The organism is Simplicispira metamorpha (assembly GCF_004341365.1).
Taxonomy (GTDB): domain Bacteria; phylum Pseudomonadota; class Gammaproteobacteria; order Burkholderiales; family Burkholderiaceae_C; genus Simplicispira; species Simplicispira metamorpha.
In genome coordinates this window covers 1-54,805 of record NZ_SLXH01000026.1, presented here as the reverse complement: position 1 = coordinate 54,805, position 54,805 = coordinate 1, and the positions used below count along the sequence as shown (strand labels likewise).

The 54,805-nt window shown below is 65.7% G+C and carries 56 protein-coding genes, 1 tRNA gene and 2 pseudogenes (1 of these 59 cut by a window edge); 18 read left to right on the top strand and 41 right to left on the bottom strand.

What is annotated here, in order from left to right:
* The 7 genes from EV674_RS13580 to pth form a co-directional block, all read left to right on the top strand.
* Positions 1-96, top strand: the final stretch of a protein-coding gene (locus EV674_RS13580; protein ID WP_119014104.1) for a tetratricopeptide repeat protein. It extends 1,659 nt beyond the left edge of the window; 96 of the gene's 1,755 nt are visible here — the last part of the coding sequence; its start codon lies beyond the left edge, outside the window; the stop codon is at positions 94-96.
* Positions 96-656 carry a lipoprotein insertase outer membrane protein LolB gene (locus EV674_RS13575; RefSeq protein ID WP_119014103.1) on the top strand — a complete coding sequence of 187 codons (561 nt, stop codon included), beginning with the start codon at positions 96-98 and terminating at the stop codon, positions 654-656. Before EV674_RS13580 ends, EV674_RS13575 begins: the two co-directional genes overlap by 1 nt.
* Positions 657-667: 11 nt before the next feature.
* Positions 668-1,513 carry a 4-(cytidine 5'-diphospho)-2-C-methyl-D-erythritol kinase gene (ispE, locus tag EV674_RS13570; protein WP_119014102.1) on the top strand — a complete coding sequence of 282 codons (846 nt, stop codon included), beginning with the start codon at positions 668-670 and terminating at the stop codon, positions 1,511-1,513.
* A 45-nt stretch (positions 1,514-1,558) separates the two neighbouring features.
* A tRNA-Gln gene (locus EV674_RS13565) sits at positions 1,559-1,635 on the top strand.
* Positions 1,636-1,681: 46 nt separating this feature from the next.
* Positions 1,682-2,656 carry a ribose-phosphate pyrophosphokinase gene (locus EV674_RS13560; protein ID WP_119014101.1) on the top strand — a complete coding sequence of 325 codons (975 nt, stop codon included), beginning with the start codon at positions 1,682-1,684 and terminating at the stop codon, positions 2,654-2,656.
* Positions 2,657-2,749: 93 nt separating this feature from the next.
* Positions 2,750-3,382, top strand: coding sequence for a 50S ribosomal protein L25/general stress protein Ctc (locus tag EV674_RS13555; protein ID WP_119014100.1), 633 nt, complete (start codon positions 2,750-2,752; stop codon positions 3,380-3,382).
* Positions 3,383-3,478: 96 nt separating this feature from the next.
* Positions 3,479-4,090: an aminoacyl-tRNA hydrolase gene (gene pth / locus EV674_RS13550; RefSeq protein ID WP_119014099.1), complete on the top strand. Its 612-nt coding sequence runs from the start codon at positions 3,479-3,481 to the stop codon at positions 4,088-4,090.
* Positions 4,091-4,181: 91 nt separating this feature from the next.
* On the opposite strand, the gene EV674_RS13545 is transcribed toward pth, so the two are convergent.
* The gene (locus EV674_RS13545; RefSeq protein WP_119014098.1) at positions 4,182-4,439 is read right to left on the bottom strand and encodes a YfhL family 4Fe-4S dicluster ferredoxin; all 258 of its coding nucleotides are present in this window, start codon (positions 4,437-4,439) and stop codon (positions 4,182-4,184) included.
* 240 nt (positions 4,440-4,679) lie between these two features.
* On the opposite strand from EV674_RS13545, the gene EV674_RS13540 reads away from it, so the two are divergent.
* The 5 genes from EV674_RS13540 to EV674_RS13520 all read left to right on the top strand — a co-directional run bounded on the left by EV674_RS13540 (position 4,680) and on the right by EV674_RS13520 (position 10,737).
* Positions 4,680-5,642, top strand: coding sequence for an ABC transporter permease (locus tag EV674_RS13540; protein WP_119014097.1), 963 nt, complete (start codon positions 4,680-4,682; stop codon positions 5,640-5,642).
* A 97-nt stretch (positions 5,643-5,739) separates the two neighbouring features.
* Entirely contained in the window at positions 5,740-6,624 is an 885-nt protein-coding gene (locus tag EV674_RS13535) for an ABC transporter permease (RefSeq protein WP_193552705.1), read from the top strand.
* Positions 6,625-6,633: 9 nt separating this feature from the next.
* Complete coding sequence (locus EV674_RS13530; protein WP_119014095.1) at positions 6,634-8,556, top strand: ABC transporter ATP-binding protein; 1,923 nt, start codon at positions 6,634-6,636, stop codon at positions 8,554-8,556.
* A 56-nt stretch (positions 8,557-8,612) separates the two neighbouring features.
* Positions 8,613-10,100, top strand: coding sequence for an ABC transporter substrate-binding protein (locus EV674_RS13525; protein ID WP_119014094.1), 1,488 nt, complete (start codon positions 8,613-8,615; stop codon positions 10,098-10,100).
* A 28-nt stretch (positions 10,101-10,128) separates the two neighbouring features.
* A complete protein-coding gene (locus EV674_RS13520; RefSeq protein ID WP_119014093.1) occupies positions 10,129-10,737 on the top strand; it encodes a hypothetical protein in 609 nt (202 codons plus the stop codon).
* On the opposite strand, the gene EV674_RS13515 is transcribed toward EV674_RS13520, so the two are convergent.
* From EV674_RS13515 to EV674_RS13495, 5 genes are all read right to left on the bottom strand, one after another.
* A complete protein-coding gene (locus EV674_RS13515) occupies positions 10,724-11,593 on the bottom strand; it encodes an HpcH/HpaI aldolase/citrate lyase family protein (protein WP_119014092.1) in 870 nt (289 codons plus the stop codon). The genes EV674_RS13520 and EV674_RS13515 overlap by 14 nt on opposite strands.
* Complete coding sequence (locus EV674_RS13510) at positions 11,590-12,951, bottom strand: MmgE/PrpD family protein (protein WP_119014091.1); 1,362 nt, start codon at positions 12,949-12,951, stop codon at positions 11,590-11,592. The genes EV674_RS13515 and EV674_RS13510 overlap by 4 nt, the downstream gene beginning before the upstream one ends.
* Positions 12,952-13,063: 112 nt before the next feature.
* Complete coding sequence (locus tag EV674_RS13505) at positions 13,064-14,245, bottom strand: CaiB/BaiF CoA transferase family protein (protein ID WP_119014090.1); 1,182 nt, start codon at positions 14,243-14,245, stop codon at positions 13,064-13,066.
* A 9-nt stretch (positions 14,246-14,254) separates the two neighbouring features.
* Complete coding sequence (locus EV674_RS13500) at positions 14,255-15,415, bottom strand: acyl-CoA dehydrogenase family protein (protein WP_119014089.1); 1,161 nt, start codon at positions 15,413-15,415, stop codon at positions 14,255-14,257.
* A 79-nt stretch (positions 15,416-15,494) separates the two neighbouring features.
* On the bottom strand, positions 15,495-16,400 hold the full coding sequence (locus tag EV674_RS13495) for an HTD2 family dehydratase (RefSeq protein WP_119014088.1): 906 nt from the start codon (positions 16,398-16,400) through the stop codon (positions 15,495-15,497).
* A gap of 95 nt (positions 16,401-16,495) precedes the next feature.
* Between EV674_RS13495 and EV674_RS13490 the strand changes: the two genes are divergently transcribed.
* From EV674_RS13490 to EV674_RS13475, 4 genes are all read left to right on the top strand, one after another.
* On the top strand, positions 16,496-17,407 hold the full coding sequence (locus tag EV674_RS13490; RefSeq protein ID WP_119014087.1) for a LysR family transcriptional regulator: 912 nt from the start codon (positions 16,496-16,498) through the stop codon (positions 17,405-17,407).
* 201 nt (positions 17,408-17,608) lie between these two features.
* On the top strand, positions 17,609-17,947 hold the full coding sequence (locus tag EV674_RS13485; RefSeq protein ID WP_119014086.1) for a hypothetical protein: 339 nt from the start codon (positions 17,609-17,611) through the stop codon (positions 17,945-17,947).
* A 4-nt stretch (positions 17,948-17,951) separates the two neighbouring features.
* Positions 17,952-18,473, top strand: coding sequence for an ATPase (locus EV674_RS13480; protein WP_119014085.1), 522 nt, complete (start codon positions 17,952-17,954; stop codon positions 18,471-18,473).
* Positions 18,470-18,691 (top strand): hypothetical protein, encoded by a 222-nt coding sequence (locus tag EV674_RS13475; RefSeq protein WP_119014084.1) that lies wholly within the window; start codon positions 18,470-18,472, stop codon positions 18,689-18,691. Before EV674_RS13480 ends, EV674_RS13475 begins: the two co-directional genes overlap by 4 nt.
* Positions 18,692-18,819: 128 nt before the next feature.
* Here EV674_RS13475 and EV674_RS13470 read toward each other — a convergent pair whose 3' ends face one another.
* Positions 18,820-19,821 carry a tripartite tricarboxylate transporter substrate binding protein gene (locus EV674_RS13470; protein ID WP_119014117.1) on the bottom strand — a complete coding sequence of 334 codons (1,002 nt, stop codon included), beginning with the start codon at positions 19,819-19,821 and terminating at the stop codon, positions 18,820-18,822.
* 249 nt (positions 19,822-20,070) lie between these two features.
* Between EV674_RS13470 and EV674_RS13465 the strand changes: the two genes are divergently transcribed.
* Positions 20,071-21,609, top strand: a complete 1,539-nt coding sequence (locus EV674_RS13465; RefSeq protein ID WP_119014083.1) for an acyl-CoA synthetase — start codon at positions 20,071-20,073, stop codon at positions 21,607-21,609.
* On the top strand, positions 21,606-22,067 hold the full coding sequence (locus tag EV674_RS13460) for a PaaI family thioesterase (RefSeq protein WP_119014082.1): 462 nt from the start codon (positions 21,606-21,608) through the stop codon (positions 22,065-22,067). The genes EV674_RS13465 and EV674_RS13460 overlap by 4 nt, the downstream gene beginning before the upstream one ends.
* Positions 22,068-22,110: 43 nt before the next feature.
* On the opposite strand, the gene EV674_RS13455 is transcribed toward EV674_RS13460, so the two are convergent.
* The 34 genes and pseudogenes from EV674_RS13455 to EV674_RS13295 all read right to left on the bottom strand — a co-directional run.
* Complete coding sequence (locus EV674_RS13455) at positions 22,111-23,652, bottom strand: class I adenylate-forming enzyme family protein (protein WP_119014081.1); 1,542 nt, start codon at positions 23,650-23,652, stop codon at positions 22,111-22,113.
* Positions 23,653-23,655: 3 nt separating this feature from the next.
* Positions 23,656-24,648, bottom strand: a complete 993-nt coding sequence (locus tag EV674_RS13450) for a Bug family tripartite tricarboxylate transporter substrate binding protein (RefSeq protein ID WP_119014080.1) — start codon at positions 24,646-24,648, stop codon at positions 23,656-23,658.
* A gap of 36 nt (positions 24,649-24,684) precedes the next feature.
* Positions 24,685-25,146 carry a PaaI family thioesterase gene (locus EV674_RS13445; RefSeq protein ID WP_119014079.1) on the bottom strand — a complete coding sequence of 154 codons (462 nt, stop codon included), beginning with the start codon at positions 25,144-25,146 and terminating at the stop codon, positions 24,685-24,687.
* Positions 25,143-26,297 (bottom strand): acyl-CoA dehydrogenase family protein, encoded by a 1,155-nt coding sequence (locus EV674_RS13440; protein WP_119014116.1) that lies wholly within the window; start codon positions 26,295-26,297, stop codon positions 25,143-25,145. The genes EV674_RS13445 and EV674_RS13440 overlap by 4 nt, the downstream gene beginning before the upstream one ends.
* A 228-nt stretch (positions 26,298-26,525) precedes the next feature.
* Positions 26,526-27,710, bottom strand: a complete 1,185-nt coding sequence (locus EV674_RS13435; RefSeq protein WP_374761692.1) for a thiolase — start codon at positions 27,708-27,710, stop codon at positions 26,526-26,528.
* 117 nt (positions 27,711-27,827) lie between these two features.
* A pseudogene (locus tag EV674_RS17820) lies at positions 27,828-28,145 on the bottom strand (Zn-ribbon domain-containing OB-fold protein); the annotation flags it as partial.
* A 28-nt stretch (positions 28,146-28,173) separates the two neighbouring features.
* Positions 28,174-29,079 carry an SDR family NAD(P)-dependent oxidoreductase gene (locus EV674_RS13430; RefSeq protein WP_119014115.1) on the bottom strand — a complete coding sequence of 302 codons (906 nt, stop codon included), beginning with the start codon at positions 29,077-29,079 and terminating at the stop codon, positions 28,174-28,176.
* Between the two features lie 313 nt (positions 29,080-29,392).
* Positions 29,393-30,190: an enoyl-CoA hydratase/isomerase family protein gene (locus EV674_RS13425; RefSeq protein WP_119014077.1), complete on the bottom strand. Its 798-nt coding sequence runs from the start codon at positions 30,188-30,190 to the stop codon at positions 29,393-29,395.
* Between the two features lie 13 nt (positions 30,191-30,203).
* Positions 30,204-30,998, bottom strand: coding sequence for an SDR family oxidoreductase (locus EV674_RS13420; protein ID WP_119014076.1), 795 nt, complete (start codon positions 30,996-30,998; stop codon positions 30,204-30,206).
* A gap of 48 nt (positions 30,999-31,046) precedes the next feature.
* The gene (locus EV674_RS13415) at positions 31,047-32,741 is read right to left on the bottom strand and encodes a long-chain-fatty-acid--CoA ligase (protein WP_119014075.1); all 1,695 of its coding nucleotides are present in this window, start codon (positions 32,739-32,741) and stop codon (positions 31,047-31,049) included.
* Between the two features lie 106 nt (positions 32,742-32,847).
* Positions 32,848-33,987 (bottom strand): acyl-CoA dehydrogenase family protein, encoded by a 1,140-nt coding sequence (locus EV674_RS13410; protein WP_119014114.1) that lies wholly within the window; start codon positions 33,985-33,987, stop codon positions 32,848-32,850.
* A 21-nt stretch (positions 33,988-34,008) separates the two neighbouring features.
* Positions 34,009-34,836, bottom strand: a complete 828-nt coding sequence (locus tag EV674_RS13405) for an SDR family NAD(P)-dependent oxidoreductase (protein ID WP_119014074.1) — start codon at positions 34,834-34,836, stop codon at positions 34,009-34,011.
* A gap of 38 nt (positions 34,837-34,874) precedes the next feature.
* Positions 34,875-35,300 carry a MaoC family dehydratase gene (locus tag EV674_RS13400; protein ID WP_119014073.1) on the bottom strand — a complete coding sequence of 142 codons (426 nt, stop codon included), beginning with the start codon at positions 35,298-35,300 and terminating at the stop codon, positions 34,875-34,877.
* A gap of 1 nt (position 35,301) precedes the next feature.
* Positions 35,302-35,754: a MaoC family dehydratase N-terminal domain-containing protein gene (locus EV674_RS13395; RefSeq protein WP_119014072.1), complete on the bottom strand. Its 453-nt coding sequence runs from the start codon at positions 35,752-35,754 to the stop codon at positions 35,302-35,304.
* 13 nt (positions 35,755-35,767) lie between these two features.
* Complete coding sequence (locus tag EV674_RS13390) at positions 35,768-36,961, bottom strand: lipid-transfer protein (protein WP_119014071.1); 1,194 nt, start codon at positions 36,959-36,961, stop codon at positions 35,768-35,770.
* 57 nt (positions 36,962-37,018) lie between these two features.
* Positions 37,019-38,023, bottom strand: coding sequence for a Bug family tripartite tricarboxylate transporter substrate binding protein (locus EV674_RS13385; protein WP_119014070.1), 1,005 nt, complete (start codon positions 38,021-38,023; stop codon positions 37,019-37,021).
* A 359-nt stretch (positions 38,024-38,382) separates the two neighbouring features.
* The gene (locus EV674_RS13380) at positions 38,383-39,411 is read right to left on the bottom strand and encodes an AraC family transcriptional regulator (RefSeq protein WP_119014069.1); all 1,029 of its coding nucleotides are present in this window, start codon (positions 39,409-39,411) and stop codon (positions 38,383-38,385) included.
* Entirely contained in the window at positions 39,411-40,403 is a 993-nt protein-coding gene (locus EV674_RS13375) for a tripartite tricarboxylate transporter substrate binding protein (RefSeq protein WP_119014068.1), read from the bottom strand. Before EV674_RS13375 ends, EV674_RS13380 begins: the two co-directional genes overlap by 1 nt.
* Positions 40,404-40,466: 63 nt before the next feature.
* Positions 40,467-41,696: a CaiB/BaiF CoA transferase family protein gene (locus tag EV674_RS13370; protein ID WP_119014067.1), complete on the bottom strand. Its 1,230-nt coding sequence runs from the start codon at positions 41,694-41,696 to the stop codon at positions 40,467-40,469.
* A 202-nt stretch (positions 41,697-41,898) separates the two neighbouring features.
* Complete coding sequence (locus EV674_RS13365) at positions 41,899-42,594, bottom strand: histidine phosphatase family protein (protein WP_119014066.1); 696 nt, start codon at positions 42,592-42,594, stop codon at positions 41,899-41,901.
* 155 nt (positions 42,595-42,749) lie between these two features.
* Complete coding sequence (locus tag EV674_RS13360) at positions 42,750-44,798, bottom strand: TIGR03768 family metallophosphoesterase (protein ID WP_119014065.1); 2,049 nt, start codon at positions 44,796-44,798, stop codon at positions 42,750-42,752.
* An 89-nt stretch (positions 44,799-44,887) separates the two neighbouring features.
* Positions 44,888-45,529: a LysE family translocator gene (locus tag EV674_RS13355; protein WP_119014064.1), complete on the bottom strand. Its 642-nt coding sequence runs from the start codon at positions 45,527-45,529 to the stop codon at positions 44,888-44,890.
* A 94-nt stretch (positions 45,530-45,623) separates the two neighbouring features.
* Positions 45,624-45,845 carry a hypothetical protein gene (locus EV674_RS13350; protein ID WP_119014063.1) on the bottom strand — a complete coding sequence of 74 codons (222 nt, stop codon included), beginning with the start codon at positions 45,843-45,845 and terminating at the stop codon, positions 45,624-45,626.
* The gene (locus EV674_RS13345; RefSeq protein ID WP_241524988.1) at positions 45,842-46,699 is read right to left on the bottom strand and encodes a DUF429 domain-containing protein; all 858 of its coding nucleotides are present in this window, start codon (positions 46,697-46,699) and stop codon (positions 45,842-45,844) included. The genes EV674_RS13350 and EV674_RS13345 overlap by 4 nt, the downstream gene beginning before the upstream one ends.
* A 20-nt stretch (positions 46,700-46,719) precedes the next feature.
* Positions 46,720-47,142 carry a BLUF domain-containing protein gene (locus EV674_RS13340; protein WP_119014061.1) on the bottom strand — a complete coding sequence of 141 codons (423 nt, stop codon included), beginning with the start codon at positions 47,140-47,142 and terminating at the stop codon, positions 46,720-46,722.
* A gap of 3 nt (positions 47,143-47,145) precedes the next feature.
* Positions 47,146-47,871, bottom strand: coding sequence for a GTP cyclohydrolase I (gene folE, locus EV674_RS13335; protein ID WP_119014060.1), 726 nt, complete (start codon positions 47,869-47,871; stop codon positions 47,146-47,148).
* Between the two features lie 110 nt (positions 47,872-47,981).
* Positions 47,982-49,211 carry a cardiolipin synthase ClsB gene (gene clsB / locus EV674_RS13330; RefSeq protein WP_119014113.1) on the bottom strand — a complete coding sequence of 410 codons (1,230 nt, stop codon included), beginning with the start codon at positions 49,209-49,211 and terminating at the stop codon, positions 47,982-47,984.
* 8 nt (positions 49,212-49,219) lie between these two features.
* Positions 49,220-49,969, bottom strand: coding sequence for an endonuclease/exonuclease/phosphatase family protein (locus EV674_RS13325; RefSeq protein ID WP_119014059.1), 750 nt, complete (start codon positions 49,967-49,969; stop codon positions 49,220-49,222).
* Positions 49,966-50,460, bottom strand: a complete 495-nt coding sequence (nudB, locus tag EV674_RS13320; RefSeq protein WP_119014058.1) for a dihydroneopterin triphosphate diphosphatase — start codon at positions 50,458-50,460, stop codon at positions 49,966-49,968. The genes EV674_RS13325 and nudB overlap by 4 nt, the downstream gene beginning before the upstream one ends.
* A 6-nt stretch (positions 50,461-50,466) precedes the next feature.
* Positions 50,467-51,384 (bottom strand): restriction endonuclease, encoded by a 918-nt coding sequence (locus EV674_RS13315; protein ID WP_119014057.1) that lies wholly within the window; start codon positions 51,382-51,384, stop codon positions 50,467-50,469.
* A 69-nt stretch (positions 51,385-51,453) separates the two neighbouring features.
* The gene (aspS, locus tag EV674_RS13310) at positions 51,454-53,268 is read right to left on the bottom strand and encodes an aspartate--tRNA ligase (protein ID WP_119014056.1); all 1,815 of its coding nucleotides are present in this window, start codon (positions 53,266-53,268) and stop codon (positions 51,454-51,456) included.
* A 30-nt stretch (positions 53,269-53,298) separates the two neighbouring features.
* Entirely contained in the window at positions 53,299-53,928 is a 630-nt protein-coding gene (locus EV674_RS13305) for a DUF502 domain-containing protein (RefSeq protein ID WP_119014112.1), read from the bottom strand.
* A 7-nt stretch (positions 53,929-53,935) separates the two neighbouring features.
* Positions 53,936-54,286 (bottom strand): FmdB family zinc ribbon protein, encoded by a 351-nt coding sequence (locus tag EV674_RS13300; protein ID WP_119014055.1) that lies wholly within the window; start codon positions 54,284-54,286, stop codon positions 53,936-53,938.
* A 59-nt stretch (positions 54,287-54,345) separates the two neighbouring features.
* Positions 54,346-54,711 (bottom strand): annotated as a pseudogene (locus tag EV674_RS13295) (sodium:solute symporter family transporter); the annotation flags it as partial.
* Positions 54,712-54,805: the final 94 nt, after the last annotated feature.

Genomic DNA, 54,805 nt, shown 5'->3' with positions numbered 1-54,805 from the left:
GAGCGTGCCAAGGAAGTCTGGCGCGAAGGCCTGCGGCTCAAGCCCAACAACGACACCCTGAAAAGCACCATCAAGCGCTTGGGTGCCACGCTCTGATGCCCTGCCACAGCCATCGGTACAACGCTGCGCCGGGCGCCGCACACCCCCCCCACGGGAAACTTGCCAGACGCCGACTGGCCGCCGTGGCGGTGCTGGCGCCATTGCTGGCCTTGGCGGGCTGTAGCACCCCCCCCTCGCCGACAGCGACCAGCGGCGCACTGCGCACCCACTGGAGCGGACGCCTGGCGCTACAACTGGAAGGCCAGGCTGCACAGTCTTTTTCTGCGGCCTTCGAACTGGATGGCAACCCGCTCCACGGCGAACTCAGGCTCTTGAGCCCGTTTGGCAACACGCTGGTGCAACTCGACTGGAAGCCTGGGCATGCCCGGCTCCACTCGGGCGAGACTACGCAGGAATCCTCTTCGCTGGAAGATTTGCTGGAACAAGCCACCGGAGCAGCCATCCCAGTGACCGCACTGTTCAGCTGGCTCTCGGGGATACCAGCAACCAGCGACGGCTGGCATGCAGATCTGAGTGCCATTGGGCAAGGAAAAATGCTGGCGCAGCGCCAGACACCTGAGCCCCGGGCCACACTGCGCATCACGTTTGAACGCTAGGAACACAAGCTGTGCAAGCACTCTATGACGTCCCCGCGCCCGCCAAGCTGAATCTGTTTTTGCACATCACCGGGCGCCGCCCCGATGGCTACCACCTACTGCAATCGGTGTTCATGCTGATCGACTGGAGCGACACCCTGCACTTTGCGTTGCGCCATGACGGACACATCAGTCGCGAAGACCTGGGCGCGCCCCTGCCCCCGGATGACCTGACGGTGCGCGCTGCACGTGCACTGCAAGCGGCCACTGGTTGCGCCCTGGGCGCGCACATCGGCGTACTCAAACAAGTGCCAGCCCAGGCGGGCATGGGCGGCGGTTCTTCCGATGCGGCCTCTACGCTGCTGGCACTGAACCGGCTGTGGCACCTGAACCTGGATCGCCCGACCCTGATGCGCATTGGCCTGACGCTGGGAGCGGACGTACCCTTTTTCCTGTGCGGAGACAACGCCTGGGTAGAGGGCATCGGAGAGGCTATTACGCCGCTCCCCCCCGAGCACGCACTCCCGTCGGCACGTTTTGTGGTGATCAAACCCGCCGCAGGATTGGATACTCCACAAATTTTTTCATCACCTACGCTCAAACGCGATTCAGTCAGTGCTACAATCGCAGGCTTCGCTGCAAAACATTTTGATTTTGGTCAAAACGACTTGCAGAGCACCGCTGAAGCGCTGTGTCCCGATGTAAAAAAAGTCCTTAATTGGCTTGATTTGCACAAATTACGCGGTAAAATGACGGGCTCTGGAAGCGCAGTTTTTGCAAGGATATCGCACCAAGTTGACTTCAGCCAATCTCCCGGCGAGTGGCAAGTCAAACAGTGTGAAAACCTGCAAACCCATCCATTAAAAGACTGGGTTTAAGGTGAAAAGTTAAAGGTTGGTTGCCACGCGGCAGCCAACCCGTGTAGGGGAGTCGCCAAGCTGGTTAAGGCACCGGATTTTGATTCCGGCATGCGAAGGTTCGAATCCTTCTTCCCCTGCCAAATATTTGCCGCATACAGGCACTAATCTCAGACTGCTGGGCCGCTCATGCAAGCCAACCAACCCGACTTCATGGTTTTCACCGGCAATGCCAATCCTGGCATGGCTGCTGAAATCGCCCAACACCTTGGAACCACTCTGGGTGCAGCAGACGTAGGTCGCTTCTCGGACGGTGAAGTCACTGTCGAAATCAAACAAAACGTTCGTGCCCGCGACGTCTTCGTGGTGCAGTCCACCTGCGCACCCACGAACGAAAACCTCATGGAATTGCTGATCATGGTCGATGCGCTCAAGCGTGCATCTGCCGAACGCATCAGCGCGGTGATCCCCTACTTCGGCTACGCCCGCCAGGATCGCCGTCCCCGCTCCAGCCGCGTGCCCATCTCGGCCAAAGTGGTAGCCAACATGCTGCAAGCCGTGGGCGTGGCCCGCGTGCTGACCATGGACTTGCACGCCGACCAGATTCAGGGTTTTTTCGATATCCCCGTGGACAACATCTACGCCTCGCCGGTGCTGCTGGGCGACCTGAACCAGAAGAAATACGACGACCTCATCGTCGTTTCTCCTGACGTGGGTGGCGTGGTGCGTGCCCGTGCTCTGGCCAAACAACTCGGTTGTGATCTGGCCATCATCGACAAGCGCCGTCCCAAGGCCAATGTGTCGGAAGTCATGCACGTCATCGGCGAAATCGAAGGCCGCAACTGCGTGATCATGGACGACATGATCGACACTGCTGGCACCCTGGTCAAAGCGGCTGAAGTGCTCAAGGCCCGTGGCGCCAAAAAGGTGTACGCCTACTGCACGCACCCCATCTTCTCGGGCCCTGCCATTGAACGCATCACCAAGGGCTCGGCCCTGGATGAAGTGGTCGTGACCAACACCATTCCCTTGAGCGAAGCCGCCAAGGAATGCGCCAAAATCCGCCAGCTCTCGGTGGCACCGCTGATCGCTGAGACGATACAGCGCATTGCCAAAGGCGAATCGGTGATGAGTTTGTTCTCAGACCAGAACGACCTGTTCTGAGTCTTGGAACACCACAGAGGCTCCCGGTTCTCGGGGGCCTTTTTTTAACCTGAAATGACACTGGTCGCGGTGCATTTCCCATGGAGATTTGATATGAACTTCGTCGCTTTTGAGCGCGCCAAGCAAGGCACGGGTGCGAGCCGCCGTCTGCGCAATTCGGGCCGCGCGCCCGGCATCGTCTACGGTGGTGCTACTGAACCCCAAACCATCGAAATCGACCACAACAGCCTGTGGCACGCCCTGAAGAAAGAAGCTTTCCACTCCAGCGTGCTGGACATGGAAGTGGCTGGCCAAACGCACAAAGTGGTGCTGCGCGATGTGCAATACCACCCCTACAAGCAGCAAGTGCTGCACATCGACTTCCAACGCGTCGATGACAAAACCAAGCTGCACCTGAAGGTGCCACTGCACTTCGTCGGCGCTGAAGAGTCGCCTGCGGTCAAGGCCGACAAGTGCACCGTCAACCACGTGATGACCGAAATCAACGTCTCGTGCATGCCTTCGGACCTGCCCGAGTTCATCACCGTGGACCTGAGCAGCCTCAAGAAGGGCGCAGCCCTGCACCTGCAAGACGTGCCGCTGCCCAAGGGCGCAACGCTGGTGGTGCGTGGCAGCCAGAAGAACCCCGTGGTGGTCGCCGTGGTGCCGCCAGCCGTGGTGCTCGAAGCCGGTGCTGCCGAAGCCGCTGCCGCCGCTCCTGCCAAGGGCAAGGGCAAGAAGAAGTAAGCCACCCCACTGGCTTGGCAGCCGCACGCGGCTGCTCCCTCTCAACGGCCCACCTTGCGTGGGCCGTTGGCTTTTAGGCCCCTGATAATTCTTCGCATGATCAAACTGTTTGTCGGCCTGGGCAATCCCGGGCCCGAGTACGAGGCCACGCGGCACAACGCCGGGTTTTGGTGGATTGATGCGCTGGCTCGCGAGCTCAAGGTCACGCTGCAACCCGAGCGCAGCTACTGGGGGCTGGCGGCGCGCGCCACGGTGCATGGCCATACGGTCTGGCTGCTGGAGCCGCAAACCTTCATGAACCTGTCGGGCAAATCGGTGGCGGCGCTGGCGCGTTTTTTCAAGATCACGCCGGAAGAGATTCTGGTGGCGCACGACGAGCTGGACATCAGCCCCGGCCAGGTCAAGCTCAAGCGCGGTGGCAGCCACGCCGGGCACAACGGCCTGCGCGACATCCATGCCCAGCTGGGCTCGCCCGACTACTGGCGCCTGCGCATCGGCATTGGCCACCCCGGCGTGAAATCGGATGTGGCCAACTGGGTGCTGAAAAAACCCGCGCCCGACCAGCGCACGCTGATCGAAGACAGCATTGCCCACTCGCTCAAGGCGTGGCCTGCGCTGCTGGCGGGCGAGATGGACAAGGCCACGCTGCTCATCCACACCACCAAACCGCCCCGACCCAAGCCGCCTCGGCCTGATGCAGCAGTCTAAATACTATTATTTTGATAGCTGCTTGCGCTTACTGCACAAGCCTTTGAGGCCGATTTGACCTGAAAATCTCTTGCCAGGGCACTGGGGCACATCAACCGGGCGCAGCCGCGCGCAGGCGCTCGAACTTTTGCCACAGCGTTTCCCGGCTTTCCACGTGGCGGGGGTCCACCGGGATGCAGGAGACGGGGCACACCTGCATGCACTGCGGCTCCTCAAAATGGCCCACGCATTCGGTGCATTTGGCGGGATCGATTTCGTAGATGTCGGGGCCCATGAAGATGGCCTGGTTCGGGCACTCGGGCTCGCACACATCGCAGTTGATGCATTCATCGGTAATCATCAGTGCCATGGCGTACTCCGGGCGGGATGGCAAGGCGGTGGGGCGGCAGGGTAGCGGCGGTACGGGGCAGCGGTCATGGGCCGGATTATCCCGTTCCGGTGCCCGCACTGGTGCAGCGGCGCGGCACAACCCCACCACCGGCATCAGGGGTGTTTTGCCGCTATGCTGCCACTCCCTTAACGTCCGCTGACAGGCCCTGGCCCTGCACGCCCCCCCACCGCATCGCCTGCCACCCGCCAAACACCTTCCATGGGACTGTTTCTGCTCAAACGCTTCGCCACCTTGCTGGGCACGCTGGCCGCTGCCTCGGTGGTGGTGTTTGCAGTGCTGGAGATTTTGCCCGGCAACGCTGCGCAAACCCTGATGGGCGCCGACGCCGACCCCGAGGCCGTGGCCCAGCTCAGCGCCCAGCTCGGCCTGGACCAGCCCGCCCTGCACCGCTACGGCCAGTGGATCAGCGGCCTTGTGCAAGGCGACATGGGCGAGAGCCACGCCTACGGCACGCCCGTGCTTGAGCTGGTGCAAGAGCGCCTGGCGCTGACGGTGCCGCTGGCCTTGCTGGCCATGGCCCTGGCCACTGTGCTGGCCTTGGCGGCGGGGGTGTATGCCGCCTCACGCCACAACCGGCTGGGCGATGTGGGCGTGATGGCCCTGGCGCAACTGGGCATTGCCATTCCCAATTTCTGGTTCGCCATCTTGCTGATCTTGCTGTTCTCGGTGCAGTTGCAGTGGTTTGCGGCGGGCGGGTTTCCGGGCTGGAGCGAGGACAGCGGCGGTGGCCTGTGGCCGGGCTTGAAGGCTTTGCTGCTGCCCGCCGTGTCGCTGGCTGTCGTGCAGGCGGCGATTTTGGCGCGCACCACGCGCTCGGCGGTGCTGGAGGTGCTGCGCGAAGACTTTGTGCGCACCGCCCGCGCCAAGGGCCTGGGCCAGCGCGCCGCGCTGTGGCGCCATGTGCTGCGCAACGCCATGGTGCCGGTGGTAACGGTGATGGGGCTGCAGTTTGCCAACCTGCTGGCAGGCACCATCGTGGTCGAAAACGTGTTTTACCTGCCCGGTCTGGGGCGGCTGATTTTCCAGTCGATTGCCAACCGCGATCTGATCGTGGTGCGCAATTGCGTGATGCTGCTGGCTGCCATGGTGATTGCCGTGAACTTTGTCGTTGACCTGTGCTATGGCGCCATTGACCCGCGCGTGCAGGCCCGCGACCTCTGAACCGGGCCTGACCGCCCTGACCACGCCAGCGCCCGACTGCCCACTCCACCGCTGCCCTGCCCGCCTCACCGCCCGACTGCCTTCCTCTGCCGCTGCCATGCCACCGCACCCGCCTCCTTTGCCCGCCACCAGCGCACCCCATGCCGCCCCCGGCTGGCTGGCGCGCGCACTGCACCACCGCAGCTTTGCCCTGGGCGCTGTGCTGGTGGCGCTGCTGCTGGCCTGCGCGGCGCTGTCGCTGGTGTGGACGCCCTGGTCGCCCTACGCCATGGACTTGCCCGCCAAGCTGCAAGCGCCCAGCGCCCAGCACTGGCTGGGCACCGATGCCTTTGGCCGCGACGTGGCATCGCTGCTGTTGGTGGGTGCGCGCAACTCGCTGGTGGTGGGCGCGATTGCGGTGGGCATCGGCCTGTCGGTGGGCACGGTGCTGGGGCTGTGGGCTGCGGCGCAGCGCGGCTGGGTGGAAGAGATCACCATGCGGCTGTGCGATTTCACGTTCGCCTTCCCGGCGATTTTGTCGGCCATCATGCTCACGGCGGTGTGGGGGGCGGGCATAGGCAACGCCATCATCGCCATTGGCATCTTCAATATCCCGACCTTTGCGCGGGTCACGCGGGCCTCAGCCAACGCGGTGTGGGCGCGCGACTTCATTCTGGCCGCGCGCGCCTGCGGCAAGGGCCGCTTGCGCACCACGCTGGAGCATGTGCTGCCCAACATCGCCCCGGTGCTGGTCGTGCAGGCCACGGTGCAATTTGCCATTGCCATCCTGGCCGAGGCGGCGCTGTCGTACCTGGGGCTGGGCACGCAGCCGCCCGCGCCCTCGTGGGGGCGCATGCTCAGCGAGGCGCAAACGCTGATGTTCCAGGCGCCGCTGCTGGCGGTGTGGCCGGGCGTGGCCATCGCCCTCGCCGTGCTGGGCCTGAACCTGCTGGGCGACGGCCTGCGCGACCTGCTCGACCCGCGCCTGTCGCGCCAGCGCTGAAGGTAGAACATGCCCCTGCTGCAAGTGTCCCAACTGAACATCGCCTTGCCCACGCCGCGTGGCCTGGCGCAGGCCGTGCGCGGCCTGGACTTCACCCTGGAGCGCGGCGAAACCCTGGGCCTGATTGGCGAATCGGGCTGCGGCAAATCGCTCACCGCGCTGGCGCTGATGGGGCTGCTGCCCGAGCGCGCGCGCGCCAGCGGCAGCATCCGCCTCGATGGCCAGGAGCTGCTGGGCCTGCCAGACGCCGCCCTGTGCCGCATCCGGGGCCAGCGCATGGCCATGGTGTTCCAGGAGCCCATGACGGCACTGAACCCCCTGCACCGCATTGGCGACCAGGTGGCCGAGCCACTGCGCCTGCACAGCGGATTGGGGCGCGCGCAGGCCAGAGGCCAGGCCCAGGCGCTGCTCGAGCGTGTGGGCATCGCCAACGCCGCGCAGCGCATGGACGCCTACCCGCACCAGTTCTCGGGCGGGCAGCGCCAGCGCATCACCATTGCCATGGCGCTGGCCTGTGGCCCCGACCTGCTGATTGCCGACGAGCCCACCACCGCGCTGGACGTGACGTTGCAGCAGCAAATCCTGGCCCTGATCGCCGAGCTGGTGGCCGAGCGCCAGATGGCGCTGATCCTGATCTCGCACGACCTGGGCGTGATCGCGCAAAACGTCGATCGCATGCTGGTGATGTACGGCGGCAGCGTGGTCGAGCGCGGCGCCACGGCGTCGGTGTTTTCTGCGCTGGCACACCCGTACACGCGCGGCCTGCTGGCGGCGCGCCCGCAGATGGCGCCGGTGGCGCCCACCGGGCAGCGCCCGCGCCTGGCCACCATCGCCGGCACCGTGCCCGAGCTGGCCGACCTGCCCAGCGGCTGCCCCTTTGCCGGGCGCTGCGCCTTCACCCTGCCCACCTGCCACACCACGCCGCCCCCCGCCGTCCAGGTGACTGGCGACCACGTGGCCTACTGCCTGCGCCCCGAGGCCATGGCGCCTGCGCTGGGCAGCGCACTGGGCACGGCGCCAATCGCTCCTGGGTTGATAGCTGCTAGCGCACAACCCGCAAGGGCTAGAGGCCGTTTTGATGCACGAAACACGCCCGCATCCGACCCGCCCCTGCTGCAAGTGTGCGCCCTGGCCCGCAGCTACCCGCTGGCGCGCCAGCACCTGTTCGCCCCCCGCTCCCAGCTGCACGCGCTGCAAGGCGTGGATTTTGTGGTGCGGGCCGGGCGCAGCGTGGGCATCGTCGGCGAATCGGGCTCGGGCAAATCCACCCTGGCGCGGCTGGTGATGGCGCTGGACACGCCCAGCGCAGGCAGCGTGCAGTTGCTGGGCCAAGACCTGCACGCCCTGCCCGCGCAGGCGCTGCGCCAGGCCCGGCGCGATATGCAGATGGTGTTCCAAGACCCCTACGGCTCGCTTGATCCGCGCCAGCGCATTGAACGCATCGTCACCGAGCCGCTGCAAGCGCTGGGCACCGCCAGCCGGGCCGAGCAGCGCGCGCAGGCCGCTGCCGTGCTGGCCCAGGTGGGCCTGCGCAGCAGCGACCTGGACAAATACCCGCACGAGTTCTCCGGTGGCCAGCGCCAGCGCATTGCCATTGCCCGCGCCCTCATCACCCGCCCGCGCCTGATCGTGGCCGACGAGCCGGTCAGCGCGCTCGATGTATCCGTGCAGGCGCAGGTGCTGAACCTGATGCAGGACTTGCAACAGCAGTGTGGCGTCACGTATCTGCTCATCAGCCACGACCTGGCCGTGGTCAACCACCTGTGCGACGAGGTACTGGTGCTGTACCAGGGCCGCATCGTCGAGCGCGGTGCGCCGGGCGATTTGTTCCAGAACGCCCAGCACCCCTACACCCGCACGCTGGTGGACGCCGTGCCCCGCATTGCACCCGGATACATACACGCGCGCCGCATGGCGGTGCCCATGGTGTAAAAAGCCCGGCTGCACGCTGCCACCGTATTTCTGTTTTTGCCTGGAGACACCCCCACATGCTGACCCGCCGCACCCTGCTTGCCACCGGCGCCATCGCCACCGTGCCCCTGACCTCGCTGGAGGCGCTGGCACAGAACAAAAAAGACACCGTGGTTCTGGCCCTGACGCTGGAGCCGCCGGGGCTGGACCCCACGGCGGGCGCTGCCTCGGCCATTGGCGAAATCGTGCACTACAACATCTTCGAGACGCTGACCAAAATCAACGCCGATGGCAGCGTCTCGCCCCTGCTGGCCGAGAGCTGGGAGGTATCGCCCGACCTGCGCACCACCACCTTGCGGCTGCGCAAGGGTGTCAAATTCCAGAACGGCGTGCCCTTCACGGCGGCAGCGGTCAAGTTCTCGTTCGACCGCGCGGGCGGGGACAAAAGCACCAACAAAGACAAACGCACCTTTGCCAGCCTGACCACCCAGGTGGTGGACGACCACACCGTGGTCATCATCAACAAGGACATCGACCCCGATTTTCTGTTCGTGCTGGGCCAGGCCACGGCCATCATCGTCGAGCCGCAAAGCGCCGCCACCAACGCCACCAAGCCCGTGGGCACCGGCCCCTACAAACTCAGCCACTGGAGCAAAGGCGCCTCCATCACGCTGGAGCAGTGGGCGGGTTTTCGCAACCCGGGTGCGCTGCGCATTCGCCGGGCCACGTTCCGCTTCATTTCTGACCCGGCGGCGCAGGTGGCCGCACTGCTGGCGGGCGATATCGACGCTTTTCCGCGCGTGACGCCGCGCAGCGTGGCGCAGTTCAAGGCCAACCCGCGTTTTCAGGTGGTGGTCAGCGGCTCGCGGGCCAAGACCATTCTGGCCATCAACCATGCGCGCAAGCCACTCAACGATGTGCGCGTGCGCCGCGCCATCGCTGCCGCCATCGACCGCAAAGCCGTGATTGACGGCGGTGGCGACGGCTACGGCATCGCCATTGGCAGCCACTACGTGCCCGGCGCCTTTGGCTACGTGGACACCACCGGCATCAACCCCTACGACCTGGACAAAGCCCAAAAGCTGATGGCCGAAGCGGGCGTCAAGCTGCCGCTGGAGCTGACCATGACGCTGCCGCCGCCGCCCTACGCCCGCCAGGGTGGCGAGGTGATTGCTGCGCAGCTGGCCAAAATCGGCATCCACGTCAAACTGCAAAACGTGGAATGGGCGCAGTGGCTCAGCGCCACCTATGGCCGCAAGCAGTACGACCTGACGCTGATCTCGCACGTCGAGCCGTTCGACCTGGGCAACTTTGCCAAGCCCGACTATTACTGGGGCTACCAGTCGCCACAGTTCAACGCCTTGTTCGAGCAGATCAAGACGGCCGCGCGCCCCTCCGACCGCGCCCGGCTGCTGGGCGACGCCCAGCGCTTGCTGGCCGAAGATGCAGCGCACGCCTTTTTGTACCAGCCGCAGTGGGTCACGGTGGCCGACAAGCGGCTCAAGGGGCTGTGGAAAGACATGCCGATTTTTGTCAACGACCTCTCGGCCCTGCACTGGTCTTGAGCACGGGTTTTGCACACGGACGCTGCCCATGGACATCCTTCCCCTGGCACTGCTGCTCACGGCAGGCATTTACTTTCTCAACGCACGCCAACAGCGCAAGCGCATTGCCCTGCTGGCCAGCCACCTGGGCCACTACCAGATCGAAAAACTGATGGAGGCCCTGACCGAAGGCTACCTGCGCGCCCTGGGCGAGAGCACGCCCGAGCGGCGCGAGCAAATCTGGAGCCTTTTGAGTACCACCGAGGCGCAGTTGAGCGAGCAGTTTGCCCGCTTTGCCAAGGATTTCTCCCAGGTCAGTGCGCAGGACGCGCGCGTCAGCCGCCTGGCCCTGCCCCTGCCGCTGGCCGAGGTCTGGCTGCCAAAGGCCACGTTTGACATGCGCCAGGCCCTGGCCATCCATGCGCGCGGCATTGCCAGCGCGGCCACCGCAGATGCCAGCACATCACCGCGTGACCGGGCTTTCACCATGTCGGCAGAACTGTTCTTGATGCAGCACACCTGCCACTGGTTTTGCAAGTCGCAGGCCGTGGCCTCGGCACGGGTGCTGGCGCGGCACAAGACGCCGCATGCACAGCTGGTGGCGTCGGTGTCGCCCGCCACGCGCCGCGATTACCTGGCGCTGATCAAAGGCGGCTAGCGCCCAGCGCCTGGCGCTCCAGCGTCTGGCGGGCCAGGGTGATGACGGGCGTATCCACCATGCGGCCATCAAGCACGCACACGCCGCCCGCAGCGGCTACAGCCGCCGCCAGCACGCGCTCGGCCCAGGCGCACTCGGCGGCGCTGGGCGCCAGGGTGGCATGTACGGTGGCGATCTGCGCCGGGTGGATGCACAGCTTGGCGCCAAAACCCCAGCGGCGGCTGCGCGCTGTGTCTTGCGCCAGCGCGGCGGCATCGCCGGTGGCGGTGGTCACGCCATCCACCGGAGCGGCCAGGCCCGCGCGCCGCGAGGCCAGCACCAGCGCCCAGCGCAGCGGCGCCAGCTCGGCCTGATCGGGGCCGCAGGCCATGCCCATATCCAGTTGCAGGTCGAGGTGGCCCAGCACCAGGCGCAGCACCTGGGGCGCACCCGCCAGCGCGTCCAGCGCCGCTGCGCCCTCGGCGCTTTCGACCAGCGGCAGCAACGCCGCGCCCGGGCAGGCGGCGGCCAGGGCGGCCAGCGTGGACGCGCGCTCGGCCTTGGCCAGCACCACGCCCGCCAGGCCCTGGCGCACCAGCGCGGCCAGCAGCGCCACATCGTCGGCGTGCCAGGGCGTGCCCTCGGCGTTGATGCGCACCAGCAGGCGCGCCCGGTCGGCGGCGGCCAGCGCGGGCCAGGCGGTGCGCAGCGCAGCGCGGGCGGCGGCACGGGCGGCGGGTGCCACGGCGTCTTCCAGGTCGATGATGACGGCGTCGGCACCGCTGGCCAGGGCCTTGGCGTAGCGCTCGGGCCGGTCGGCAGGCACAAACAAAAAGCTGCGCGCGCAGGCCAGCAGGGGGCGTACCGCTGGCGTCATGTGTCGGCCCCCAGCAGGCGGCCCACGCGCGGCCACTGCGCCACATGCCACAGGCGGTCTACGGCCTGCTGCATCTCGGTGGCGGTGGCGCCGCCGCTGAAGGCCGCCAGGCGCAGCGCCTTGGCGGTGATCTCGTCGCGGCTCAGGGTGTTGCCGGGGTCGCCCTTGGGCTCATCGACACGGCCATGCAGCACGCGGCCATCGGTGGTGGTGACGGTGACTTTGCCAATCCAGCGGCGCGGGTAGGCGCCATCGACTTCCGCGTCGAGTTGCATGGTCACTTTGTCGCGCAGGGCCTGGGTGGCATCGCTCAAAAAGTGCTGGTCAAACTCGGCCAGACCGGCGTGGCCAAACTGCGCCACCAGCGCCAGCACGGTGCCCATGCTGAACTTGCTCTGGTGGACAGTAACGGGCCGCACCACCGGCCCCAGCACGTCGATAGCGCCCTGGTGGACGTGCGTGACCACCCCCGCCAGATCGTCCGGCTGCAGCCGGTGCTGCTGCATGACCTGCAACAGCGCATCGGCCGCCGGGTGGGTGTGGCGGCAACTGGCGTGGTATTTGAACGAGGTTTCTGCGGTGGCCCAGCGGGTGCCCAGGCCATCGACCAGTTTGGCCGGGTCGGCATCGCTGGACATGCCAGCGGCCATGCCCTGCGGGCCTTCCAGGATTTGCGCTGCGCCGGTAAAGCCGTCTTGCGCGAGGTAGGCGGCCATCAAACCGGCCGCAGCGGCGTGGGCGGTGTGCAGCTGTTTGCTGTCGGCGGCGGTACGCAAAAACTCCCACAGGCCCGCCGCCTGCGTGCCCGCTGAACCCAGCGCGTGCAGCATCTGCTGTGCGTCCAACTTGAGCAAATGGCCCACGGCAGCCGCCGCCGCCAGCGTGCCCGCCGTGCCCGTGGTGTGGAACACCTTGTAGTGCGAGCGACCCAGAAATTCACCCACGCGGATGCCCACCTCGTAGCCCGCCACCGAGGCCGTCAGCAGATCGCGCCCGCTGGCGCCCATGGCCTGCGCCACCGCCACCGCCGCCGGAAACACCACCGTGGCCGGGTGGAACACCGAGCCGTTGTGTACATCGTCCTGCTCGGCCACGTGCGACGCGGCCGCATTGGCCATGGCCGCCAGATAGGGGCTGTTGCTGGTGCGCGAGACGATGGCCTCTGCCGCGCCCTGCCCGGCGCCCATCACCTGGGCAAAGCGGGCAATGCTGGCCACGGGCCGCGAGCCGTGCCCGGCCACCGCCGAGCCAAACCAGTCCACCAGCAGGTCTTCGGTCTTGCGAACCACGGCCTGCGGGAGGTGTTCAAAACGCAGATGGGCGGCAAAGGCGGCCAGTTGGGCGCTGGGAGTGGGCATGCGGGGGCTCCTGGTAAATTTTTAGTCAAATCGGCCTCTAGCGCTTACGGGGTGTGCGCTAGCAGCTATTCATTTCATAGTGATTGGGTGCAGCAGAATGCGGACGCGCACCTCAGACGGCGCCCGTGGCGCGCAGCTGCGCAATGTCGGCATCGCTGCGGCCCAGGGTGCGCAAGATGGCGTCGGTGTGCTCGCCCACCTGGGGCACGGCGTCCATGCGGTAGTCAAAGCTGCTGTGCCGCCCGGGGGGCAGCAGCGCCGGGATGTCGCCCGCCGGGCTGCCCACGGTACGCCAGCGGTTGCGCGCCTGCAATTGCGGGTGCGCCCACAGGTCGGCCATGGTGTTCATGCGAGCGTTGGCAATCTGCGCCTGCTCCAGCCGCTCCAGCACCTGGGCGGTGGTCAGCGGGGCAAAGGTTTCCAGGATCAGCGCCTGGAGGGCTTCGCGGTGGGCATTGCGCTTGGCGTTGGCGTCAAAGCGCGGGTCGGTGGCCAGCGCGGGGTTTTGCAATACCGTGTCGCAAAAGGCTTTCCATTCGCGCTCGTTTTGCAGGCCCAGCATCACCGTGCCGCCATCGCCCACGGCAAACGGGCCGTAGGGGTAGATGGAGGCGTGCGATGCCCCCGTGCGCGGCGGCGGCGCAGCGCCCTCGAAGGCGTAGTACATGGGGTAGCCCATCCACTCGCCCAGGGATTCGAGCATGGACACGTCGATGTGGCTGCCCTGGCCCGTTTTGCCGCGCTGCAACAGCGCCGCCAGGATGCTGCTGTAGGCGTACATGCCCGCCGCAATGTCGGCCACCGAGTTGCCCGCCTTGCTGGGCTCGTCGGGCGTGCCCGTGACCGATAAAAACCCCGCCTCGCTCTGGATCAGCAGGTCGTAGGCTTTTTTGTCGCGGTAGGGGCCGTCTTCGCCGTAGCCGGAGATGTCGCAAACGATGAGTTGCGGGTGGCTGACCTTGAGCGCCTCGTAGCCCAGGCCCATGCGGGCGGCGGCGCCCGGGGCCAGGTTTTGCACCAGCACATCGGCGCTGGCCAGAATGTCTTTGAGCACCGCCACGGCGCCCGGCTGCTTGAGGTCCAGCGTCAGGCTCTCCTTGGAGCGGTTGACCCAGACGAAGTGCGAAGCCTCGCCGCGCACGCGCTGGTCGTAGGCGCGGGCAAAGTCCCCCGCGCCGGGGCGCTCGACCTTGATGACGCGCGCGCCCAGGTCGGCCAGTTGCCGGGTGCAGAACGGCGCGGCAATCGCGTGTTCCAGAGATACGACGGTGATGCCGTCCAGTGGCCTGGTCATAAAAAGCCCTCAGAAGGAGCGTGGCAGCCCAAGCACATGCTCGGCCACGTAGCTGTAGATCATGTTGGTGGAAATCGGCGCCACCTGGTACAGACGGGTTTCGCGGAATTTGCGCTCGATGTCGTATTCGCAGGCAAAGCCGAAGCCGCCGTGCGTCTGCATGCACACGTTGGCCGCCTCCCAGCTGGCCTTGGCGGCCAGGTACTTGGCCATGTTGGCCTCGGCGCCTGCGTTCTGGTGGGCGTCGATCATGGCGCAGGCTTTCCAGCGCATCAGGTTGGCCGCTTCCAGCTCGATGAAGGCATCGGCAATCGGAAACTGCACGCCCTGGTTCTGGCCGATGGGGCGGCCAAACACCACGCGCTCGTTCGCATACTTGGCGGCGCGGTCAATGAACCAGTAGCCATCGCCAATGCACTCGGCGGCAATCAGCGTGCGCTCGGCGTTCAGGCCGTCCAGCAGGGTCTTGAAGCCCTTGCCTTCTTCGCCCAGCAGCGCGTCCTCGGGGATTTCCAGGTGGTCGAAGAACAGTTCGTTGGTCTCGTGGTTGACCATGTTCAGGATGGGGCGCACCGTCAGGCCGTTGCCAATCGCCGTTTTCAGGTCGATGAGGAAGCAGGACAGGCCATCGGAGCGCTTCTTCACCTGGTCGGCGGGCGTGGTGCGCGCCAGCAAAATCATCAAATCGCTGTGCTGTATGCGCGAGATCCAGACCTTTTGCCCGTTGATGACCCAGCGGCCATCCTTCTTCACCGCCGTGGTCTTGAGCTTGGTGGTGTCGCTGCCGGTGGTGGGCTCGGTCACGCCCATGGACTGGATGCGCAGCGCACCCGAGGCGATCTGGGGCAGGTACTTTTCTTTTTGCGCCTGTGAGCCGCTGCGCACGATGGCGTTCATCACGTACATCTGGCCGTGGCAGGCACCGGAGTTGCCGCCGCTGCGGTTGATTTCTTCCATGATGACCGAGGCTTCGGCCATGGACAGGCCCGAGCCGCCGTACTCCTGCGGGATCAGCGCGGCCATCCAGCCGGCTTTGGTCAGGGCATCGACAAATGCTTCGGGGTAGGCGCGGGCCTCATCGACTTTGCGGAAGTATTCGTCGGGGAACTGGGCGCACAGGGCGCGCACGGCGTCGCGGATTTCCTGGTACTGGTCGGGCTGGTGGGTCATGGTGGTTTTTTCCAGTTTTTTGGGGCTCTAGCGCTTACCTGGCAAGCGCTGGCAGCTATGGTTTTTGATGCAATCAGTGTCAGAACAACGCGGCGCTGCCCTGCATGGTGAGGAACCCCTCGTGGTCGTTACCCCACAGGCGCACGGTTTTGCCGTCGGCGGCCGGGGCGCCGTTCAGGCCAAAGGGGTGCAAATCAAACGTCGGGCGCACGGCCTTGAACTGGAAGCTCTTGAGGCGGGCATCGGGCACATGGCGGCGCACCAAGTCCACCAGCAGCGTGGCAATCAAGGGGCCATGCACGATCAGGCCGGGGTAGCCCTCGACCTGGGTGACGTACTGGCGGTCGTAGTGGATGCGGTGGCCGTTGAAGGTGAGTGCCGAGTAGCGAAACAGCAGCACGTCATCGGGCGTGATGGTGCGCTGCCAGGGCGCGCCGGTGTCGGCGACGGTGGGCGGGGGCACCGGGTCGCCCGGTTGCTGCGCGGCGCGGTACACGATGTCGTGCTCTTCGGTCAGCGCCAAGCCCCGGGCGTTAGAGATTTCATGCTTGACCAGCACAAACACCAGATCGCCGGTGCGGCCCGCCTTGTGCGTGACCGATTCAATGCGCGAGACGCGCTGCACCGCATCGCCGACCACCAGCGGGTTGTTTTCTTCCCAGCGCAAGCGGCCACCGGCCCACATGCGCCGGGGCAGTGGCACCGGCGGCAAAAAGCCACCGCGCGCCGGGTGGCCGTCCGGCCCCAGACCGCTGTGGCGCACCTGCGGCAAAAAATACAGCCAGTGCCACAGCGGCGCCAGCGCGGTGCCGGGCACGGGGGAGGCGTCGTCGCGGTCCAGCGTGGCCGACAGGCCGCTCACCGGCGCGGCGGTGATGCTGTCGGTCAGGGTTTCGGTGCGGCCCGTCCAGGTTTGCAGATGGGCCAGTTGTGCCGCATCCACGGTGCGGGCGTCGGGGGTGAAGGTGCTGCTCATGGCCGCCATGGTCGCCGCACACCGGCGTGGGCACAATCACTGTTTTCAAAAGCAAGGCTTCTGCAATTTCGAAGTCTGGTGCCGCGCTGCACTACCATGGCGGCATGCACTTTGACCTGACCGACCTGCGCCTGTTCGTGCTCACCGCCGACGAAGGCAACCTCACCCGCGCCGCTGCGCGCCAGCACCTGTCGCTGGCCGCCGCCAGTGCCCGCATCAAGGCGCTGGAGACCCAGGCGGGCCTGCCCCTGCTCTACCGCGAAGCCCGGGGCGTGCGCCTGTCGCCCCCCGGCGAGGCCTTTTTGCACCACGCGCGCGGCGTGCTGCGCCAGACCGAACAGCTGCGCGCCGATTTGCAGGAGTACGGCGGCGGCCTGCGCGGCCACCTGCGGGTGTTTGCCAACACCACCGCCGTGACCGATTTCATGCCCGAAATCCTGCCCACCTTTTTGGCGGCCAACCCCAAAGTCAATATCGACCTTCAGGAAAAACCGAATGCTGAGATTGCCCGTGGCGTGCTGGACGGGCGTGCTGATCTGGGCATCGTGGCCGGACAGGTCGATACGCTGGGGCTGCAAGCCCTGCACTTCAGCACCGACCGGCTGGTGCTGGTGGCAGCGCACAACCACCCACTGGCCCGCCACGCCACCATCGCCTTTGCCGAGACGCTGGAACAAGACCACGTGGGCATGCACCACGGCAGCACGCTGCAAAACTTTCTGGCGCAAGTGACCGACAAGCTGGGCAAGCCGCTCAAACTCCGTATCCAGCTATCGAGCTTTGACGCCATGTGCCGCATGATTGGCGCCGGTGTGGGCGTGGGCATCGTCCCCGAGAGCGCCGCGCGGCGCAACCAGGCCAGCATGCAACTGGCGCTGATTGAGCTGACCGACCCCTGGAGTGTGCGCGAGCGCTACATCCTGGTGCGCGACCAGGACAAGCTGCCCAGCTACGCCCAGGCGCTGATCGACACGCTGCGGGGGCATTACCAGCCGGGGGTAGCGCCCTTGGGCTGACTGGTACATTGCTCCGCATGAACAAGGTCATTCACAGTCGAATCGCGCCACACTGCCAACGGCATCTTGAGACAGGCCGGTATCGCTGAGCGGTTCTGGGCTGTATGCCTCTGTCGGGGGTACTGCGGGCTGGATGCACTGGCACCGCGCAAATAAAGAACAACACAACGCCATCGCGTCAAACTGGATTGGACAGGCGCAATGCCAACATTGAACTGGATCGGCAAGGATGCCGTCGTCAAACACCACAAAAATGTGCCATTTCGCCTGCTGGAGCCGGTGCCAGAACTCTCTTTCCGCCCGGCAGATGCGGGCAACCTGATTGTGCAGGGCGACAACCTGCACGCCCTCAAAGCGTTGCTGCCGCGCTATGCCGGACAGGTGAAATGCATCTATATTGACCCGCCCTACAACACCGGCAACGGGGGCAGGATCTATAGCGACAACGTCAACAGCCCGGAGATTCGCCAGTGGCTGGGCGAGGTGGTTGGCAAAGAAGGCATCACCTTCAAGCAACCCCCTTACGCGCTGGAGCTTTGACCCGATGGCCGAGCGCAAAGTCATCATCATTGCCGGCCCCAATGGCGCAGGTAAAACTACCTTTGCCCGCGAGTTTTTACCCAATGAGGCGGGCTGCCCCCAATTTTTGAATGCCGATCTGATTGCGGCTGGCTTGGCACCGTTTGCCCCCGAAAGCGCCGCTTTGCCAGCAGCGCGGCTGATGCTGGCAGAACTGGAGCGGCATTTCCAGACCGGGCAAAGCTTTGCTTTTGAAACCACGCTGTCGGGGCGCGCCTACCTGCGCCACATCGCCCGTTGGCGTGCGGCTGGCTACCGGGTGGAGTTAATTTTTCTGCGGCTTGCCAGCGCACAGGAGGCGCTGGCACGGGTGGCGCAGCGGGTCAAACAAGGGGGGCACCATATTCCTGAAGCCGTGATCCGCCGCCGCTTTGCTGCCGGACTGGACAACCTGAGCCGCCATTACGCCCCTGCCGTGGATGCGTGGGCGCTGTACGACAACTCGGGCGAAGAACCGATTTTGCTGAACTGGAGCGAAGCACCATGACCCCTTCCCAACCGATTGAGAACGCAAACAATGCCGACCTGCGGGGCTCCTGGCTGGCCTTGCAACGCGCTGCACTGCGCGCACGGCAAATTGCAGCGCAGACGGGCACCGCCGTAGTGGTCATGCGCAACGGGGTGCTAGAGCATGTCTATCCCCAGGTGGGCCACACCGACAGCCCGCCAAAAGACGCGGCTCCCGTGAACGGAAAACCCACATGAGCGCCTTCACGCCCAAGCGCTCTCAAGAGCAAGTGCTGGACAGCGTGCAAGCCTTTCCAAGACTTGCCATGGCCTGATTGCGCCCTGGGGCAGCTGGTTACGGGCGCATCCCGGACGCACCATCCCGCCTACTCGGGCTTGAAGCCCAGTTTCTGCAGCAAGGTTTTCTCGCGGGCAAACTGCTCTTGCGCGTATTGGCGGTACGCGGCGGGGTCCATGCGGTAGGGCATGAAGTCGTAATCCTCCAGCACCTTCTGGTAGATCGGATCGGTGGCGGCCTGGCTGAAGACGGTATGCAGGCGATCGACCACCGCAGCGTCCATGCCCCGGGGCCCGACGATGCCAAAGGGCGAGTACACGCTCAGGCCATAGCCCAGCTCTTTGACCGTGGGCACCGCTGGAAAGCGCTGAAGCCGCTGGTCGGTGAACGAGGCCAGCACCCGCAGCTTGCCCGACAGCGCCACCGGCCCCACGCCGGGGTCGCCGTACACATCCAAGTGGCCGCCCATCAACGCCGTGATGGCCTCGGCACCGCCCTTGTAAGGAACCATGTTGAACTGCCCACCCACCAGCCGCGCCAGCTGCTCGCCCGCAATGCGGTTGGCACTGGTCGCGCCCACGGTGCCGTAGCTGATGGCGCCAGGGCGCGCTTTGGCGTCGGCCAGCAGCTCCTGCAAATTCTTCCAGGGGGCATCGGCCCGCACCGTAATCAGCGTGGACAGACTGGCCAACCCGGTGATGTACGTGAAGTCAACCAACGGGTCCCAACCCACTTTCTGTAGCAACGGCTGGCGCAACACGGCGTTGTGCATCAGCGCCAGGGTGTGTCCGTCGGGGGCCACGTTCTGCGTCAGGCTCGCGGTGCCCGTCACGCCGCCACCACCGGGCCGGTGCATGATGACCACGGGCTGGCCCAACTCCGCCATGGCCACATGGGTGATGGCACGCACCATGGCGTCGGCGCTGCCGCCGGGCGGAAACGGCAGCAGCACCGTGATCGGTTTGGCAGGAAAAGGCGATGTGGCGGCTGTGGCGGCCCCTGGCAAAGCCGCCGCCAACGCGCCCACGGACAACAACTGGCGCCCAAACTGGCGCCGCGATGCAGAAAAATTTGCACGGGAATCGGTCATGTTTGTCTCCTGGTAGTGGTTTTTGGTGTCTGTCGCGCTGACCACTCTAGGCAGCAGCACCGCAGGCGGCGATGGCCGGAAGATTCATTTCGTTTGGCAAGAAGCGACACCGCCTGCGCCGTGCGGGCGCAGCAACGCCCCAGGCATGGACGTTTCTGCCAATGGCTTTGAGCTGATCGGTGATTGCCCGGGCAGGGTGCATGCGCTCCAATCTGATGGCGCATACCTACAACGACCCAAGGAGACAAGATGTACCTGACTGCCGGACTGCACCGCTCGCTGCAACGCCACCCCGACAAGATCGCCCTCGTGGACGGCCATTGCCGCCTGTCTTTTGGCCAGTTGCATGCGCGCGTGGCGCGCTTGGCCGCCGCTTTGCAGCAACTGGGCGTGCAGCCCGGCGACCGCATCGCCGTGCTGGCCCACAACAGCGCCCGCTATGTCGAGACCACCCTGGCCGTCTGGTGGTGCGGCGCAACGCTCAACCCGGTCAACACGCGCTGGAGCCTGGCCGAGATCACCTATGCACTCAACGACTGCGCCGCGCGCGTGCTGCTGGTGGACGATGCCTTCACCACCCTGGCGCACGATGTGGTGCCACCAGTGGCCAGCCTCTGCGCCACCGTCCACCTGGGCCACGCACCCACACCCGAGGGCCTGCACAGCTACGAAGCCCTGATCGATGCCGCCACCCCGGTGGAAGACGCCCGCCCCAGCGCTGATGCCCTGGCCGCCATCCTCTACACCGGCGGCACCACGGGCTTTCCCAAGGGCGTGATGCTGTCGCACCACAACTTCTGGTCTTCCAGCGTGGGGCGCACCGCCGAGGTGCCCAATCCCAGCGACTTCGTGACGCTGCTGATTGCACCGCTGTTCCATGTAGCCGGATTGGGCCGCCTGATTGGCCAGCTCATCGTGGGTGGCACCTGCGTCACCCTGCCCGCTTTTCGGCCCGACACGGTGCTGCACACCATCCAGGAAGAAGGCATCACCGACATGGTGATGGTGCCCAGCATGGTTCAGATGCTGCTGGACACGCCCACCTTTGGCCAGCACGACCTGAGCAGCCTGCGCCGCATCCTCTGGGGCGCAGCGCCCATGGCCCTGCCGCTGCTGGAGCGCGCGCTGGCCGCCTTGCCCCACGTCGAATTCATCCACGCCTACGGCATGACCGAGACGGCGGCCTCGGTCTCGGTACACCGCATTGGCCAGGCGCCCGAGGAGCGGCGCGGCGAGTGCATCCGCTCGGCGGGCCGCGCTGGCTACGCCACCGAGATCCGCGTGGCCGACCCCGAAGGCCGCGAAGTGCCCACCGGTGACGCGGGCGAAATCCTGGTGCGCGGCCCCGTGGTCATGGTCGGCTACTGGGGCCGCCCCGAAGAGACGGCGCAGGCGCTGCACGGCGGCTGGCTGCACACCGGCGATGGCGGCTACATGGACGCACAAGGGCGCCTCTACGTGGTCGACAGGCTCAAAGACATGATCATCTCGGGCGGCGAAAACGTGTACCCCGCCGAGGTCGAGGAGGCCCTGGGCCGACACCCTGCCGTTGCCACCTGCGCGGTCATCGGCGTCCCGAGTGCCAAATGGGGCGAAGCGGTGCATGCGGTGGTGGTGCTGCGCGAAGGCGCAGAGGCCACCGCCGAGGAGCTGCGCGCCCACTGTCGCACCCGGCTGGGCGGCTACAAATGCCCGGAGAGCATCGAGTTTCGCCACAGCCTGCCCTTGTCGGCTGCGGGCAAAGTGCTCAAAAGCGAGCTGCGCAAGTCCTGCGGGAGCGCCGCATGAGCCCGGCAAACACCCCGGCAAGCCCCTGCGCCAGCGTGCCCGGGCGCTTCGCTGACGTGTTCAAGCAGGTGCCGTTCATGCAGCTGCTCGGCGTCACGCGCGAAGTTTCGGCCAACGGCTACGCGCGCCTGTCCATGCCAGTGCGCCCGGAACTGACCAACCTGTTCGACGCGGCCCACGGCGGCGTGCTGGCCACCTTGCTCGATAGCGCCATGGCCAGTGCCGCCATGTCCAGCGTGAACTTTGAGGCTGGCGTCGTCACGCTGAACCTGAACACCAGCTTCCTGGCCTCGGGCCGTGGGCGGCTGGTGATTGAGGGCTGGCACACCGGCGGCGGGCGTTCAATTTGCTACTGCGAAGGCACCGTGCGCGGGGAAAACCAGGAGGTGCTGGCGCGGGCGATGGCATCGTTCAAGTTCAAGCAACTGGCGCCGCCCCAGGAGATGGCGCAGGGCTGATGGCACCAGCAGCGCAAGGCGCCCGCGCCCTGCGCTGCCCCGGCTACGGCTGGGGAGCCTGCTCCAGCAAACTGCGTTTGAGCACCTTGCCGCTTTGCGTCATGGGCAGGCTGTCCATGGCGATGAAGTGGCTGGGGCGCTTGTAGGGCGCCAGGTGCTCGGCCACATGGGCGTGTAGCGCAGCGCGCAGCCCGTCGGGGGTACTGGCAGTGCCGGGCCGCACTTCATAAAACGCCCAGATGGCTTCATTGCCGTCCGATTCGCGCTGGCCCACCACGGCGCTGCGCTGGATGGCGGGGTGGCTGTTGAGCACGGCCTCGACCTCGCCGGGGTACACGTTGAAGCCCGAGCGGATGATCATCTCTTTGAGCCGCCCCACCACGTACAGCGCGCCATCGGCATCCTGGTAGCCCAAATCGCCGCTGGCGTACCAGCCGCCGGGCTGCATGACCTGGGCGGTGGCCTCGGGGTCGCGGAAGTAGCCGGGCATCAAGCCCACGCCGCGCATCCAGATTTCGCCGCGCTCACCAGCGGGCAGGTCGCGGCCTTCGCTATCGACGATGCGCAGTTCAGCGCCTTCGACCAGGTAGCCCGCCGAGGTGTCTTCGCGCTGGCTGCCCCGGGGCACCAGGCACAGCGCACCCGCGTACTCCGACAGGCCGTAGCCGTGGTGCAGCGGCTGACCAAAGCGGCGCTGCACGGCGTGCTTGAGCGCCATGTCCAGCGGCGCGGCGCCCGTGTACACGTAGCGCAGCTGCGGTGCGGCGGGCTGCTCAATACCTTGCGCATCCAGCCAGGCCAGCAGCCGCGTGAACATGGCGGGCGGCCCTTGCAGGTTCGACAGCCCGTGGTGCGCCAGGGCCTCGAACACATTGGCCGGATCAAAACGGCTGCGCATCAGCAAGCCAGCGCCCGCGTACAACGAGGCCATCAGCACCGTGCCCAGGCCAAAAATGTGCGTCATCGGCAGGTAGGCATACGAGCGGTCTTGCGGCCCCAGCGCACGCGACTGGCTGGACACACGGGCAAACTGCAGCAACCCCGCGTGCGACACCAGCACCCCCTTGGGCGTGCCCGTGGTGCCCGAGGTAAAAATCACCGCCGCCACCTGCTGCGCCAGCGGTGCGGGCTCGGCCAGGGCCTGGGTGCGCACGGGCGAGCGCGACAGGCCCGCCACCACCGAAGGCACAGCTGCTGCATCCTGGGCGTGCCCGGCGGCCACGTCCGACACGCCCGCCGTGAAATACACCAGGCGCGGGTCGGCCTTGGCGATGAAGGCGCGGATCTCGCCGCGCGACATGCGGGCGTTGACGCCGCACGACCACGCACCGATGCGGCTGCACGCCAGAATCAGCGCCACATGCTCGGGGCAGTTCTCGGCCACGATGAGCACGCGGTCGCCCTCGACCACGCCGTGCGCCTGCATCTCGCGGGCCAGCGCATCGACCAGCGTGCCCAGGTCGGCAAACGTCCATTCCCGCTCGGGGGCGTACAAAAAAACCTCTTGCGGCGCGCTGGCCAGGCGCTGGTCAAACAGGGTGTGGATGCACGCGCTGGCGGCTGCGCTGGGGTGCGTACTGGTCATGCCTTACTCCACCTGGATGCCTTTGGCCACCGTGGCCCACAAGGCGCGTTCGCGGGCGGCGCGCTCGCTCAGCGTCTGCGGGCTGCCGTTCCACTGGTCATAGCCCTGCTCGGCCAACTTGGCCTTGAATTCGTCCAGGGCCAGCGTGCGCTGCACCGCCGTGTGAAAACGCTGCACCATGTCGGCAGGCATTTTGGGCGGGCCATACAGGCCGTACCAGCCGCCCACGTCGTAGTCGGCAATGCCCAGCTCGCGCATGGAGGGCACGTCGGGCATGGCGGCGTTACGGTCTTTGGACGTGACGGCCACCGCGCGCACCCGGCCCGTGTTCACGTAGTTGCGCCCGGTGCCGATGATGTCGAACATCATGGCCAGCTGGCCGCCAATCACATCGGTCATGGCCGGGGCGTTGCCCTTGTAGGGGATGTGGTTGAGGTCAATGCCCGCGCGGCGCGCAAACAGCTCGCCGCTCAGGTGGTTGGAGGCGCCCACGCCCGCCGACCCATAGGCCAGCTTGCCGGGGTGGGCCTTGGCGTAGGCCACCAGCTCGGGCAGGCTCTTGAAGGGCAGGTCTTTGTTGATGACCAGCACGTTGGCGTAGCTCAGGATGGGCGCCAGCGGCGTCAGGTCTTTGGCCGGATCGAACGGCATGGCCTTGAGCACGTTGGGGCTGATGGTCATGGTGGGGCTGGCGGCAAAGTACAGCGTCAGGCCGTTGGGCGCGGACTTGGCCACGGCGTCACCGGCCATGGTGCCCCCGGCACCGGCGCGGTTTTCTACCATCACCGTCTGGCCCAGGGCTTTGGCAAACAGCGGCGCAAACTGGCGCGCCACCGCATCCACCGGGCCCCCGGCGGCGTAGCCCACCACCAGGCGGATGGGCTGGTCGCTGTTCGGGGCCGGGGCATTCTGTGGCCAGGCGCTGCCACAGGCCAGGGCCAGGGCGCTGGCTATCCAGAGGCGGCGCGATGCGCCCGCAGTGTTCTTGACGGTCATGCTTGTCTCCTGTTGTCGTTGTAGAAATCCAAAATCTCAGGGCCGCACGTACCGGAAGGTGCCCATGGCACGGGCCACGGTGTGACCGGCCTCGTCTTCAATGCGGCATTCGCAAAAACACACCGATTTGCCACCGCCCTGCACGCTGGCGTGGGCCACCAGGCGGCCATGGGCGGGTTTGAGAAAGCTGCTGGTCATGTCGATGGTGACCACGGCCTTGGTAAAGCCCGAGGCCGACAGCGCCGCGCTGGACATGGCGCTGTCCATCAGCGACATGAGCACGCCGCCATGGACTGCCTGGTGGTTGTTGGTCAGATCGGCGCGCGGCTGCAGCACCAGGCGGGCCACGCCGTCCTGGGCGTACTCGCGCTGCAAGCCCAGCAGGTGGTTGAAGGGCACCTGGGCAAACAGCTGCGAGGTGTCCACACCGTCCGAGGCCAGGTCGGGCGCATCGCCGGGCAGATCGGCCACGGCGCCGCTGGGCAGGGCGGCGGTCATGCGCGGGCGGCGCGCACCATGTTGCGCGCGATGATGAGCTGCTGGATTTGTGTGGTGCCTTCGTACAGGCGAAACAGGCGCACGTCGCGGTAAAAGCGCTCGATGCCGTACTCGGCCATGTAGCCCGCGCCGCCCAGAATCTGCACGGCGCGGTCGGCCACACGGCCCACCATTTCAGTGGCAAACATCTTGCTGCACGAGGCCTCGGTGGCCACGTTTTTGCCATCGTCGCGGCGGCGGGCGGCGTCAATGGTCATGCACTCGGCGGCATACAGCTCGGCCTGGCTGTCGGCCAGCATGGCCTGCACCAGCTGGAATTCGGCAATGGGCTGGCCAAACTGCTGGCGCTCCAGCGCGTAGTTCAGCGCGTCGCGCAGCACGCGCTGGGCCACGCCCACGGCCACGGCGGCGATGTGGATGCGGCCTTTTTCCAACACCTTCATCGCCGTCTTGAAGCCCTGGCCTTCTTTCAGGCCAATCAGGTTGGCGGCGGGCACCTTCACGTTGTCAAAAATCACGTCGCAGGTGTGGGCGCCGCGCTGGCCCATTTTTTTGTCGTACTTGCCAAAGCTGATGCCGGGCGATTTCGCATCGACGATGAAAGACGAGACGCCGCCCGCACCCTTGTCCTCGGGGTTGGTGCGCGCCATCAGCGTGAACATGCCCGCGTGCGGCGCGTTGGTGATGTAGCGCTTGGTGCCGTTGACGATGTAGAAGTCGCCCTCGCGGCGGGCCGAGGTGCGCAGCGAGGCGGCGTCCGAGCCCGCCTCCGGCTCGGTCAGCGCAAACGAGGCAATCACCTCGCCCGTGGCCAGCTTGGGCAGCCACTGGGCCTGCTGCTCGGGCGTGCCGTCCATCAAGATGCCCTGCGAGCCAATGCCCACCGTGGTGCCGATGATGGAGCGAAATGCCGGTGCGGTCTGGCACAGCTCGAACAGCACGCGGCATTCCTCCTCCATGGTCAGCTCCAGGCCGCCAAACTTTTCTGGAATGGTCATGCCGAACAGGCCCAGATCGCGCATCTCTTGCACGATGGCTTCGGGGATTTCGTCGGTCTCGGAGACTTCGTTTTCGGCGGGCACCAGGCGCTCGCGGACAAAGCGGCGCACGCTGTCGAGCAGGGCTTCAAGGGTTTCGTTGTCGCGGATCATGTCAATTTCCTTGGGGTGCGCAAGCCACCGGGGCGGCTGCGGGGTGGTCAATGCACAGGGGCGGTGCGGGGGCCAGAAGGTTTCAGGTCTTTTTGGCCTCCAGCGCCCGCCGGATAAGCGCGAGCAGCTATCAAAAAAAGAGTGCTTGCGCAGGCCGCAAAAAGTTTTAAGTGTTTTGGTGCTGCAAGGCCCGTGCGGTGGGCGCTAGCAGCTATCCAATCCATAGCGTTACAGCGCCTCGGCGGTGCCCAGAATGGCGGTGGACTGGCTCGACAGCGTGCCGCCGTTGCCGTGTGCCAGCGCGGTCTGCACACCGGCCACCTGGCGCGCACCGGCCTCGCCGCGCAGCTGGCGCACCGCCTCGATCACGGTGAAGATGCCGTACATGCCCGGGTGGGTACACGAGAGGCCGCCGCCGTTGGTGTTGACCGCCAGCCGCCCGCCCGGGGCGATGGCGCCGTTCTCGACAAACGCGCCGCCCTCGCCCTTGGCGCAAAAGCCCAGGTCTTCCAGAAACAGCAGCGTGTTGATGGTGAAGGCGTCGTACAGCTCGACCACGCCCATGTCCTTGGGCGCCAGCCCGGCCATGGCAAAGGCCTCGCGGCCCGACTGGCTGGCCGCCGTCACCGTCAGATCGTGCATGGAGGAGATTTGGCGGTTCCAGTTGGCGGTGGCGTTGCCCAGCACATAGACGGGCTTTTTCGGCAAGGTGGTGGCGCGGTCGGCGCGCACCAGCACGAAGGCGCCGCCGCCGTCAGTGACCAGGCAGGAGTCGCGCACCGTCAGCGGGTCGGACACCATGCGCGCCTTGAGCACGTCGTCGATGGTCAGCGGGTCGCGCAGGAAGGCTTCGGGGTTGAGCTGCGCCCACTGGCGCGCGGCCACGGCCACCTCGGCCAGCTGGCGCCGCGTGGTGCCGTACTGGTGCATGTGGCGGCGCGCGGCCAGCGCGTAGGCCGACAGCGGCTGCATGGGCTCGAAGGGCGTCTCGTAGGGCTGGGGGTCCATCACGCGGCGGGCCTTGGCGATTTCGGCGCGGCCAAAGGTGCTGCTGCGCTGCGTGCTGCCGTAGCACACCAGCACGGCGTTGCACTGGCCCGCTTGCAGCGCCATCATGGCCGGCAGGATGTGCGCGACAAAGCTGGAGCCGCCAATCATGGTGCTGTTGATGTAGCGCGGGTTGATGCCCAGGTACTCGGTCACGGGCATGGGCCACATGGTGGAGAGCACGCTGGCGGTACACAGGCCGTCGATGTCGCTCATCTTCAGGCCCGCATCGGCCACGGCGGCGCGGGCGGCATGGGCGAGCACTTCCATCTCGGTAAAGCCCGTGGCCTCGCCGCAGCCAAAGGTGGCCACCCCGGCAATGGCGGCACTGCCGCGCAGCGCCTGCAAACCCGACGAGGTGTGGATGGCCGCCGACGCTGCCGGGCCGCGCGGCACGGGCTGCGCGGCGGTGGCGGCGGGCGCACCGACCACGGGGTCGAACACGACCACGCCCTGGTCGCCCTGTTGCACCACGCGCGCCTGCACGCGCTGGCCCATCTGCACGGCATCGACCGGCTGGACTTCAACGCGGCTCATCAGGCGCACGCCTTCGTCCAGGTCAATCAGGCTGACGTTGTAGTTGCCGCCCGCCTCGGGCTTGCGCGCAATGGTGGTGGTGGAATACACCGTGCCGTAGCCGCTGGGCGCTACCCATTGCAGATCGTGGGCGCCGCAGTGCGGGCAGCTCTCACGCGGGAAATAGACATGCTGGCTGCAGCCGGTGCAGCGCTGGATCAGGAACTGGCCCGCGTTCAGCTGGGCTTGGTACTGGGCCTGAACGCCCGGGGTGGTATCGCTCATGGTGCGTGCTCTCGTGGCGCTGCGGGGCTCAGATGGGGTCCCAGGTGAACACGTCACCCGAGCGGTCGAGGTCAAAGTAGCTGGCCTTGAGGGCGGGCAGCGCGTGCGCGGCCACGCTTTGCGGCGTCCAGCCCTCGCTGCGGTGTACCGAGCGCACGGGGCGCGGCTGGCTGATGAGGAAGATTTCGTTGTTGCGCACGGCAAAAATCTGGCCGTTGGTGTCGGCAGACACATCGCTGGCCAGGCACACGGCCAGCGGGGCAATCTTGGCGGGCGTCATCTGCTTGATGCGCTCGACGCGGGCTTTTTCGGCATCGGTTTCGGTGGGAATGGAGCCGATCATGCGGCTCCAGGCAAACGGCGCAATGCAGTTGCTGCGCACGTTGAACTTCTGCATGTCCAGCGCAATGGACTTGGACAGCGCGGCCACGCCCAGCTTGGCGGCGGCGTAGTTGGCCTGGCCAAAGTTGCCGATCAGGCCCGAGGTGGAGGTCATGTGGATGTAGTTGCCACTGCCCTGCTCTTTGAAGTGGTTGGCAGCAGCGCGGCTGACGTAGTAGGCGCCGTACAGGTGCACCTTGATGACGGCATCCCACTCGTCCAGGCTCATTTTGTGGAAGAAGCGGTCGCGCAGAATGCCTGCGTTGTTCACCACCACATCGATGCGGCCAAAGGTGTCCAGGGCGGTCTGGATGATGCGGCCTGCCGCCACCACATCCGAAACGCTGTCGGTGTTGGCAGCGGCCTCGCCGCCCAGGGCCTTGATTTCATCGACCACTTTTTGTGCCGGGCCAGCGTCGTTGCCTTCACCGCTGACAGAGGCTCCAATGTCGTTGACCACCACTTTGGCGCCTTCGCGGGCCATGGCCAGGGCGATGTCGCGGCCAATGCCGCCGCCTGCGCCCGTCACCACCACCACTTTGCCTTCAACCATGCCTTGTGTGCTCATTTGTGCGTGCTCCTGTAAGTTGTCCGGGCTGTGCTGCCCCTGTGGCCCTGGGGCCTGTCGGTGTTTCAACGTCCGGCGCGGGCCGTGTGGCAGGGCGCTGGCCCGGTGCCCCACGCTGTGGCCAGCGGGTGGCGCGGCCGGTGTGTTGTCGGGTTCTATGTTCGTGTGCGGACGGGCATCCCACAATCACTGATTTCAGTAGCAAGCCTTCGCCCATACCGAACACACCCCGTCGCGCCCACAAAAAAGCCCCGCCATGGCGGGGCCGGGTGCGCACAGGGGCGGCGCCCAGGCGCGCTCAGGGCTGGGCGGGCCAGACAAAGCTGGCAGGCTCTTTGCGCAGAAAACGCTGCACGGCGTCACGGTGGTCTGGGGTGCCCATGGCCAGCGACTGGGCGTTGGCCTCCAGCTCCAAGAGCGTGGCCAGGTCGTGGCCGGGCGCAGCCAGCGCACGCTTGATGAGCGATACCGCCACCGGCGAGGCCTGCACAAAGCTGCGCGCCAGGGCCTGCGCCCGGGCCTGCAATTGCTCGGGCGGGTGCAGCTCCATGGCGATGCCCAGCGCCAGCGCCTCTTGCGCGCCCACTTCGCGCGCCGACAGCATCAGCTCACGGGCGCGCTGCGGCCCCACGATGCGCGGCAGGGTGTAAAACGCCGCGCAGTCGGGCACCAGCCCCACCTTGATGAAAGACATGCAAAAACGCGCGCGCGGCGTGGCGATGATGAAATCGGCCAGCAGCGCCAGGCTGAAACCGGCGCCGTAGGCCGCACCATCGACGGCGGCAATGATGGGGCGGTCGAGCGTCAACAGGTCTTGCAGCCAGTCGTGCAGGTTGGTCAGGCGCTCGCGCCAGCCCGCGTTGTCCAGGCCCACGCTGGCGATGTTGCTCAGGTCGCCGCCCGAGCAAAAATGCGTGCCTTCACCCGTGAGCACCAGGGCGCGGATGCTGCGGTCGCGGCGCACGGTGGCCACCACCTCGGCAATTTCTTCGCGCATGCGCGGCTCGAAGGCGTTGCGCTTGGCGGGGTTGTGAAAAGTGAGCGTGGCGACCTGGTCGCACACCGCAAAGCGGATCAGTTCGTAAGGCTGGGGCATGGGGGCGTCTCCGTCAGGCAGCCAGGGCGTGGCTGAGGTCGCGCCCGCCGTGCAGCGAGCTGCCGCCATCGACCGGAATGACGGCGCCCGTCACAAACTGCGCGCGCGCCGAGCCCAGGAACAAGGCCATGTCGGCAATTTCTTCGACCTGGCCAAAGCGGCGCAGGGGCACGGTGCGGGCCATGGCCTCCAGCGCTTCGGGCGAGGGGGCCAGGCGGCGCACGCCTTCGGTGTCGGCAATCGGGCCGGGCACGATGGAGTTGACGCGCACGCCATCCACGCCCCACTCCATGGCCAGCACGCGCGTCAGCATGTCCACCCCGGCCTTGGCAGCGCACACATGGGCCTGGTACATGGTGGGGTTGAAGGCCTGCGGCGCAGAGATGTTGAGCGCACAGGCGCCAGGCTTGCGCAAAAAGGCGTGGCCTTGGCGCAGCACGTTGAAGGTGCCCACCAGATCGATATCGACCACGGTGCGAAAGCCCTTGGCCGACATGCCCAGCGCCGGGGCGACAAAGTTGCCCGCTGCGCCCGAGACCAGCACGTCGAAGTCGCCGATCTGGTGGTGGGCCTGCTCCAGTGCGGCACCGATGGCATCGGCGTCGCGCACATCGGCGCTGTAGCCCCAGGCCGGTAGCCCCTGGGCGCGCAGACCGGCCACAGCCGCCTCGACGCGCTCGGGGGAGCGGCTGGCAATGGCCACGCGCGCACCCTGACGGGCAAAGGCCTGGGCCAGTGCCAGGTTGATGCCGCTGCTGCCGCCCGCCACAAATACGGCTTTGCCGGTGTAGTTTTCACGCTCTGCCATGGGTGTCTCCTGTGTTGTGCTGGTGTGGTTGCAAGGTGGGCGCTGCGCTCAGGCGCCCTGGGGTGCGCCGGGGGTGCGGTGCTGCGCTTGCAGCTCGCGCCACAAAATTTTTCCGGTGCCGGACTTGGGCAGGTGCTCCACAAACTCGATCAGGCGCGGCACCTTGTAGGCGGCCATGCGCTCGCGGCTCCAGTCGATCAGTTCCTGCTCTGTCACCTGGCCGCGCTGCGGGGGCTTGAGCACGATCAGCGCTTTGACGGTTTCGCCGCGCTTGGCGTCGTCCACGGCAATCACGCAGGCTTCGTGGATAGCGGGGTGCTCGTACATGGTGCTTTCCACCTCGGCGGGCCAGACCTTGAAGCCCGAGGCGTTGATCATGCGTTTGAGGCGGTCGCGCATGAAGTAATAGCCGTCTTCGTCGATGCTGGCCAGATCGCCGGTGCGGAAAAACCGCTTGCCATCGCGCTCAAAAAAAGCGGCGCGGTTGGCCTCTTCGTTGCGCCAGTAGCCCTGCATGACCTGCGGGCCATGGGTGACGAGTTCACCGACTTCGCCCAGCGGCAGGTCTTCCAGCGTCTCGGGGTCCACGATGCGCGACTCGACGCCCTGCGTGGGCATGCCCAGGCACTGGCGCTTGCCGCGCGAGAGCGGGTTGCCGTGCAGGAAGGAGGCGGTTTCGGTCAGGCCGTAGCCCTCGTTGTAGCTCAGGCCAAAGCGCTCGGCCAGCATGGTGGCCACGGCCTCGGGCATGGCCGCGCCGCCGCCCGACAGCAGCGTCAGGCTGGAGAGGTCGCATTGCTGGGCCTGCGGCTGGGCGAACAGGTCGATCACCATCGACGGCGGCGCCGTCCAGACGGTGACGCGGTGGCGCTCTATCAGCTGCGCGGCCTGCACCGGATTCCAGCGCGGCATCATGATGATGGTGCCGCCCAGCGTGATGGGCACGTTCATGCCGTTTTGCAGGCCCAGCATGTGGAACATGGGCGCCACGCACAGAATGACCGAATCCACATTGAGCTGGCGCCACACCTGGGAGGCCACGTTCGACGCCAACAGCGTGGCGTGCGTGTGCATGCAGCCCTTGGGGTGGCCGGTGGTGCCGGAGGTGTAGGGAATCACGGCCAGGTCGTCGGCACTGCCCGTGGTGGGTGCAGGCTGCAGCCCGGCGGCGATGGCGTCTTCCAAACCGTGCCAGGCCAGGCCGGGCAGCGGCAGGCGCGGGGCCAGCACCACGTCGGGCAGTTCATCGTGCAGGGCGGCGCTGTCGCGCGTGGTGCTCAGGGCGTCGCTGTAGGCCAGCACCAGGGCGGCGTCCAGCAGGCCCTGGGCCATGCAGGTTTGTACTGGCGCGGCCAGCTCCTGGGCCACCACCACCACGCGGGCGCCGCTGTCTTCGGCGTAGTAGCGCAGTTCTTCAGCGGTGCTCATGGGGCTGACAGGCACGATGGCCGCACCCGCACGCAAGGCGGCATAAAAGGCGGTGATGAACTGCGGGCAGTTCTGGCCCATCAGCAGCACGCGGTCGCCCTGGCGCACGCCCAGGCGCTGTTGCAGGTAAGCGGCCAGCGCATCGACACGCGCCCGCAGGCTGCGGTAATCGGTGGTGGCGCCGCCATAGACGATGGCGGGCTTGTCGGGGTAGCGGCGGGCCGCTACTTCCAGGTAGTCCACCAAGGTCACGCGCGGCACGCGCACATCGTGCGGCACGCCCTTGGGCCAGAAGCGGTGGTGCAAAGGCGCCATGGCAATGTCTCCAGTTGTTCTTGTCTTGGTGTGCAAAGGGATGGCAAGGCGGGCGGCACAAGGCGTGCGCTGCGCCCCGGTGCTGCCCTGCCTGATTGGTTGCTGCTTAGAGCTTGCGCGAGATCAGCTCTTTCATAACCTCGCTGGTGCCGCCGTAGATGCGGTTGACGCGCGAATCGACAAAGGCGCGCGCAATCGGGTACTCCATCATGTAGCCGTAGCCGCCGTAGAGTTGCAGCAGCTCATCGAGGCTGCGGCCCAGCTCTTCGGTGGCGTAGAGCTTGGCAATGGCGGCTTCTTCCACCGTCAGCTTGCGCCGCATGTGTTCGGCCAGGTACTGGTCCACCATCATGCGCAGGGCCGTGGTGCGGGCCTTGATCTCGGCCAGCTTGAAGCGGGTGTTCTGGAAGTCGAACACGGTTTGCCCGAACACCTTGCGCTCTTTGGTGTAGCGGATGGTCTCGTCCAGCATCACCTCCAGCTTGGTGGCAGCCCCCACGGCGATGATGAAACGCTCTTGCGCCAGCTCCTGCATCAGGTAGGCAAAGCCCTTGTTCTCTTCGCCCAGCAGGTTGCTGACGGGCACACGCACGTCCTCAAAGAACAGCTCGGCGGTGTCGGCGGCTTCCTGGCCCATTTTTTCCAGCTTGCGGCCTTTTTTGAAGCCCGCCCGGTCGGCCTCGACCAGGATCAGCGACACGCCCTTGGCACCCAGCTCGGGCTGGGTCTTGGCCACGACCACGATGAGGTCGCAGTTCAGGCCATTGGAGATGAAGGTTTTGGCGCCATTGATGACGTACTCGTCGCCCTCGCGGCGGGCCGTGGTGCGGATGGCTTTCAGGTCGCTGCCCGCGCCGGGCTCGCTCATGGCAATCGCCAGAATCACCTCGCCGCTGGCGGCCTTGGGCAGCCACTGGCGCTTTTGCGCTTCGGTGCCCAGGCGCTCGATGTAGGGCGCCACGATGTCTGAGTGCAGGCCGAACCCCAGACCGCTGATGCCAGCGCGGGCGATTTCTTCGACGATGACGGCAGAGTGGCCAAAGTCGCCACCGGCGCCGCCCCACTCGGGGTCAAGGGCGGTACACAGCAGACCCTCGCGCCCGGCCTTGAGCCAGGTTTCGCGGTCTACCTTGCCATCTTGGTCCCATTGGGCCTGGCGCGGCTTGCACTCGCGTTCCAGAAAACGGCGCACCGTCTGGCGCAGCATTTCATGGTCTTCACGGAACACCGTGCGGGGAAAAGTCAGAACGCTTTCCATGGTGTCTCCTCAGGGTTTGCCGCCGCCGCAGACCAGCACCTGGCCGCTGACGTAGTCGGATTCAGGGATGCAGAACAGGTACACGGCGCCCGCCGCTTCTTCGGGCGTGCCGCCCCGGCCCAGCGGGATCGTGGCCTCGGCGTTCTTCAGGATGTCGGGGCGCACGCCCACCTTGATCTGCTGGCCCGCGATGTCGATCTTGGCATCGGCGCTGGCATCCACCTCGGTCAGGCGCGTCATGATCAAACCGAAAGCCACGCTGTTGACGTTGACCTTGTAGCGGCCCCACTCTTTGGCCATGGCTTTGGTCAGGCCGTTGATGCCGGCCTTGGCCGCCGCGTAGTTGGCCTGACCCGCGTTGCCGTACACGCCCGAGGTGGACGAGATGTTCACCACCTTGCGGTGTACCGGCTTGCCTGCTTCGGCCTCGCGCTTGGCGGCGTCGCGGATAAAGCCCGACGCAGCGCGCAGGATGCGGAACGGTGCCGTCAGGTGGACTGCCAGCATGGCTTCCCACTGCTCGTCGGTCATCTTTTGCACTACGTTGTCCCAGGTGTAACCGGCGTTGTTGACGATGATGTCCAGGCCGCCATAGGTGTCGATAGCGGTGGCCACAAAGCGTTCGGCAAAGCCCGCTTCGGTCACGCTGCCCACGCAGGCCACGGCCTGCCCCCCGGCGGCGATGATGTCGGCCACGGTCTGCTGTGCGGGGGTGGCATCGAGGTCGTTGATGACCACGCGCGCACCCTCGGCGGCCAGCTTGAGGGCGATTTCACGGCCAATGCCACGGCCAGAGCCCGATACCAGGGCCACTTTGTTGTCGAGTTTGCGAGTCATGTGAGAAGCAATCTTGAAGAAGGAAGGAACAAAGAAGATCAGGCGATGGCCAGCACGGCCTCGCCCGCGAGCTTGAGCAGGCCATCCTGGTTGGTGGTGGACAGCTCCACGCGCACGCAGCGGCGGCCCGCGCGCTCCAGTTTTTCAACCACCTTGCCCGCGCAGGTGATGCGCTCGCCCACATGGGTGATGGCGGCAAAGCGCACGCTGTATTCGAGCAGGTCTTGCTGCGGCACCCAGTTGGTGAGCACACGGCCCAGCCAGGCCATGGAGAGCATGCCGTGGGCAAACACATCGGGCATACCGGCGGCGCGGGCAAAGTCGGTATCGACGTGGATGGGGTTGTGGTCGCCCGAGGCGCCGCAGTACAGCGCCAGCGTCAGGCGCGAAATCGGCGGTGTCTCCAAACCTGGCAGCGCGTCACCGACGGCGATGGTGTCGTAGTTCAAGGCAGTGGCGGTCATGTCAGCTCCCGGTGGCGTTGCGGATCACAGTGACGCAGCGCAGCTCGGCCACCAGCTGCTGGTGCTGGTTGGTCACGCGCGTTGTGCGCACCACAAACTCCAGCGCGCCGCCCTTTTTGTCGTAGATGTCTTCGATACGCTGCTCGAAGGTCAGGGTGTCGCCCGCGTAGGCCATGGCGTGGTAGGTAAAGCCTTGTTCACCGTGCAGCAGGCTGCGGTAGTCCATGCCCAGCAGGTTGCGGATGGCCGCCGGGTCGGGGCTTTCCATCTCCAGGCAGAACAAAAAGGTGGGCGGCACTGGCAGGCCGGGGTGGCCTGCGGCACGGGCGGCGGCCTCATCGCTGTAGAGGGGGTCGGTCTGGCCCGCGGCCTTGGCGAAGAAGCGCAACCGCCCTGCCTCCACCACGGCGCTGAAGGTGGGCATCACATGCCCGATGAAACGCTTGTCGATCATGGTGCGCCGCTCCTCAGGCCCGTTGGTAGAGCGTGACCACACAGGCGCCGCCCAGCCCCAGGTTGTGTTGCAGCGCGTTGCGCGCACCCTCCACCTGGCGCTGTTCGGCGGTGCCGCGCAGCTGGTGGGTGAGTTCGTAGCACTGCGCCAGGCCCGTAGCGCCCAGCGGGTGGCCCTTGGACAGCAGGCCGCCCGAGGGGTTGGTCACCACGCGGCCACCGTAGGTGTTGTCGCCATCAAGGATGAACTTTTCTGCCGTGCCCTCGGGGGTCAGGCCCAGGGCTTCGTAGGTGATGAGCTCGTTGGCGGTAAAGCAGTCGTGCAGCTCCACCACGTCCAGGTCTTCGGGGCCAATGCCAGCGGCCTCATAGACCTGGCGCGCAGCGGCCACGCTCATGTCGTAGCCCACCACTTTGCGCATGTCGCCGCTCTCGAAGGTGCTGGGCGTGTCGGTGGTCATGGCCTGGGCGGCAATCACCACGCGGCGGTCGAGGTTGTGCTTTTGCGCAAATTCTGCCGAGCAGACGATGGCCGCAGCGGCGCCGCAGGTGGGCGGGCAGCACTGGTAGCGTGTGAGCGGATCGAACACCATGGGCGCGGCCATCACTTCGTCCAGCGTGAGCGTCTGGCGGAACACGGCCAGCGGGTTGCGCGCGGCATGCTGGCGCGCCTTGACCGAGATGCGGCCAAAGGTATCAGCGCGGATGCCGTACTGCGCCATGTAGTCGCGGCCTGCGCCGCCAAAGAACTGCGCCGCGCGCGGCGTGGCAGGGTCATAGCCCTGGTGCGCGGTCATGACCTCGGCAAAGCGGGCCATGGGCGAGGGGCGGTCGTCCCAGGCGCCCTTGAGCGCGCCGGGCTGCATTTGCTCAAACCCCAGGGCAATGGCGCATTCCACCTGGCCGCTCTCAACGGCCTGGCGCGCCAGAAACAGCGCGCTGGAACCGGTGGAGCAGTTGTTGTTCAGGTTGAACACTGGAATGCCCGTCAGGCCCACGCCGTAAATGGCCGCCTGGCCGGCGGTGGAGTCGCCATAGACATAGCCGACATAGGCCTGCTCGACCAGGGCGTAATCGACACCAGCGTCTTCCAGCGCCAGCTTGGCAGCGCGCGCGCCCATGACCGTGTACGGGTCGCTGGCACCGGGCTTGGTGAAGGGGATCATGCCGACGCCAACGACGTGTACGGCTCTTTTGTGTGATGACATGGGGTTTCCTTGGGTTGGGCAAAAGGGGCTGGCGCAGTGCAGGGGCAAGGGGGCGCGTTACTCCAGCGTGATCTTGGCGTCCTTGACGATGCGGCTCCACTTGGGCAGGTCGCGGGCCATGACGTCGGCCAGCTCTTGCGCCGTGCTGCCCACGGGGCGCAGACCCATGGCAGTCAGGCGGGCACTGAGCTCGGGCGAGGCGACGATCTTGCGCACCTCGGCCGAGAGCTTGTCCACGATGGGCTTGGGCGTGCCAGCGGCCACAAAAGCGCCATACCAGCCGTTGGCTTCAAAGCCGCTGTAGCCCGCCTCCGTGAAAGTGGGCACTTCGGGCAAGGCCGGGTGGCGGCGCATGCCCGTGATGGCCAGGATGCGGAACTTGTCGGACTTGAGATGCGCGTTGGCCGAAGACGCATCGACAAACGCCGACGACAACTGCCCCCCCAGCACATCGTTGACCAGCGGTGCCGCGCCCTTGTAGGGGATGGCCGTCAGGTCAACGCCTGCCTTCATTTTGAGCAGCTCGCCGTGCATGTGCGACGAGGTGCCGTTGCCGTAATTGCCGTAGCTGTACTTGCCCGGGTGGGCCTTGGCCAGGGCGATGAACTCTGGCAGCGTCTTGGCGGGCACATCGCGCGGCACCACGAACAGGTCGGAGGACATGGCAATTTGTGACACCGGCGCAAAGTCTTTCAGCACATCGTAGGGCAGCTTGGCGTACAGCGCGGGAGTCTGGATCATGGCGGTGATGCCGATCAGCATGGTGTAGCCATCGGGGGCCGATTTGGCCACCAGATCGTTGCCGGTGATGCCGCTGGCACCGGGCTTGTTCTCGACGATGACGGGCACATTCCAGGCCTGGCCCAGCTGCTGCGCAATGGCCCGGCCAATGATGTCGGCCCCGCCGCCTGCCGGGTACGGAACGATCATTCTCAGAGGCTTGGAGGGGTAGGCGCTGGTGTCTGCGGTCTGGGCAGCCATGGGCAAGGCGGCAGTGCCCAGCAGGACGGCCAAGGCGCTACCCAGGGCCATGCGCAGGGGGCTGCGTCGGGAAAATTTCATGGTTTGTCTCCGGCGGTTCATAGGGTTGGATGCGGATGCGCAGCGGTGTGGCTCTGGCGGCCACTGGGGCTGAACATGGGTGCAGTGTGGCAGTCGGCAGGGGGTGCGCCAATCGCCGTTTAGCACAAAATGATTGGCAAAAAAGATCACGCAGGCACAGCTGCTGCCATCTCCGTTGTTGGCGTGTGCAGACGGCTCTTCAGCACCTTGCCCGCCGCCGACAGTTGCAGGGCAGCCACCAGGGCCACGGTTTTCGGGCACGGGTTGCCCGCTGGGGTGGGCGCAGCACAGTGGGTGCGCGGCGCCTGGGAATGCCCGCGCTCAACCGCCCGCCCGCCGCACCTGGGCGGGGGCAGCACTCACAAAGGGTGGAGCTGGGTCTGGCGGTAGGCGCCGGGTGACAGCCCCGTCCAGCCCTTGAAGGCACGGTGGAAGGTGCTGGCTTCAGAAAACCCCAATCGCCCGGCGATGTCGGCCAGCGTCAGTTCGGGCTGGCTCAGGTACTCGATGGCCGCATCGCGGCGCAGGTTGTCCTTGATGGCCTGGTAGCCCTGCCCCTCATCGCGCAGGCGCCGGCGCAGGGTCTGCGGGGTCATGGCCAGGGTTTCGCTCACCTGCTCCAGCGAAGGCATCTCGCTGGCCAGGTAGCGGCGCAGCATGCGCCGGATGCGCTCACTCAGGCTGGCCTGGTGGCGGTACTTCACCACCAGCACCTTGGGCACTTGCGCCATGAACTCTTGCAGGCTCTGGGGGTTTTGCACGATGGGCAGGCTGAGCCAGCTGGCATCAAACTCAAACCCCATGCGCGGCTGCGCGTGGCTGACGGGGGCCTGGAACAGGCGTTCGGCCTCCGTTCCGTAGGGCATGTCCGTCCCCGGGGGATAAAACACGCACGACAGCGGAATGCGGCGCGACACCAGCCACGACATCACGCCGTAGCCCAGAAAGCAGAACGAGCGCTCGGCATAGGCCAGCAGCGGATCGCGCTCGCGCAGCGTCACCATGACCACCCGCGCTGTGTTGCCACGCACTTGCAGGCGCGGCACAAAGTCTTGCAGCATCAGGTGGTAGAAGCGGAACGCGGTGCGCAACGCATCGCCCAGCGTGTGGCAATGCACCAGCGCCTGGCACACCTGGGCAAAGCTGCCCACCTTCACCGGGCGGCTGCACAGGCCCCACAGCTCATCGCGGCATACACGGCGCAGCACCTTCATGAGTGCGGCGTACTGCGCCTGCGTGACGCGCGACAGCGGCGAGTCGAGCAGGGCCGGGGCAATGCCCGCGCGCTGCAAGATGGCGTCCACGTCCATGCCGCGCTGGCGCACCCCCTGGATGATCTGTATCACCTGGGGAATGGCGATGGTGTGGCTGGTCACGGCGGGGGACATCAGTCCAGTTTAATGCCCAGCTCCTGCACAAAGACCTTCTCGCGTGCGGTCTGCTCGGTGGCGTAGCGGCCGTACTCCTCCGCGCCCATGTAGAGGGGCACCTGGTCGTTCAGCTCCAGCGCCTGCTGGTAGCCGGGGTCGTTCATGGCCTTGCGGAAAGCATCGTGCAGCCTCTTGACCACGGCAGGCTCCATGCCCTTGGGGCCAGCCAGGCCGATGGGCGAATTCACCACCAGGTCAAAGCCCAGCTCCTTGAGCGTGGGCACCTGCGGAAAACGCTTGAGTCGCGCCTCGCCCAGCGTGGCCAGCACCCGGGCCTTGCCCGACTCCACGATGGGGCCCCAGCCCGGGTCAGAGATCACGTTGAGGTGGCCGCCCAGCAGCGCGGTGGTGGTTTCGGCCCCGCCCTTGTAGGGAATGAAGGTCATCTGCACGCCCGCCGTGCGCAGCAGGCGCTCCATGGCAATGTGGCCACTGCTGCCCTTGCCGGTAGCGCCGTAGCTGATGGCGCCGGGGCGGGCCTTGGCGTCGGCCAGCAGTTCCTGCACGTTCTTCCAGGGCGCATCCTGGCGCACCACCAGACCGTTGGCATAGCCCGTCAGGTTGATGAGGTAGGTGAAATCCTTGACCGGGTCGTAGCTGACCTTCATCAGGTGCGGCAGGCGAAACAGCGTGGCCGCAATCAACGCAATGGTGTAGCCATCGGGTGGCGATGACTGGGCCATGGCCGCTGGCCCCAGCGTGCCGCCCACGCCCGGGCGGTTGGACATGATGATGGGCTGGCCCAGCTCTTTGGCCGCAGCCTGCGCCAGCACACGCATCTGCACATCGGTCGCGCCCCCGGCCGGAAACGGCAAGATCAGCGTGATAGGCTTGGACGGGTAGCTATCGGCCCAGGCAGCAGGTGTGCCCAGCAGCGCGGCGCCCGCCACCAGCAAAGCCGATGCGGTGGCCCGTCGGCGTGTCCAGCCCTGGGTTGGTTGTTTTGGCATGCTTGTCTCCTTGGTTTTTCTGGATGGTTTGTTGCCATGGCCTGCCCCCCCGGAAAAAGGGGTTCAGCCCACGGCACCCCGGCTGCGCAAAGCCTGTATCTCCGCTGCGCTGTAACCCGCCTCCCGCAGCACGTCCTCGGTGTGTTCACCGGGGCGTGGCGCGGGTTGGCGCACGGAAAACTCAAATCCGGTCATCTTCACGGGGCAGGCAAACTGGCGCTGCGCCCGGTCTGGGGTGGGGTTGGTAGCGGCGGCGCTGGCGGTGGCACCCGCATCCAGCGGCAGCACCATGGCGCGGGCAGCAAACTGCGGGTTGTCCAACGCTTCTTGCAGCCGCAGCACGGGCGTGACGCAGCAGTCAGCGTCGCGCAGTTTGTCTGTCCACCAGGCCAGGGGGTGCGCACCTATCAGCGCCTGCAATTCGGCGCGCACCCACTGCGCCTGCGCGGGCGCCAGCGGGTAGTGCAAGGCTTGCAGATCCGCCCGGCCAATGCGCGCGCAAAAGGCATCCCAGAACTTGCGCTCCAGCGCGGCCACGGCCAGGTAGCGGCCATCGGCGGTGGCATACATGGCGTAGCACGGCAGCGCGCCCGTGAGCTTGCTCTGGCCTACCGCATCGGCCTGGCCGTGGGTGTTGACGGCGGCCAGCGGCAGCACGGCATGGGCCAGCACGCCATCGGCAATAGCGATGTCCACATGGCGTCCGGTGCCGGTGCGGCTGGCATCGAACAGCGCAGCCAGAATGCCCATGGCTGCCGTCATCGAGCCGCCAAGCAGGTCGGCCACCGGCAGATTCGACAGTGCCGGGGGCTGACCGGGCACGCCCATCTGGTCGGCCACACCGGCCCAGCCGCTGTAGTTCATGTCGTGGCCAGGGGCATCGCGGTAGGGGCCAGTCTGGCCGTAGCCGGTGATGCTGCAATAAACGATGCGCGGGTTGCGCGCGGCCACTGCGGCGTAGCCCACACCCAGGCGCTCCATCACGCCGGGGCGAAAGCCCTCCACCAGCACATCGGCGCTCTCGCACAGGCGCAGCAGCGCCTCGACGCCACCGGGCTGCTTCAAGTCCAGCGCCAGCCCGCGCTTGTTGCGGTTGACCAGCGTGCGCAGCGCCGCTGCGGCGTAGTCACCCGCGCCGGTGTCTTCGATTTTGATGACCTCAGCGCCCAGATCGGCCAAATGCAGCGCGCACACCGGGCCGGGCAGCAGCCGTGTCAGGTCAAGCACGCGCACGCCGCGCAGCGGAGCGCCCGCAGGCGCAGAAGAAGAAAGGGAAGAAGGATTTTGGGACATGGCACGGGCCAGTCTAGGCACCACCCCCGGGCCCGCCAATGGCACAGGCGGTCAAACCGATTGGCCGGAACGATCACACCCATGCAGCCAGTGGCATCCGGGGGCGGTGGCGCCTGGCAGCACCGCCGCACCGTTGCCCGGCTACATCGCCCCAGCCCTGACGCCACCCTGCCACGGCCCCGATGGCACGGGACAACCACGGTCAGCGGTCAGCAGGCGGGGCGCCCCCCGCGCCTTGCAACCGGGTCTGGTCGTACACGGGTTGCGCGGGCAGGCCCTGGAGATGGCGCGTATCGGCCCAATGCAGGATATCGATGGCACCGGGACGCAGACGCACCCGGTTCAGCGCAGCGTTCGGAATATCGCTTTGGCGCGGCCCCGACAAGCCCAGGCCCTGCGCGGTGCGCCAGACCATGTCGAGCACGCCGCCGTGCGTGACCACCACCAGCGTCTGGCCCGCGTGCTGCTGCGCCAGGCGTTGCAGAGCCCCAATAACGCGGGCGTGGAACTGTTGCGTCGTCTCACCGCCGGGCATGCCGCTGTCGGGCGCAAAGCACAGCCACCGCGCCCAGGCATCAGGGTGCTGGTCTTTGATGTCCTGCACACGCATGCCATCGACCAGGCCAAAGTTTTGCTCGCGCAGGTCGGGGTCGGTCAGGTTGTCGATGTGCAGTTGCGGCAACAGCGCGCCCAGCACGGGCTGCGCCGTCTGGCGGGTGCGCACCAGATCGCTGCTGACCAAATGGTGGGCCACCACCGCCTCCTGCGCCAGGCGCTGGGCCAGGCGGCGCGCCTGCTCATGGCCGGTGGCGTTGAGTGGCACATCGACCTGTCCCTGAAAGCGCAGCTCGCGGTTCCAGTCGGTCTCGCCGTGGCGGATGAGGATGATGTCGGTCATGGCCTGATTATCGGGCGGCAGACACCAAATTCACAAGCAAATTGGCGTTCAGCCCTTACGCAGTAAGCGCAAGCAGCTATTTTTTTAATAGCAAATTACAGACATCCCCCGGGCCTGCGCAATCGGCAGGCCGGGTGGGGGACAGGCACCCCGCCTCAGGCAGGAAAGCGGGCCTTCAGGGCGGCCACCATGGCCGGGCTCAGCGGTTTGAACAGCTCGGCGTTGTACGACGCGTTGTAGGGCACACCCTGGTTTTTCAGATCGGTGAACTGGATGCTGGGGTCGGGCACCAGCCCAGCCTGGGTGCCCGCATCGCCGGCCTGGGGCCGCGTGGGATCGATGGTGGGCAGCGGCAACGTGACGCCGCTGTTGGTCATGGTGGCCGCATTGGGCGCATTGACCCGCAGGTCGTTTTGCACGATCTGCTGCACCGCCACGGCGTATTTGCGCGAGGTGGCAGCCGGTGTGCCGGGCGCCACGGCGGTATCGACGTTGACGGTAACGACCGAGATCGAATAGTCGCTGTTGAGGTAGATCTCAAACGTGCGCAGTTGCTGCGGAAAGTCCCGCAGCGACGAGGTTTCGACCTGCCAGAACCCTTTCTCTGGCTGCGCCGCATCGGGCGATGGAAAGGCCTTGACGGTATTGAAGTGGCGGTGTCCGGCCAGCCACGCAATCAGGTTGGGGGTGTTTTGCAGCGTCTCGACCAGCTCGGTCAAGGTGGTGGCGTTGCGGTGCTCGGGGGCCACGGGGGGCTCACTTTGCCACCACTGCGGTTGCGCCGCCGTCGCCGAGGCCATGTGCACGTCGTTCAGCCACCACTCCATCTCGGTGCCGACGGCAGCCACACCAATCGGGATATGGGCGGCAATCACCATAAGCTGGTTGGCCGCCTGCCCGGCGGCCAGCTCGGCCTTCAGCCAGGCCCAGCGCACCGCGTCCAGGTAGCCGTGGCCGTGGATGTCCTTGGAGCCGTCGTTTTCACTCTGCGTATCGTCCAGCACAATGACCTTGAGTGGCACATCGGCCTTGGGCATGAAGCTGTAGCAGGCAAAGCCCGTCGGGGCGGATTTGTCCACCAGATGAAACCCGTGCCCAACCGGGCCGGTGCTGGTCTTGAAAAATTCCTGTATCCACTCGGTGCGCAGCAGGGATCGCCGGTCGGGGTCTGCGGCCACCTTGGGCGCACCACCGGCAAACTTGGGGCTGGTACTCAGGCCGGTGTGGATGACGCTGCCCCACGGGCTGCTGCCATCCATCACGCCCATGTGGTAGCGGGGTACGGCCTTGAAGTCCTGCATATTGAACAACACAGGAAAGGTGCCCGCATTGGGTTTGAGCATGTCGGCCACCGCCCAGACGGTGTCGGCCACATAGGACTCCCGAAACCCCAGGCTGGGATCGGCATCCACCGGAAACGAGCCGATCATGAAGTGGTCATGGTTGCCCATGGTCTGGTACCAGGGAATGGATTTGTCCAGGCCCACCGCCTGGTAGGGCTTTTGGTAATCGATGCTGTCAGCGCCCAGGTGCGCGCCCGAGCTGGGCCGGATGACCTTGCCGTCGATCACGTCGATGTACCAGCGCAGTTCGTTGTACGACGTGCTGTTGCAGGTATCGCCCAGCGAGAGGGCGAAATCAAACGGGTTTTTCCGGTGCAGTGCGTTCATGGTCTGCATGGCCGCATCCAGCACCTGGGTGGTGTACATCATCACCGGCGAGTAAATCGAGGTGTTGTTGACGGCGTAGCGCTCAAACTCCTGCAACAGCAGGAGCTGGTTGGGCGCCTCCTTGTCGGTGATGTGGATGTCCGAGAAGGTGAAGAAACGGGCCAGTTTCTGGCGCCGCGTGGGCGTGGGGTTGCTGTAGCCGCCCGGCATCAAGTCCAACCGGGGCACGATGGGCAAGCCTGCCGCAAAAGTCCAGGCGCCATAGCCAAAGTCGTCGTACTTGGCCACTTTGTCGATCTCGTTGGCCGCCAGGCCTTGCAGGTTATAGGGAAACGAGACCATGCGTTCGGTGGTGGGCACCACGGTGGTGTCGATCCGATAGGACTGAAGCGGGTCACTGCCACCGCACCCTCCCAATATCGACCCCGTGGACACCATGGCAAAAGAGCCCAGGCTGTAGCGCAGAAAACCCCGGCGACCGAGGCTGCCCTGAATGCTGAAATCAGGGATGGATGGGGAACTCTTGCTCTGCATGAAACACCTTTCTTGGTGGAAAAAACGTCCGCAAATACGTTGCGAACACCCCCACCATAGCGTTGGCATGCGCCACGAACAAGCCGGATTTACCGCTCTGCGGTGGCCAGGCGCACGGCCAATCCCAGAAACACCAGACCCGCTACCCGGTTGAGCACCGTTTGCGCCCGTGCCGAGCGCTGCAACAGCGCGCCAAACGCCCCGGTAAAGCAGGCGATGGCGCCAAACACTAGCAACGTAGCCAGGATGAACACGGCGCCCAGCACCATCAGCTGCAACGCCACCGGGCCGCGCGCGGGATCGGCAAACTGCGGCAAAAAGGCCAGGAAAAACACCAGCACCTTGGGGTTGGTCAGGCTCATCACCGCACCGCGTGCCACCATGCGCCGCCCGCTGGGCCCACTGGCCGCAGCGGCGGTGGGCGCCGCTTCGCAGGCCAGCGCCGCTGGCGCCCGCAAAGCCTGCCAGGCCAGATAAGCCAGATAGGCGGCGCCACACCACTTCAGCGCCGTAAACGCCATGGCCGAGGCGGCAAACACCGCAGCCAGCCCCAGCGCCACCGCCGCCGTGTGGACTACCAGCCCCACGCACAAGCCCAGCACCACCGCCATGCCCGCACGCCAGCCACGCTGGGCGGACTGCACCAGCACAAAAAGGTTGTCCGGCCCGGGCGTCAGCCCCAGCAGCAGCGAGACGCCAAAAAAGGCGATCAGGGTTTCCAGAGAAGGCATGGCAATCGGTGGTGGCAGCGAAGCGCCCAAAAAACGCCGATTGTGCCGCCCCGCCCACCTGGTGCCGGGAAACCAGCACGGGCATGCCGGGCCATCAGCGCCGGGTGGGCGGGCGCGGGCGCGTCTGGCAGCCGGGGCCTTCAAACGGGGCGCTGTCTTGCTCCCAACCCGGGCCGGGCGAGGTTTGCGCACAAATGCGGGTGCCGTCGATTTTGCTGCGCCAGTAGTACCAGGGCGCCGGTGCGGCCAGCGCGGCGCCGCACAGCAGCAGTGCAGCGGCCAGGGCAGCGCGGGCACTGCGCAGGGGCGCGGTCATGGCGTATCCCCGGTGGTGGTGGTGGCGGACGCAGTGGCAGGCTGGGCCGTGACGATCCAACCCTCCAGCGCATCGAACCCGGGCGGCAGGCCGTACCCTGCATCCCCGTGGGCGCGGCGCGATTCGCCCCAGGCGGCCTGCAACAGGCACAGCACGGCGTCCAGCACATCGCCACGGGGGTCGTTCAGCACGGCATCGCGCTGGGCGTGGCCCAACTGCAGCTGCAGGCCCAGGCGGTTCTGGCCGGTCTCCAGCGCGTGGAGCAGGTCTTGGCGGGCCACCAAGCGCTCGGGGGTTTGCCGGGCGCGGTCATCGCTTTTGTAGCTGCGCCGACCCAAAATCTGCCGCGCCAGCAGGCCGGGATAGGCTTCGAGGGCCACGCGCGCGCTATCGCCGGGGTGCAGGCCGGGCAGGCACACGCCCGCTTGCAACAGGCACGGAACGCCCGCGTGCAGCATGTACGCCACCGGCGGATTGACCCATTTCATGCTGGGGCTGGAGCCCGCCGGGCCATCGGTGGCACGGTGGGCAAACTTGGCCCCCACAGGGCGGGCGGCGCAAAAGGCGGCAAAGGTGTCGCGGATTTGTGCGCGCGTCAGGCTCTGGTAATGCGCCATGCAGGCCGACCACTGCAACGGCCAGCCCAGCTGCTGCACCAGCGCGCGCGGCAACCCAAATGGAAAATCAAAACCGCCCACCCAGCAACGCGGCTCGGCCAGCCACGCCGTGAAATCTGCCAAGGTGTGGAAGCGATGCAACTGCGCCAGCTGCACCTGCGTGCCCGTGCGCTGGCCCAGCGCCAGCACGATGGGTTTGCGCGCACTGGGGCTGCTGGAAAAATCAACGCCCAACAAGGCGGGGCTGGGGGATGTGGTCAGGCGCGGCCCATGATGGCAGCGGTGGCCATCAGCTCTTGCAGCAGTGCAAACGACACCTTGCCCGACACCGCATAAGGGTCGAGTTCAGGCTTTTCCGAGTATTTGAGCAAGATGGAATGGTTGACCTTGCTGAGGTTGACCTGGCCCATGGTCCAGCCGCCAAAGCAGCGCTCGTCAATCTCTTCGTAGTGCAGCAGCTCCACCTGCTGGTGGCGTGGGTCGCGCTGGATATGGCCGTACAGCGCGTTCACCGCCGAGCGGCCACCCTCGATGGCTTGCAGAAAAACCCCGCCGCCATAGCACAGCACCCCGGTGATGCCGCTGCCCGGGTTGTGCTGGCGCGACTGGGCCAGGATGGATTCAATGGCCTCGGGCGAGGTATCGACCACGCGGCTGGCGTAAAGCAGGCGTACCAACATAGATCAGTTTCTCCCGGGGATGAGTGACAAAAATTCGCGGCGCAGCGCGCTGTCTTTGAGGAAAACGCCGCGCATCACGGAGTTGATCATCTTGCTGTCCATCTCGCGCACGCCGCGCCAGGACATGCAAAAGTGGCTGGCCTCCATGACGATGGCCAGGCCGTCGGGCTGGGTTTTTTCCATGATCAGGTCGGCCAGCTGCACCACGGCTTCTTCCTGGATTTGCGGGCGGCCCATGATCCAGTCCACCAGGCGCGCGTACTTGGACAGGCCGATGACGTTGGTGTGCTCGTTGGGCATGATGCCAATCCAGATTTTGCCGATCACCGGGCAAAAGTGGTGGCTGCAAGCGCTGCGCACCGTGAGCGGGCCGACGATCATCAGCTCGTTGAGGTGCTCGGCGTTGGGAAATTCGGTGATGGCAGGCGCCTCGACGTAGCGGCCCTTGAACACCTCATTGAGGTACATCTTGGCCACGCGGCGCGCGGTGTTTTTGGTGTTGTGGTCACCATCGGTATGGATGACCAGGCTGTCGAGCACGCCCTGCATCTTGGACTCGACCTCATCGAGCAGCAACTCCAGCTCGCCGGGCTCGATAAAGTCGGCAATGTTGTCGTTGGCATTGAAGCGCTTGCGCGCCGCGACGAGCCGCTCACGTATCTTGATGGAAACGGGCGTTCCTTCATCCGGGTTGGCTGGTGTCATGTCGGCTGCAAGTGGTCTGAACATGCTGCCATCCTACCAGCGAACGTGCCACTACAGATTACAAGGGTTTTTGGCCTCCAAGCCTTATCCAGCGTGCGCTATACGCTACATATTTAATAGCAAACAGGCTGCCGTCAGTAGTTTTTTCCTGTCAGCCACAAAGCTGCGCGCACCATACCGAAGGCAATGCGGTCGAGCACACGGGCACGCCAGGGGCGCTGGGCGTAGCGCTGCGGGTCCAGCCGCTGGCCCGCGTGCTCCATGGCATGCACCAGGCGCCGGCGCAGTTGCCGGGCAAAGGCGGCGTCTTCGATCACCACGTTGGCCTCGCGCGCCAGCAGCAGGCTCAAAGGATCGAGGTTGGACGATCCCACCGTGGCCCACGGGCGCGCGTCCAGCGCGTCAATCACAGCCACCTTGGCGTGCAAAAAGCTGGGCGCGTATTCGTGGATTTCGACGCCAGCGGCCAGCAGCGTGCCATACACAGGCCGCGCGGCATGGTATTGCAAAAAATACTCGTAGCGCCCTTGCAGCAGCAACTGCACACGCACGCCGCGCCGGGCCGCATGAACCAGCGCCCGGCGCAGCTTGCGCCCGGGCAGAAAGTAGGCGTTGGCGATGATGATTTCCTTGCGTGCAAAGCCAATGGCACGCAGGTAGGCTTTTTCGATGCGGGCCCGGTTACGCACGTTGTCGCGCAGCAAGAGCGCAGCACGCAGGCGCTGGCCGGGTTCGGGCAAGGGCTGGGCAGTGTGCCCGGCCGCCTGCGCAGCCCGCGCTGCGCGCAAGGCCCGCACAGCGTCGGGCAGGTGGTGGTGGCGCACATCACGCACCGCCTGCATGCGCTGCCACAAAGTCTCCATGGTGTCGCTGGCCTGCACGGCCAGGTCGCCGGTGGCCTGCACGGCAAAATCAAAGCGCGGCGCGTCCAGGGTGCCGTAGTTGGGATCGTAAAAATCGTCCAGCACGTTGATGCCGCCACAAAACAGCACGCGCCCATCCACCGCGCACAGCTTGCGGTGCAACCGGCGCCAGCGCTCGGGCATCAGCAGCCCCAGCGGCCCCAGCGGCGAATACACCTGGCACTGCACACCCGCGGCCTGAAAGCGCTGGTGCCACACCGACGGCAACCGCCCGGTGCCCACGCCATCGACCACCAGACGGGCGCGCACACCGCGCCGGGCCGCTCGCTCCAGCGCCTCGGCCACGCTGGCACCGGCACCAGTGAAGTCAAAAATGTAGGTTTCCAGCTGGATGTCGGCGCGCGCCGCATCCATGGCCTGGATCAGCGCCGGAAACAGTTCCAGCGCACCTTGCAGCAGTTGAACATGCTGGCCATCGGCCAGCTCCAGGCGGCGCTTCATGGCGCGCACTAGACCCGAAACTCGGCAATCAGCGGCAGGTGGTCCGACATGCGCCACCAGATGCGCCCGCGCGGCACCTGCAGCCCGATGGGTTCGAGCCCGCGCACGTACACATGGTCGAGCTGCACCAGCGGCAGCCGGGCGGGAAAGGTAAAGGCACGCGGCGCATCAAACTCGTACAGGCCAAAGCCCCACAGCATGCGCGTGATTTGCGCACCCCAGTCGTTGAAATCACCCGCCACCACCACAGGCGCGCCTGTGGGCACCTCGCGCTCAATGAACTGCTGCAAGCGCGCCACCTGGCGCACCCGGCTGCCCGGAATCAGCCCCAGATGCACCACGATCACATGCACACAGCGCCCGGCAATGTCCACCTCTACGTGCAACAGCCCGCGCTGCTCAAAGCGGTGGTCAGAAATATCTTCGTGCTGGTGCCCCACCACCGGCCAGCGCGACAACAGCGCATTGCCATGCTCGCCGTGCCGCGTGAAGGCGTTGGTGCGGTACACCGCCTCGTAGCCCTCGGGCGCCAGAAACTCGGCCTGCGGCACATCAGGCCAGCGCTCAAAATACTGCGCCTCACGCCGGTGCAGCTTGCGCACTTCCTGCAAGCAAACGATGTCGGCATCGAGCTGCTCGACCGCATGACCCAGGTTGTGGATCTCCAGGCGCCGGGCCGGGCCTATGCCCTGCACGCCCTTGTGAATGTTGTAGGTGGCAATGCGCAGGATGTCGGGGGCGGTAGGGGATGGGCTCATGGCGAGGCAAATTGTGGCAGCAACAAAATGGCCTCAGCGTTGGAGGGCGAGAAACAGCGGTCTGCCGCCTCGCGCCAAGGCCACCAGGCCCATGCGGTGTGCTCACGCGGGCTGAGCACCACGGGCTGAACTACAGGCACTTGCAGGCTGAACAAATGCTCGGTGTTGCGCCGCACGCCGGGCGCATAGCGGTGCAGCCACTGCGGGTAGATGTCGTACACGTTCTCCAGGCCCCAGTCGCGCAGTGTGCAGCCGGAGGCATGGGCGCAGATGCCAGTTTCTTCCCATACCTCACGCACCGCCGTGTCACGCCAGTCTTCTTGTGGACTGTCTTTGCTGCCCGTGACCGATTGCCAGAAAGCCTGGCCATCGGGCGCATCGATGGCGCGGCGGATCAGCAATACGTCCAGCGTCGGCGTGTGGATCACTACCAGCACCGACTGGGGAATTTTGAAAGGCAGTGGCGCCGTCCCGACCAGTTCAACGGCCATGGCGCCCTACTCTTCGTTGAAAAAATCGGAGTCGATTCGCTTGAGCTGGTAGGTGGCCGCCACCGACACGCCCAAGTCGTGCTCGATCATGAGCTCAGCCAGCCGCTCGCCGTCGATCAGCACCACCTTGTATTGGCTGTTGGCTGCATAGTCCTTGGCTTCCTGCGTAAAACGCGAGGTGGATATGAACACTCCCTTGGTCGCGCGCTGGCCTGCGAGTGCGCCGACAAACTGCTGAATATCGGGCCGCCCGACGACGTTACTCCAGCGCTTGGCCTGTAGGTAGATGGCATCGAGCCCCAGACGGTCTTCGTTGATGACGCCATCAATGCCGCCGTCACCGCTGCGGCCCACGGCTTTGCCTGCTTCTTCGCGGCTGCCGCCGTAACCCATTTGGATGAGCAGCTGCACCACCAAACGCTCAAAGTAAATGGGCGAGCAAGCCTTGACGCGCTCCAGGACTTCATCAGCAAGTGCAGATATGGATCGCTGGTACGCAGCCTCTATCACCTCATCCGGAGTCAAGTCACTGGGCAAAGGCAACACATCGTTTAAGCGGGTAGAAATCGGCTTTTCCCGTGACGAATTTCTGAAGTCAAGAAATGATGAAAACTGCTCAAGAAAGCCAACATCAATTCGCACCGGCTGCTGCGCAAGCGCAGCTTTTCCTTGATCGGTGATTTGAACCAGTCCACGCTTTGGTTGCTGCACCAAGCCAGCCTTCTTGAGGTACGTCTTTGCCCACCCAACCCGAGAGGCAAACGTGAGAGTTCCGCCACTCGGCAGCAATTGCGCTCTTTCTTCCAACGTCAACCTGAATTCGTCGGCCAATTGCGCCACGACATCCTTCACAACACGTATCTGCTCATCGGCAAGCCTTGATAGCAACGGATGCATCAACGTTTCGTAATCAGGTATGGCCATGGCTATCCATTTTGGAATGAAAAAAGGCGCCCGAAGGCGCCTCTGATTCTGCCCGAAGGCCTGCAGCGATCAGCCCGCCTTCACGGCGTCCACATTGCGCAGGCGGATGTGCAGCTCGCGCAGTTGCTTCTCATCGACAGGCGACGGCGCTTGCGTCAGCAGGCACTGGGCGCGCTGGGTCTTGGGGAAGGCGATCACGTCGCGGATGGACTCGGCGCCCGTCATCAGCGTGACGATGCGGTCCAGGCCAAAGGCCAGACCACCGTGCGGGGGCGCGCCGTATTGCAGCGCATCGAGCAAGAAGCCGAACTTCTGCTGTGCCTCTTCGGGCGTGATCTTGAGGGCATCGAACACTTTTTGCTGCACATCAGCGCGGTGGATACGCACCGAGCCGCCACCCATCTCCCAGCCGTTCAGAACCATGTCATAGCCCTTGGAGATGCACTTTTCGGGGGCCGTGACCATGTAGTCTTCGTGGCCGTCCTTGGGCGCGGTGAAGGGGTGGTGCACGGCCACCCAGCGGTCGTTTTCTTCGTCGTGCTCGAACATGGGGAAGTCCACCACCCACAGCGGTGCCCAGCGGTCTTCAAACAGGCCGTTTTTCTTGCCGAACTCGCTGTGACCGATCTTGATGCGCAGCGCGCCGATGGCATCATTGACCACCTTTTCCTTGTCCGCACCGAAGAACAACAGGTCGCCATCTTGCGCGCCAGTGCGCTGGAGGATTTCAGCAATGGCTGCGTCGTGGATGTTCTTGACGATGGGCGATTGCAGGCCGTCGCGGCCCTTGGCCAGTTCGTTGACCTTGATGTAGGCCAATCCCTTGGCACCGTAAATCTTGACGAATTCGGTGTAGCCGTCGATTTCACCGCGCGACAGGCCGCCAGCTTCGCGCGCGCCGCCGGGCACGCGCAGGGCCACCACACGGCCATTCTTCATGTTGGCGGCGCCCGAGAACACCTTGAAGTCCACGTCCTTCATCACGTCGGTCAGTTCGGTGAATTCGAGCTTGACGCGCAGATCGGGCTTGTCGGAGCCAAAGCGGTAGGCCGCATCCTGGTAGGTCATGACCGGGAACTCGCCCAAGTCCACGCCCAGCGTGTTCTGGAACACCGTCTTAATCATGCCCTGGAACATGTCGCGGATGTCCTGCTCTTCCATGAACGAGGTTTCGATATCGATCTGCGTGAACTCGGGCTGGCGGTCAGCGCGCAGGTCTTCGTCGCGGAAGCACTTGGTGATCTGGTAGTAGCGGTCAAAACCGGCCACCATCAACAGCTGCTTGAACAGCTGGGGCGACTGGGGCAGCGCAAAAAAGTGGCCATCGTGTACGCGGCTGGGCACCAGGTAGTCGCGCGCGCCTTCGGGCGTGCTCTTGGTGAGCATGGGCGTTTCGATGTCGATGAAGCCGTTGGCATCGAGGAACTTGCGCACTTCCATCGACACCTTGTAGCGCAGCATCAGGTTGTTCTGCATGTACGGACGGCGCAGGTCGAGCACGCGGTGGGTGAGGCGCGTCGTCTCGGAGAGGTTTTCTTCGTCGATCTGGAACGGGGGCGTGACCGAGGGGTTGAGCACGTTCAGCTCATGGCACAGCACCTCGATCTTGCCGCTCTTGAGGCCGTCGTTGGCCGTGCCCTCGGGGCGCGCGCGCACCAGGCCCTTGACCTGCACGCAGAACTCATTGCGCACGCCTTCGGCGGTCTTGAACATGTCGGCGCGGTCGGGGTCGCAGACCACCTGCACGTAGCCTTCGCGGTCGCGCAGGTCGATAAAGATGACACCGCCGTGGTCGCGGCGGCGGTTGACCCAACCCGCCAGGGTGACGGTTTGGCCCAACAGGGCTTCGGTCACAAGACCGCAATAGTGGGAACGCATGGCCATGGCAGAACTTCCGGCGCCGTCAGGGGCGCGTTAAGGGGTTGACTTGGGGGTCGAGAGAAGGGGGTCGGCGGGCGCCACAACGCCCATGGAAACGATGTAGCGCAAGGCGGCATCAACGCTCATTTCAAGCTCGACGCAATCGCTTTTGCGCACCATCACGAAATAACCCCCGGTGGGGTTGGGCGTGGTGGGCACGTACACGCTGACGAACTCGTCGCGCAGGTAGGCAGCCACCTCGCCGCTGGGCGCGCCAGTGACGAAAGCCACCGTCCAGACGCCTTCGCGCGGCCACTGCACCAGCACCGCGGTGCGAAAGGCGTTGCCGCTTTCAGAAAACAGGGTGTCAGAGACTTGCTTGACGCTGGAGTAAATGGAGCGCACCACCGGGATGCGGCTGACCAGCGCGTCGCCCCACTGCACCAGCTTGCGACCGGCAAAGTTGCTGGCCGTGGCCCCCACCGCCAGCAGGATCAGCAGGGTGAGCACCACACCAAAGCCGGGAATGTGAAAACCCAGCAGTTTGTCGGGGTGCCAGGCTGCGGGCAGGATGAGCAGGGTCTGGTCGAGCAAACCCACGATCCAGTGCAACACCGAGACCGTAATCGCTCCGGGAACGATCACCAGCAGCCCGGTGAACAGCCATTTGCGCAAGGCAGACATCAACAACTCAGGAGTTAACAGCAGAACTGGCGCTAGCGCTTGCTGGCGCTGCGCTAGCAGCTACTGTTTTAGGAGCATCTGTGGCGGGACTGCTGGCACTGGCCGCCGCAGGCGCCGCCTCGGTGGTGGGGGCGCTGGCTTTGTCGCTGGTAGCGGGGGCTGCGCTGGTGCTGCTGCCACCCCGGAAATCCGTGACGTACCAACCCGATCCCTTGAGCTGAAAACCCGCAGCCGTCACCTGCTTGGTGAAGGCTTCTGCACCGCAGGCGGGGCACTGGGTCAGGGGGGCATCGGACATTTTTTGCAGCACATCCTTGGCATGGCCGCAGGAGCCGCATTTGTAGGCGTAAATAGGCATATTTTTGGGGCCTGGAGTGAAAGTGCAAAGCTTTCGATTATAGGTGCCAGTGTTTTCCCTTATGCCGCCACGCTGCCCTCGTAATGGTGGACATGGCCCTTGTGGTCGGGCACAAACTGCGGCACCAGCGAGCCAGCCAGCATCCCCACCAAGGCGGCCAGCAACCCGGCCAGTTGCTGCGGAAACGCCGCCGACAACGCCGGGCTGCTCAAAAACAACAACCAGGTGCCCAGCCCCAACGCCACGGCCAGCAAGGCGCCCTGGGTGGTAGCGCGGCTCCAGTACAAACCGAACACCAGCGGCACAAAGGCCCCCACCAGCGGCACCTGGTAGGCGCCCGACACCATTTCATAAATCGACGTGCCCTGCATGGTAATGGCATAGGTCAGCACACAGCCCGTGAACACCAGCACTGCCACACGCATGGGGATTGCGAAAAAGGTATTTTTATGCAATCTTTCCGCATTTGTGCGAGGTTCAACAGATGAGTCTGATCTGCCCCCAGTGCCAAAGCAGCCA

What these genes read in the sequence shown, in the direction of transcription:
- EV674_RS13575 (WP_119014103.1), top strand. Translation starts at nt 96, where the DNA reads ATGCCCTGCCACAGCCATCGGTACAACGCTGCGCCGGGCGCCGCACAC.
- EV674_RS13560 (WP_119014101.1), top strand. Translation starts at nt 1,682, where the DNA reads ATGCAAGCCAACCAACCCGACTTCATGGTTTTCACCGGCAATGCCAAT.
- EV674_RS13555 (WP_119014100.1), top strand. Translation starts at nt 2,750, where the DNA reads ATGAACTTCGTCGCTTTTGAGCGCGCCAAGCAAGGCACGGGTGCGAGC.
- pth (WP_119014099.1), top strand. Translation starts at nt 3,479, where the DNA reads ATGATCAAACTGTTTGTCGGCCTGGGCAATCCCGGGCCCGAGTACGAG.
- EV674_RS13545 (WP_119014098.1), bottom strand. Translation starts at nt 4,439, where the DNA reads ATGGCACTGATGATTACCGATGAATGCATCAACTGCGATGTGTGCGAG.
- EV674_RS13540 (WP_119014097.1), top strand. Translation starts at nt 4,680, where the DNA reads ATGGGACTGTTTCTGCTCAAACGCTTCGCCACCTTGCTGGGCACGCTG.
- EV674_RS13535 (WP_193552705.1), top strand. Translation starts at nt 5,740, where the DNA reads ATGCCACCGCACCCGCCTCCTTTGCCCGCCACCAGCGCACCCCATGCC.
- EV674_RS13530 (WP_119014095.1), top strand. Translation starts at nt 6,634, where the DNA reads ATGCCCCTGCTGCAAGTGTCCCAACTGAACATCGCCTTGCCCACGCCG.
- EV674_RS13525 (WP_119014094.1), top strand. Translation starts at nt 8,613, where the DNA reads ATGCTGACCCGCCGCACCCTGCTTGCCACCGGCGCCATCGCCACCGTG.
- EV674_RS13520 (WP_119014093.1), top strand. Translation starts at nt 10,129, where the DNA reads ATGGACATCCTTCCCCTGGCACTGCTGCTCACGGCAGGCATTTACTTT.
- EV674_RS13515 (WP_119014092.1), bottom strand. Translation starts at nt 11,593, where the DNA reads ATGACGCCAGCGGTACGCCCCCTGCTGGCCTGCGCGCGCAGCTTTTTG.
- EV674_RS13510 (WP_119014091.1), bottom strand. Translation starts at nt 12,951, where the DNA reads ATGCCCACTCCCAGCGCCCAACTGGCCGCCTTTGCCGCCCATCTGCGT.
- EV674_RS13505 (WP_119014090.1), bottom strand. Translation starts at nt 14,245, where the DNA reads ATGACCAGGCCACTGGACGGCATCACCGTCGTATCTCTGGAACACGCG.
- EV674_RS13500 (WP_119014089.1), bottom strand. Translation starts at nt 15,415, where the DNA reads ATGACCCACCAGCCCGACCAGTACCAGGAAATCCGCGACGCCGTGCGC.
- EV674_RS13495 (WP_119014088.1), bottom strand. Translation starts at nt 16,400, where the DNA reads ATGGCGGCCATGAGCAGCACCTTCACCCCCGACGCCCGCACCGTGGAT.
- EV674_RS13490 (WP_119014087.1), top strand. Translation starts at nt 16,496, where the DNA reads ATGCACTTTGACCTGACCGACCTGCGCCTGTTCGTGCTCACCGCCGAC.
- EV674_RS13485 (WP_119014086.1), top strand. Translation starts at nt 17,609, where the DNA reads ATGCCAACATTGAACTGGATCGGCAAGGATGCCGTCGTCAAACACCAC.
- EV674_RS13480 (WP_119014085.1), top strand. Translation starts at nt 17,952, where the DNA reads ATGGCCGAGCGCAAAGTCATCATCATTGCCGGCCCCAATGGCGCAGGT.
- EV674_RS13475 (WP_119014084.1), top strand. Translation starts at nt 18,470, where the DNA reads ATGACCCCTTCCCAACCGATTGAGAACGCAAACAATGCCGACCTGCGG.
- EV674_RS13470 (WP_119014117.1), bottom strand. Translation starts at nt 19,821, where the DNA reads ATGACCGATTCCCGTGCAAATTTTTCTGCATCGCGGCGCCAGTTTGGG.
- EV674_RS13465 (WP_119014083.1), top strand. Translation starts at nt 20,071, where the DNA reads ATGTACCTGACTGCCGGACTGCACCGCTCGCTGCAACGCCACCCCGAC.
- EV674_RS13460 (WP_119014082.1), top strand. Translation starts at nt 21,606, where the DNA reads ATGAGCCCGGCAAACACCCCGGCAAGCCCCTGCGCCAGCGTGCCCGGG.
- EV674_RS13455 (WP_119014081.1), bottom strand. Translation starts at nt 23,652, where the DNA reads ATGACCAGTACGCACCCCAGCGCAGCCGCCAGCGCGTGCATCCACACC.
- EV674_RS13450 (WP_119014080.1), bottom strand. Translation starts at nt 24,648, where the DNA reads ATGACCGTCAAGAACACTGCGGGCGCATCGCGCCGCCTCTGGATAGCC.
- EV674_RS13445 (WP_119014079.1), bottom strand. Translation starts at nt 25,146, where the DNA reads ATGACCGCCGCCCTGCCCAGCGGCGCCGTGGCCGATCTGCCCGGCGAT.
- EV674_RS13440 (WP_119014116.1), bottom strand. Translation starts at nt 26,297, where the DNA reads ATGATCCGCGACAACGAAACCCTTGAAGCCCTGCTCGACAGCGTGCGC.
- EV674_RS13430 (WP_119014115.1), bottom strand. Translation starts at nt 29,079, where the DNA reads ATGGTTGAAGGCAAAGTGGTGGTGGTGACGGGCGCAGGCGGCGGCATT.
- EV674_RS13425 (WP_119014077.1), bottom strand. Translation starts at nt 30,190, where the DNA reads ATGCCCCAGCCTTACGAACTGATCCGCTTTGCGGTGTGCGACCAGGTC.
- EV674_RS13420 (WP_119014076.1), bottom strand. Translation starts at nt 30,998, where the DNA reads ATGGCAGAGCGTGAAAACTACACCGGCAAAGCCGTATTTGTGGCGGGC.
- EV674_RS13415 (WP_119014075.1), bottom strand. Translation starts at nt 32,741, where the DNA reads ATGGCGCCTTTGCACCACCGCTTCTGGCCCAAGGGCGTGCCGCACGAT.
- EV674_RS13405 (WP_119014074.1), bottom strand. Translation starts at nt 34,836, where the DNA reads ATGACTCGCAAACTCGACAACAAAGTGGCCCTGGTATCGGGCTCTGGC.
- EV674_RS13400 (WP_119014073.1), bottom strand. Translation starts at nt 35,300, where the DNA reads ATGACCGCCACTGCCTTGAACTACGACACCATCGCCGTCGGTGACGCG.
- EV674_RS13395 (WP_119014072.1), bottom strand. Translation starts at nt 35,754, where the DNA reads ATGATCGACAAGCGTTTCATCGGGCATGTGATGCCCACCTTCAGCGCC.
- EV674_RS13390 (WP_119014071.1), bottom strand. Translation starts at nt 36,961, where the DNA reads ATGTCATCACACAAAAGAGCCGTACACGTCGTTGGCGTCGGCATGATC.
- EV674_RS13385 (WP_119014070.1), bottom strand. Translation starts at nt 38,023, where the DNA reads ATGAAATTTTCCCGACGCAGCCCCCTGCGCATGGCCCTGGGTAGCGCC.
- EV674_RS13380 (WP_119014069.1), bottom strand. Translation starts at nt 39,411, where the DNA reads ATGTCCCCCGCCGTGACCAGCCACACCATCGCCATTCCCCAGGTGATA.
- EV674_RS13375 (WP_119014068.1), bottom strand. Translation starts at nt 40,403, where the DNA reads ATGCCAAAACAACCAACCCAGGGCTGGACACGCCGACGGGCCACCGCA.
- EV674_RS13370 (WP_119014067.1), bottom strand. Translation starts at nt 41,696, where the DNA reads ATGTCCCAAAATCCTTCTTCCCTTTCTTCTTCTGCGCCTGCGGGCGCT.
- EV674_RS13365 (WP_119014066.1), bottom strand. Translation starts at nt 42,594, where the DNA reads ATGACCGACATCATCCTCATCCGCCACGGCGAGACCGACTGGAACCGC.
- EV674_RS13360 (WP_119014065.1), bottom strand. Translation starts at nt 44,798, where the DNA reads ATGCAGAGCAAGAGTTCCCCATCCATCCCTGATTTCAGCATTCAGGGC.
- EV674_RS13355 (WP_119014064.1), bottom strand. Translation starts at nt 45,529, where the DNA reads ATGCCTTCTCTGGAAACCCTGATCGCCTTTTTTGGCGTCTCGCTGCTG.
- EV674_RS13350 (WP_119014063.1), bottom strand. Translation starts at nt 45,845, where the DNA reads ATGACCGCGCCCCTGCGCAGTGCCCGCGCTGCCCTGGCCGCTGCACTG.
- EV674_RS13340 (WP_119014061.1), bottom strand. Translation starts at nt 47,142, where the DNA reads ATGTTGGTACGCCTGCTTTACGCCAGCCGCGTGGTCGATACCTCGCCC.
- folE (WP_119014060.1), bottom strand. Translation starts at nt 47,871, where the DNA reads ATGTTCAGACCACTTGCAGCCGACATGACACCAGCCAACCCGGATGAA.
- clsB (WP_119014113.1), bottom strand. Translation starts at nt 49,211, where the DNA reads ATGAAGCGCCGCCTGGAGCTGGCCGATGGCCAGCATGTTCAACTGCTG.
- EV674_RS13325 (WP_119014059.1), bottom strand. Translation starts at nt 49,969, where the DNA reads ATGAGCCCATCCCCTACCGCCCCCGACATCCTGCGCATTGCCACCTAC.
- nudB (WP_119014058.1), bottom strand. Translation starts at nt 50,460, where the DNA reads ATGGCCGTTGAACTGGTCGGGACGGCGCCACTGCCTTTCAAAATTCCC.
- EV674_RS13315 (WP_119014057.1), bottom strand. Translation starts at nt 51,384, where the DNA reads ATGGCCATACCTGATTACGAAACGTTGATGCATCCGTTGCTATCAAGG.
- aspS (WP_119014056.1), bottom strand. Translation starts at nt 53,268, where the DNA reads ATGGCCATGCGTTCCCACTATTGCGGTCTTGTGACCGAAGCCCTGTTG.
- EV674_RS13305 (WP_119014112.1), bottom strand. Translation starts at nt 53,928, where the DNA reads ATGTCTGCCTTGCGCAAATGGCTGTTCACCGGGCTGCTGGTGATCGTT.
- EV674_RS13300 (WP_119014055.1), bottom strand. Translation starts at nt 54,286, where the DNA reads ATGCCTATTTACGCCTACAAATGCGGCTCCTGCGGCCATGCCAAGGAT.